Genomic DNA, 54,810 nt, shown 5'->3' with positions numbered 1-54,810 from the left:
CTTCCGGATCTGCCGGGAGGCGGGTGACCCACCCGTCCGGGGCGTTCGACTCGTCCACGCCGGCGTTCGGGAGGATAAGGTCCCATTTTCCGGCAAGGAGGTATCCCGGGACACCGCCGACGATCGTATCGCTTTCCTGGATGACGACCTCGGCAAGCCGGGCGTCGAGATGATACTTCTCCGAAAGCCGGTATGCCTCGGCAGACGGTGTTATGTCGTCCAGCCTGATATTGCGGCCTTCGGTGGTGGAGAGCGGCGACTCGGCAAAAAGCAGAATGTCGCCGTTTTCTATTGATTTAGCCTCGGTGTCTTTCAGAGAACTGATGACCCGGTCAATTATATCGTCGCCGGATACGAGCAGTCCTGTGGAAATCCCGTAAACGGAAAAGAAACCCGACATGTGGGGATACATACGTCCTGTACTCTTATCAGCTTTCGTATGGAAAAAAGGTCACTGTCGGGGAAGTGCCCGAATGCTCTTCTCGACGAAGTCAAGGATCGTTTCCGGCTCCTGGGCGGCGTCGATCAGAAGGAAGCGTTCGGGGTCCTCGGTTACCCGTTCAAGATATTTTTTCTGGACTTCCTCGAGAAACGCCGGGTCCTCGAAGTGCTCCTTTCCCGGTCTCTCGTGAAGCCGGTTCATCGCCGTTTCGGGAGAGATCAAAAGAAGGATCGTCAGGTCCGGACGGACCGACCAGCCTGCATGTACCGCGGTGAGCCATGCTTTTGGATCTGGCACGATCCCGATGAGCGAGACCTGCTGGTAGGCAAACCTGCTGTCGGAGTAACGGTCCGAGATGACCAGTTTCTTTTCTTCGAGCGCCGGAAGCACGACCTGAGCAAGATGTGCTGCATGGTCGGCAACAAAAAGCGTGGCCTCCGCGAACGGATCCCTGTTCGCCCCGATCTCACGACGGACCGCCGAATTCACGAGAGGGCTGCCCGGTTCTTTGGTGAACACCGGTTCGAGATCCTGGAGCCGTGTTTTGAGACCTTCATAGAGCGTGGATTTTCCCGCTCCGTCGATTCCCTCAAGAGTGATCAGCAAAATGTTCCCTCCTGCACGATTTCCACCGGGATCTTTCCTTTGTGAACGGAAGTCGAGATGATCACGCCGTCATACCCCGCATCGCAGAGGGTGCGAAGATCATCCAGCGTGTTCACCCCTCCTCCGTAGAGGAGCGGTTTTTTCGTTGCCGCCCTGATCCGCTTTGCAAAATCCAGATCGATCCCGGATTCGGTACCGACCGAGGAGATGTTTAGGAGAATGATCCCGTCAAAGGCGTATTTGTCGGCCTCGCGGATCACCTCGACCGGGTCAAGCCCGTCGGGGATGACCTTTCCGTCCTTTACATCGACACTGAGATATCCGCCGGTGAACTCTTCGAAGGGGGCATCAGCCGTTTCCGTCCCGATGATGTTCGCAACCCCCGGGAGATACTCCTCCGGGATACTGCATCCCCTGTCGACCCAGAGCTTCTCCGGAATCGATGCGAGTCGCAGGATCGTCTCGGTGTGATCGCCGCACATCCCGATCCGGTCAAGATCGGCCACGTATGCGTACTTCGGCTTCATCACCGAAAGATACGACAGCGGCTCGGCCGAGGGGGAAAGCCCCCAGGTCAGGGGCTTGTAATGATCCCGGTTGCCGCTTTTCCCGTGGACGACATACCCGTCCATCAGGTCCATTGCGAGAATGACCTTCATTTATCGTTTCATAGCCTTTCTGATCAGGTCTTCTTCTTTGGTGAAGTAGAGCGAGTCGTGGCCTTTCCAGGTACCGCAGCCGGAAAATTTCACGGCCGGGATCCCGTTGTTGCTCTCCCCCATAATGAAGTTGGAGAAGGCGGCGATCTCATCGACGACCGCTTCTTCCGTGATTTCGAGTTCCAGACCGAACAGATCGTGGTCGCCTCTAAAGTCACGGATCGCGGTCATGCCTGCCCAGCCGATAGCGTTTCCGCACTGACCGCGGCGAAATGCCCTGCCGCAGGTGTCGGTCACGATGACGCCGACATTCTTTCCCGTGATCTTTTTTATTGAGTCACGTATTTCTCTGCACTCGGCCGAGGGGTCTTTTGGAAGGATGATGATATTTTCGCCTTCTATATTACTATTGTCCACACCGGCGCGCACACCTACGTGGCCGCAGGGGACTTCGGAGAGGATAAACGGATACTCCTGGATGATCTCGGTGGATGAATCAAGGATCGCCTGGATGAACCGGGGGTCTTCTTTGGTGAGGCCGGAGATCCGCAGGGCATCCGGCGAAGGGGTGATATCTGCGAGAGCGCGGGTATACCCTTTTGCTTTCGAAACGATCGTTGATGCTATACAAAGGATATCCTCGTCTTCGAACGTGGTATTTCTGCAGATTATTGCCGGGAGATCATCGCCTTTCTGAATGAGCGGGATTCCGGAAATTCCCGTTACCTGAACTGACATAGACTCTTCATATTTACCTGCCGGCTAATAAAAGCACGGGTTTGATGCGAGGGGGCAATCTTTTTGACTCTCTGCGCCAATCATCAATTACTATCTATGAGTACCTATCGGGTGATCCGCTGCCCAGGCTGTCATCAGTTTACCTACACCGACTATTACGGCAAGTGGAAGCTCTGCCCGGTCTGCGGGGAAGTGATCTCGGTGAGGAACGTGCCGGTGTATCTGGAGGTGGACGACTTCTCCGAGGCTGAAGTGCTCATAAAAGAGGTTGAACGGTATCTTTCCCATACCGGACGTCTCGACCTGACAAGAGAAGAGGTCGACCTGATCCGGGAGAAGTATGTGGAATGGCTCAACGGTCCGGCCGCATAAGGGCCGTGTCTACCAGAGTTTTCCGCAGTGGGGACAGAGGATCGCAAGCCGCCGTCCGCACCGCGGGCAGTAGAGTTTTCCCCGTGAATCCTGAACGAGTTCGGTGCCGCACTCCCGACAGAATATCTCGCGTTTAAAGCCGCATGTGTGCTGAACTACCATAGAATACTATTGTTCATCCACCTAGATTAATGCGAAGGTTATTTTTCCTTTCCTGTCAATATGTTACAGTCAAAATTGCGAGGGTTGCCAAGCCAGGTTAACGGCGCAGGGTTTAGGACCCTGTCTCTAGGAGTTCAAGGGTTCGAATCCCTTCCCTCGCATTGCTCTTTTACCGGATCATATTTTCAGCCGATTTTCCCCATTTGACCCACTAATTTCACGACAATGTTTTCCCTTATCACAGCGTTTCATCCGGCGTTTTTTTGCTGAACGGCTACACCTGTAAATGTATATTTTACAAAACAAAATGTAAATGATTATTTACATGTGCGTTGAATAATAGTATTGCCGGGAGACCGGTAAATAAACACCAAATAAACAATCAGTAAACACTCAGGAACCGCACATCATGAATACTCTCTCTAAAATACTGGCACTATTGTGTGCAGCAATGTGTCTGATCATTCCCGTCGCTGCAATCGACGAGGAAGAGATCAGTGTTACTGCGCAAAATCCATTCAATGGGGATGTCCACATCCTGCATGTCAGTATCACAACTCAGCAGGAACTCCCTGAACATGCTGAATTGAGTCCTTTCTTCAGAGATGATCTAATTGAGACCGAGGAGACTGAAACGGTCAGTGAGGACATAGCAGCGTGGTTCAGGAACACCGAAGATCCAACAGCATTCGATGAATCACTCCAATCTCCGGGCACAGACGGAGAAACCCCTCCTTTTGGGACATAAAACGGGATCTTCCCGTTTTTACCTAAAAAGCATTTTTACCACATCTTTTGCCCCCTCTAGTCCAGAGATTCTTTCCAAACTCTAAAATATTCTTCCAGCAGATATACTCGCTATGAGAAAGACCTTCACATTTCCGGCGCTTCTGCTGGCTCTGGCCCTTGTCGGCCTGGTCATCACGGCAGGCTGCGTTGGAACCCCCACTACAACGCCCGGCACCTCGTTTTCCGGGACCGGAAACGAAAGCATCGCAACCGAACTCCCTGCCGGCGTTTATACCGTCACCATAACCCAGGCCAATATCACCGCCGTCTCTGTTGAAACGAAAGAGACAGAAACCTTTATTGAGGGAAGATACACCGACGCCGCGGCAGCAGCTGCCAAAACCGCAGACGGATGGGTCTGGACCTATGCTCTGCTGACCGACGCCAATCCGACGCTGGTGATCAATGCAACCGGCGACTGGAAAGCAGAGTTTGCCTTCCCGCAGCAGATCGACGGCGTCCCGCCCCAGACCTTTACCGGTATCGGGAATGCAGCCACGCCTTTCTTCATGATCAATGAAGGCAACGTCTCTTTTGCGATCAAAGCGACGAACAACACCGCAATTGGAGTCTGCCTGATGGATTATGACGGCAACCCGGTCATGGATGCAACGAACACGTTCGAAGAGCCGCTTGCCTACCACCTTGGAACCTACAATGACACGATCGTTGTCCCAATCACCAAGTCCGACAACTATCTGCTCAATGTGATGTGCGACGGCGAATGGTCCGTTGTCGTCTCCGAAGTTCTGGCATAAGCCAGGCCCATTTCTGCCGCCGCGGGACCGGGTCCGGATAACCCGGCGGCCTCTTTTTTTCTTTCCACGGATCTCGATTCGCTGGGTGAGAGGCTCAGTTTTTGGTTTCGTTCCTTCGTTCAGGATACGTTTTTTTGCCTCCAGCACGCATATCATAGATACTATGAAAACCTTGCAGGAGTATCTTTCCGCCTCACATGCCCCTGAGGATTTGGGAAAAATAATCATGATGATCGCGGACCAGGCAGGACCGATCCGTTCCGCGTTTATCAGCAACCAGAATTATGCGGGCTCCACGAACTCTTCCGGCGAGGATCAGGCCGAGATGGACACCTGGGCCGACACCAGGATCACCTCAGTTCTCCAGGAAAGCGGGCTTGTCCGTTCCATTGCTTCCGAAGAACAGGAGGATATCACCGAGATGTCTCCTTCTGCGAAGTATTCGGTCGTGATGGATCCCCTAGACGGCTCCTCGCTTATCAAGGTAAATCTGACCGTCGGGACGATCGTCGGGATCTATGAAGGCGACGTTCTTCAGGCGGGTAACAAGCTTCGCGCCGCATTCTATATGCTCTACGGCCCGCTGACGACGCTGACGATCTCGCTTGGGAACGGGGTCTCGATCTTTGCGATGAATGAGGAAGGCACCTACGTTCTCTTAAAAGAGAATGTGAGGATTCCGGAAGGCACGCTCTGCGGAAGCGGCGGTCTGCGGCCCGAGTGGACCGAGAAACACATTCAGTACATGAATGCGATCGAGTGCGAAGGCGGAAAGAACCGGTACTCCGGCTCTTTCGTGGCCGACTTCCACCAGATCCTGGAGTACGGCGGCGTGTATGCCTATCCGGCGACGAAGAAGTCCGCGTCCGGGAAACTGCGGCTGGTCTTCGAGATCAACCCGATCGGTTTCCTCGCGGTCCAGGCAGGAGGGGCAGTCTCGAACGGCGAGTCTTCGACCCTTGAGATCGTCCCGACAAAGGTTCATCAGAGAACGCCCGTGTATGTCGGCAGCAAAGGGATGATCGCGAAAATCGAGGCGATTCGCTGAACATGCACACGACGGTCTCGGTCTTTGCAAAGCCGGTCGGCGGGGTCTCCGGGACGACCCGGGTCTTCCCCGATATCCTCCAGACGGCGGCAAAGATGCTCAAAAAGGCGGAAGGCGGGATCCTCACCGACTCGTTCGTGACCCACACGGCCGACCGGCTGGTCCTGATCGCGGTGCATGATCCGGATGTTCTGCCGGACACGCTTATTGCCGCGGTCTTCTCCGCAGCCGAGGAACTCGCACAAAAACGTCATCTGTTCTGTGATGCCGCCCCGGTGTCGGTCTGCCGGATGACGATCCCGGAAAGGGCGAACGAGCCGTTTCTCCTGTTTCTCGCCGGGTCGGACGTCATGCCATGGGGCGAGGTCATGACCCCCGGACGGGACTCAGACGATGCCTGTATCGTGGACGGGGTTCTCTTCCTCGCACGTGCCGAGGGCGAGTTCCCGTCCGTTGCGGCGTTCTGCGAGAGGTTCGCCCGCCGCGGTGTAAATCAGCAGGGCGTATGCCCTGTGAGTCTCTGTGATTCGTCGAATGTCCGGACAACCGTCATCCCGGTGGTCGGCCTCGGCTTTTCGCTCTGTGACGGAAGGCTTGCCGGCCCGGTGGATCTTTTCGATACGCCGCTCTTTGACGCCCCCCGGTTCCGTGCTTCCGACCAGCACGCCGAGTAACGGCTCGAATCTCAAATCTATTTTTTGTCCGCCGTTTTTGACAAATTGTTTGATTTGCCGTTCATTTTTTCGCCATTGTGAATCTATATATACTTCGCGCGCCATCTTTCACCTATCGAAAGCTCATGAATTGAGCAGAGAGGAGATCAGAATGTTTTGTCAGCAGTGCGAAGAAACCGCCAAAAACCTCGGCTGCACGGCCGCAGGCGTCTGCGGTAAAACGAACGATACGGCCTGTTATCAGGATGCCGTGAACTTTGTTCTCTCAGGGATCGCCTACCGGAAGATCCATCAGCCAAAGGAAGCGAAGCTCCCGCCGGAGAAACCGGAGCGGGATCGGCTGGTGATCGAGGCATTGTTTGCGACCCTGACGAACGTGAACTTCGATGAATCCCGGTTCGCCGCATATCTGGATGCGGCGATCGCGTTTCGGGATGCCTATCGGCCGGTCCCGGGAGAGCCGCCGGCATGTTCCTGGATCCCGCAATCCAGAGAGGAGATCGTCACGCTTGGCGGAGGGATCGGGCTCCGTTCCATCGAGGACGACAACGAGCGGTCCCTGTTTTCCCTCCTGTTGTTCGGTCTGAAGGGCATCGCCGCCTACTACTCGCATGCCGAGGTGCTTGGAATGACCGATCCGGCAGTCGTGAACTTCATCTATAAGGGTCTGGCTTCCCGGTTCGAGAAGCACTCGTTTGGGGAGCGTGCGGCTCTGGTCATGGAATGCGGGAAGGTCGGAGCGACCGTGCTCGCACTTCTCGAGTCGGCGAACAAACGCTACGGTCCGACCGAGATCACGACGGTGAGCGGCCGGGTCGGCACAAATCCCGGCATCCTTGTGACGGGTCACGATCTTCGCGACCTGTTTCTGCTGCTTCGCCAGACCCGCGGGACCGGCGTCGACGTGTACACCCACGGCGAGATGCTGATCGCCCATGCCCATCCGTGTTTCAAGAAGTTCCCTCATCTGATCGGAAACTACGGGACGTCCTGGGCGAACCAGAAGAAGGAGTTCCCCAAGTTCAACGGCCCGATCCTGTTTACGACGAACTGTCTTGTCCCTCCGCCGCCTGAGTATCGGGACCGGATCTTTACGACCGGGTCGGTCGGTTTTCCAAACGCCGTCCATATCCCGGAGAAGCCGGACGGCTCGAAGGATTTTTCCCGGATCATCGCCTGTGCAAAGAAGTGCGGTCCGCCGAGTGATCTGCAGTGCGGGGATCTCGTGACCGGCGCAGGTCATGACGCGGTACTTGCTTTCGCTCCAAAGATCCTCGATCTCGTGAAGCGGGGGAAGATCAGACATTTCGTCGTGATGGCGGGATGCGACGGCCGGCACAAGGAGCGTGAATATTACACGGAGTTTGCAAAGGCGCTGCCAAACGACGTGGTCATTCTTACGGCAGGGTGTGCGAAGTACCGGTATAACCGTCTTGGTCTCGGCGATATCGAAGGCATCCCCCGGGTTCTGGATGCCGGGCAGTGCAATGATTCGTACTCTCTTGTGGTGATCGCTCAGGAGTTAGCAAAGGCTTTGCATGTGGAAGTGGAGAACCTCCCGCTTTCATTCAATATCGCGTGGTATGAGCAGAAGGCGATCCTGGTGCTTCTGGTTCTGCTGGCGCTGGGCATCAAAAACATCATGATCGGACCAAATCTGCCGGCATGTTTGTCGCCGGACGTGCTGAACATGCTCGTAAAGAAGTTCGACGTTCAGCTGATCTCGACGCCGGCGGAGGATATGGTGAGTCTTGGGATCATCCCTCCGCCCTCTCCCTCTTGCCAGTGATCAGCAGTTCCTGGGTCAAAACGCCGTCGATCTCCCGCTCCAGAGCTCTCAGTTTCGTGGTAAGATAAGTCGCTTCCTCGATCAGACTTCTGGAGCGTCTCAGGAGTTCTTCGGCAGGCTGCCCCTCCTTCATCAGTTCGAGCTGGAGCCTTCGGATCTCCTTTCCTTTTTCGCAGAGCTTCCCTGAATAAACGTCCTTTTTGAAAAATAACGGAGTAAGCTGCTCCTGGAGTGTTGGGGGAATATCATTCATCATATCTGACCTCCTGTCCGGGGACCCCCGGAATGTGTAATCAAGCTACGACCCGACATGATATAAATCCCAAACCGCGTGGTGCGATAATGCCCGGGGGAGAGGGAAAACCCCCGTTGTCACTCAGAGAGATGGGTTACAAAAACCGGATTTTTTGTGTTCCCGAATGCCGGCGGTTCCCCCGATCCCCCCGATCCCCCCGATCCGTCAGATGTTTTATGTGGCAGTATCGCGGTACTAAAATGAAGGAGTTCTCTGATGAATGCACAGGAAAAAGGAGACGGATATACTGCCGATCTTTTGCGTGACGGGGAGGCATGGCTGCAGTATGCCGCGAGATCGACGGTTCTGCAGGAAGACCCTTCGTCGTTGACCGATCTTCACGACCGGGCATTGGCGGATCCAAAGATCCAGGCTCTTATCCGGGATATCGCCGACTTCCACGGCGTCCTGGTGACGAGTCACAAAAATGCCGGCCTCCCGATCCATAAACTGCTGTTTCTTCTGGATCTGGGGTTTGGCGTCGAGGTCCCGGAGATCAACGCCGCCGTGGAGGCCATTCTAGCGCACAAAGACGAAAACGGCGTGTATCAGTCGAAGATCAACATCCCCCGGCACTTCGGCGGAAGCGGCGAGGACACCTTCGGCTGGGCATTGTGCGACGCACCCCTTCTCCTGCTTGCTCTGGTAAGAGCCGGCGTCGATTACGAGGCCTCTATCCGGCAGGGTGTCGCGTATCTTCTCGGGTTTTTTGCCGGAGACGGGTTTCCCTGCGTGGTCTCAAAAGAGCTTGGCAGGTTTCGCGGCCCGGGAAAAAAGAGCGACAACTGCCCGTATGCATCGCTGATCATGCTCCGACTGCTGTCTGAAATCCCTGAATATCGGGACAGCGAAACGGCAAAAGGTCTGGCAGACGGTCTTCTCTCGTTGTGGGAGCGAAGTCTCGAGGTCCATCCGTACATGTTTTACATGGGGACCGATTTCAGAAAACTGAAGGCTCCTGCTCTCTGGTATGATATCGTGAGCGTTGCGGATGTGTTGAGCAGATTCGATTTTGTCCGGCAGGATCCGGGTTTTCGTGAAATGACGGCAGTCATCCGGGGTAAAATGCGTGAGGACGGACTGTTCGTGCCCGAGTCGGTCTATCAGAAGTTCAAGGGATGGGATTTCGGGCAGAAGAAACAGCCGTCTTTGTATCTGACGTTTTTGTGCCGGCGGATACTGGAGCGTAGCCGGCAGTGATCATCAACCTCCGGTCCTTTTTCAGGAAATAATTTTCACTTTTTCCCGTCAGGAGAGATAATATACTTGCACGTGCGAGTATTCCTCTAATGACTGTGTGTGGAGTGGTCATATGATTCTGAAAAAACCGCTATTCCTTATTGTGCTGCTTTTCTCTCTCATTATCGCACCCGGATGTATAACATCGACCTCCGTTTCGCCTCCGGACAACCCCGAGATGACCTTTGTCTCTTCCTTTGAAGGGGGCGAGCGTATCTTGCCGGCAACTACACCGTGATCCTGCTTGAAGGCTCGTATCGGGAGATGGGCAGGCAGTACGGCGGTCTGATGAAAACCGAACTGCTGTCTGAGTATGCCATGCTCACAAAAACCCTTGAAGACCGCGGATATTCCCTCGATTATCTCCGCTGGTATGCGTCAGCCGGCACACAATTCCAGCCCGAGCGGATGAAGGAGATCACCCGCGGGATGGCCGAGACGACCGGTCTTTCGGAGGCCGACCTTTCGATTCTCTACTACGGTCCGGCCCTGTATATCTCGATGCCGGCCGGCTGTTCCTATCTCGCCGTCTGGGATACTTATACAACGGACGGATCGGTCGTCCTTTCGCGGAACTGGGACCTTCCCGATCTTTTGGATCCGTTCAATCCGTATTACGTGCTTGCCGTGTGCCGGCCGACGGACGGAAGCAACGGTGTTGCAACCTTCGGCCCGGCGGGTTCCCGCCCCGAGACGCTGATGAACAGCGCCGGTCTCTTTATTGCAGACGACAACTCGGGTCTCGCTCCCGTCGGCCAGGATGACCGCCCTGATCTGATATCGGAGTTCTTCCGCCTGATGCTCGATTACTCGGATCTTGACGGTTTGAAGACGGGTGTTTTGACGACCCGTCCGGATGTTGCCTGGATCGTGGATGTCGGAGGGCCGGATGGAGCATACGTCTTTGAGGTCGGGCTTAACGAAACGAAGGTTCGGATCGGGGACGGGGTCGTTGCCGCGGCGAACCACTTCGTCGACCCGAGCTGGGATCTGACGACCCCGCCCGGAGAACACTCGCTGACGAGATATGCGAATCTGCTGAGTCAGGCGGAGGCGGCAAAGGGGTCGATCGATGCTGAAGAAATGATGCAGATCCGCGATGTGCTCATGACCGACGACGGGGCGACCTTCCGTCACTCGGAGCTCTTTGGATACCCGTACTCTTCGAACCACCAGGTGGTATTCGTTCCGGCGACCCGGACCCTGTGGATGAAGGTGATCGATCTGGACTGGCAGAAGGTGGAACTCGCTCCGCTGTTTGCGATGTGAGGGATCATCTCTCTCTTTTTGAAAAACGTTCTTTGATGTTGGATTAGGGAGTGGGTTCCCCCTCCGCCCGGTTCTCCCACATCTTCTCCGCCACCAGCCCCATCGCCCGCTCCTCATCCATCGTAAACGACACGACCTCATTCTTATCCGAAAGATACAGACACACCTCGGGATCCTTCCCGAACAAACGTTTCGCCCACAGGAAATACACCGCAAGCTGGCTCTCGTATCTCTCCAGCTCCATTTTTGAAGGCCGGCCCGTTTTATAATCGATGATCATCCAGCTTCCATCCTCATATTGAACCAGCCGGTCGATCACCCCATTCAGGGGAGTCCCTTCAAAGGAAAACGCGACCTCCTGCTCGCAGATGCTTTTTGCCGCATTCTGCATCAAAGGCGACGCAAGAAACGCCGCATACTTCGCCGCAAACTCTTCTGCCGCCGCGGGGGGAAGTCCGTAGCGTTTCACCGCCGCATCCGCCGGCTTACCCTCGAACACCTCGTGGAGCGCCGTTCCCCGAAGCATCGCCGCCTCTTCCGCCGCGGACGGGGTCCGGTTTCTCACGGCCGCGGTCAGGCTTTGTGCGGCCTCCTCCTCTTTTGTCGGCAGAGGGGTATCCGTCCACCCATCCGGGACCTTCGGCCGGATCCGGCAGAGATCACCCGGCTCTGCGACACAATCCGTGATCAGTTCCGGGAGATACGGACATCCGCTGATCCCCGCATCATACATCGATAAAAACGAGTTCGTCTCCGGCCCCTTTTTCCCGTCCGTTCCCGAAATCACCAGATGGTCCCGGGCCCGGGTCATCGCCACGTAAAACAGCCGTTTCCGCTCGGCAAGTAGTTTTGCCTTCATCTCCGGCTTCAGGCACTCGATCACGAATGAAAGTCCCTCCCCTTCGCCCGCGAGCCGGACCGGGATCCCCACGCCCAGTTCTGCATCGAACACCGGGGCCGAAACCTTCAGACCGTCCCCCGTCCCGGCAAAGCAGAGGGCGAGGATCGGATACTCCAGCCCCTTCGAGGCATGCACGGTGAGGATCTTCACCCGGTCGTCCTCTTCGCTTGGGACCATCCCTTCCCGCTCGTCGAACTCCTCCTCCATGCAGGTGTCCAGGATCCCGAGATACTCGTACACCGAAAACGGCCGGTTCATGGAACGCGAACGGGCGATCGCCACCAGTTTCTCCAGATTTGCGGTCGCTTCCCGCCCGAACGGGAGGCCGCCGTAGACCGCCGCGATCCCCGACTCCGCGATCAGCCGGGAAAGGAAGGGGACGAAAGGCTCCGTTCCGATCTCCGCATGCCAGCGGGCGAGATCTCCGACCGCTTTCCCGATCTTCGAATCGGGATTCGCGGTCGCGTAGTTTCGCAGCCGCCAGATCAGCGGCCGCCCGCTGCCCGCCGCTGCCCGGCAGAGTTCCGCGTCGGAGATCCCGAAGTAGGGGGACTTAAGCACGCCGTAGAGCGGGATGTCCTCCTCGGGATACACGATCGCCTTCAGGAGATTCGTGAAGTCGAAGACCTCCTGCTTTTGATAGAAGCTGTATCCCTTCTCCTCGGTATAGGGGACCCCGTAGCTCTCCAGAGCGTGCCGGAGTTTGTCCATATGGGTCCGTGCCTCGATGAGGACCGCGATATCGCCGAACCGTGCGGGCCGGCAGGTCCCGTCTTTATCATAGACGCTCAGTTTTTTGCGGGAAACCGTGTCGAAAATCCAGGAAGCGAGGGTCCGTGCCTCACGCCGCATCGACTCGGCTTTGGTCTCGCCAGTTGGAAGCCGGATCAGGGTCACTGATCCGGAGTGGCCGGCCCGGTGGGGGGTGAGCTCGCCGTATCCGGCCTCCCAGATCTCTTTTGGGTCCGCAAACACGGACGAAAATACGTGGTTCACCAGCCGGATGATCTCGGGCACGGTCCGAAAACTCGTGTCGAGTTCCACGGGATCGTTTGCAAAAACGGTCTGGAAGGCGTTGAATCCGGAGACGTCCGCTCCTCTGAAAAGATAGATCGACTGCTTCGCGTCCCCGACGATGAACAGCCGGTTGTTCTCTTTCGGGTCGCCGCAGAGGATCCGGATGATGTCGGTGAGGACCGGGTCGTTGTCCTGGACCTCGTCGACGAGGATATACCGGTATCTGGCGTTGAGCGTTTTCTGAACGGCGTCGTTTTCGATCAGATCCCGGGTCTTTTGAATCAGGTCGTCGAAGTCGAGGACGCCCCTCTGCTGTTTTTCGCGGACCGTTCTTTCAGAGACGGCGGAGGCGACCCGTCCGAGGGCCGCGAGGATCTCGAACGTGAGCCGCGTTCTCGGATCGGATTCGTCCGGGTGGGTCGGGAACTCTTTGAACACCTCGCGTTTTTCCTTGAACCGTTCCAGGCCTCCTTTCGGAAGAGGGGCTTTGTAGGCGTTCGTATTTATGCCTGCGAGGAGTTTTCCTGCGGCATACATCTCGGCCGGCCCGTTTGCATCGCAGAATGCCGCAAATGCCGCCGGTCCCGCCTGGAAGAGCTCGCCTTTTCGTTCGGGAGCGAGGGCCCGGAGTTCCGCCATCAGGGCGTTAACGAGCTCGTCGCCGGCAAGATCGTCTCGATACGCCGTGATCTCTTCATCCCAGGCCTTCTGCCAGACCGCGATCACGGCAGAGGGGTTTTTCTCCAGCAGAGAAAACCAGTCTTTGGCCCCTTCGATCCGCATCAGGCTCTGGAGATATCCCGCGATCGTTGCCTCCCGCAGATGATCGAAGAGGGTGACCACGTCGCCGAAAAGGGTGGCCGGCGGATGTTCCAGCATCTCACGGATCGTTCCCGTCACGAGTTCGTGGGTGTCGAGCTCGTCCATCACGGAAAATCCCGCGTCGAGTCCTGCCTCGTAGGCGAACTCCTTCAAAAGCGAGAGGCAGAATCCGTGGAACGTGCTGATACTGCACCGCGAAAAACTCTCCCAGACCCCTTCGAGCTCTGGATCCTCTTCCGCCGCTTTCTTGAGTTCCCGGCCGATCTTCGTCCGCATCTCGGCCGCCGCCTTGTCGGTGTAGGTGAGGGCGAGGATGTCGCTTGCCCCGGTATGCATCGTCTCCCGCCGGTAGGTGAGCGCGGCGATATACCGTTTGGTCAAAAGGAATGTCTTCCCGGTCCCGGCGCCCGCGGTCACGCAGACGCTTTCTTCCATAAAGAGCGCCCGTCTCTGGGCCTCGGTCAGTTCGGCTGTCATGCCTCCTCCCCCCGGAACGGGACGAACCGGCAGATCCGTTTGTACGGGCAGTAATCGTCCGGGCACGTTTCGCCGGACACGGTGCCGCATTTTCCTGCCTTCATCATCTCCCGCGTCTCCCGGCAGAATGCGAACGCCGCGTCGCCGACTTCCTCGACGCTTTTCTGCTGTTTTCCTCTAACAAGGTAGGGATTTTTGTCCTTCACCTCGTCCGGGGCAATTTTGAGATAGGTCCCGGGCAGCGGGCTGCAGCCGGTCATCTGCCGTACGGCCTCGGTGTAGAGAGGGATCTGCAGTGCGGATCCTTCCTCGAGTTCCTTCCATGTTTTTACGTTCCCGGTCTTGTAGTCGACGACCGCGAACTCTTTGGTCTGTTCGTTGAACATCACCCGGTCGACCCATCCGGTGACCGTGAACGGATCTCCGCCCGGGATCTCCGCCGTGACCTTCTGTTCCAGCCACTCGGGCAGGGTGCGAAATCCTGCGGCGTAGAATCCGGTCTCGAGCCGGATGATCAAATCGCAGCTGCTCTCAAGCCCGCCGTTCCCCAGATATCCGTTCAGCATCGACTGCCAGGAAGGCGTTTTGATGTGCCGGTTTTTGAACTCCTCCGTCACGAGTTTTTTCAGAAACTCCGCGGCGTCTGATTCGTTTTCCTCGGTCAGGGGGGACATGTATTCCCGGAAAAACCGCTCCATCGCTTTGTGCATGACGGTGCCTACAATGATCCTCTCCGCACTGAAATCCGCGGGGTTTTCGAGGCGGAGATGGTCCGCGAGATACCATTTGAACGGGCATTCCCGGTAGCGTTCGAGCACGGTCGGGGCGAACTCGGTCTTTTCCGTGTAGGCCGCGGCGAATGCTTCGGCGATCCCGTCGCCGGCAAACTCCGCATCGTAGATGCCCGGCGTCCCGGTCCGGTCCACGGTCTCGATCCCGATGATCTCCGCCGCGGTCTCGAGGGATGGGATGCCGAAGAGACCTTCGCATTCGTTTTCCCTGCCGGCGGCGAGCAGTTCTCCGGCCCTCGTCTGGTTCGCGGTCATCGAATGGGCCAGAAATCCCGGACTTTTTGGTTCCGGCTCGGCGAGGCGGGTGAGATACGGGGACGGGGTCAGGCTTTTCTCGCCGTCGTGACCGGCGCAGGAGAGGATGAGCTGTTTTTCGGCGGCAAGCCCGGCGGCGTGGAAGTAGTATCGGCTTGCATCCAGCAGGTTCTGGACCCTGTCCGGCTGGATGCGGGCGGTCTCCTGAGCGTTCAGGAGAGGGATGGCCGCCTCGATCCTCGGGATCCGGTCGGCGGAGAGGCCGGTGATAAAAACGTAGGGCCGCTTCGTGCCGGCTACGGAGCGGAGGTCGCCTGCAAAGAAGGCGTGTTTCGATTCGGGGTAGCTGATCTTGGTGGTTTTCTCACAGAATCGGGAAAGCATCGCGTAGAATTCGCGAACGGTGTAGGAAACTTCGGCAAGCGAGGTGAGAGCGAGTTTGTCGAGCAGGCGGAGGAAGGCGTGACGGGCCGCTTCGTCCTGCGGCTTCATCTGGATCTTCGTCCACCCAAGGGCGGAGAGGTCTGCTTTGAGTGCCCGGCAGTGTCCGGCAAGGGTGCCTGTGTGTTCGAGGTTTTCGTCGAGCCGGTCAAGGAGCCGGTCGAGGCTCGCCTGGAATGCGGCGTCGTGCTCGCCGATCTCTTTTTTCCTTGCAGCGGCGAGCCGTTCGGCGACGGTCCGCCAGGCAGCCCTGCCTTTTTCGGTTTTGGTGATGATGCCGGCTTTTTCGAGTCTGCCGGCGGTGAGCCAGTCCTTCTTGAGGGAGAAGTAGGGGCTTTCGATGATGATTTTGAGGTCGTCGATTCTGCAGTCGAAGGCGAATGCGGCGAGCCAGGCGAGGGCACAGCGGACAGGCGGGAGGTTTTCGATCGGGATGTCTTCGCCGGCAAAGAATCCGAGGGGCCGCCGTGTCCCCTCCAGCAGGACGCTGAAGTCGGGGACGAGTTCGTCGAGGAGGGGCAGAGCGGACGGGAGGGAGGGCGTAAGGAGGGCGATGTCTTTTGGCGGGACGCCTGATTCGATGAGTGCGGCAATGGATTCAAGGGCGGAGCGGAGTTCGGTGCGGGTGTCGGTGTATTGATAGACGCCTCTGCACGTTTCCGGGAGGCCGGGGATTTCAGTAACGGGCGGCCGGGTTATGATGGTGCCGGGAAGTGCAAGGAGGAGGTCGACGGCGAGGGGGGTTGGTTTGTATAATGCGTAGCAGAGGACGGTGCCGATTTCCATTTCACCGGCTATTCCAGAGGCCCTTTCTATTGCGAGGATGGAGTCAAAGCAGTCGTTTTCGCGGCAGAACTCTTCATAGCGGGAAAATATATCCCGGAAGTCGTTGAATTTGTCTTCACCCTCCGGGAGGACGAGTTTGTTTGTTTTGAGGGTGATAAAAAGGTTGACGAGGTTTTCGGTCTGGGTGTCGGTGATGCGTTTTTTCCCGAGGACGTCTGACCCGATCCGGGCGAAGAGGAGGTGCTGTTCTTCGGGGTCGATGATGCGTGTGGCAGGAGAGAGGGCGCTGAGGATGCTTTTTGCAAGGCCTTTTACGGTTGTTATGTGGTCGGGGAGGATGGCGTCTTCTTCGCGGAGTTTTTGTACGGCGGTGTTTGCAAGAGAGGTGTTTTCAAAGAGGATCCATGTTCCGAAAGGGTCGGTTTTGGCATGTGAGGTGTATTCGGAGAGGATGAGGGAGAAGGGATCCATATGTGATTTGATTGGGTGTGGAAATTATTTAAGATGCGGGTTGGACGCGAGCGAAGCGAAACGGACGACCTTAGCGGAGCAAATCGTTTATTTACAGTTTGTCTTCCCACGTGCGGCGGGTCCTGTCCCCCCCCACCACACCGCAAAATAAACGATGATGGATAGCGAATAATCACCAGTAGAGACAGTGAAAAATGAAAAAGAGACCCGCGGATGAACGAGCGTGCACCGATAATAGTTGAGTTTCCTTTGAGGGGGGAATGGCTCTCTCCAACAACGCCCGGGACCAAAATTCCAAGCCACGGCACGAACCGGTTCGGAACGAGATATGCGTATGATTTCATTCAGGTGGATTGGGAGAGAAAGGGCAATCCCGCCTATCGCGTGAGTTTCCTTCACTATTTGATTTTCGGGGTTTCCTTAAAGGACTACTACTGCTGGGGCCAAAACGTGTATGCACCGTGCGATGGGATCGTTGTTCAGGCAGAGGACGGTTATGAAGAACGGGCACGAACGAATCTGTTTTCGGACATCGCCAACGCCTACAAAAATGCGCATTACTTCGATCCGGAAAAAGATGACGCCCAGCGCATTGCGGGCAACTACATGATTCTGAAATGCGGCGAAAACGTCTATGCCGCGCTTGTCCATCTGCAGAAAGGGTCGGTCCAGGTTACTGTAGGACAGACCGTCAAAAAAGGAGACTTGATCGGGAGGGTGGGCCACTCCGGCAATTCATTTGCCCCGCATCTGCATTTTCAGTTAATGGACAGCAGCAACATAGCGACGGCAAACGGACTTCCTTGCGCTTTTGAAAAATACGAAGTATATAAAAACGGCGAGTGGAAATCCGTATCCAACGGGATTCCAACAGACAAAGACCGGATCCGGTTTTGTCCCCAATAAAAAAATTAGATACGGTTTTTGATCTCGGATGTGATCTTTGTTAAGAACTCTTCCGGCGTCATCGTCACCGTCTTTCCATCGCGGGTACGGATCGAAACGGTGTGATCCTCAAGCTCTTTTTCGCCGATGATGATCATATACGGGACGCGTTCGGTATAGTGCGCCTGCCGGATCATATATCCGATCTTTTCATTGCGGTTGTCGAGCTCGCAGCGGATCTTTGCATCCTTAAGCATCGCATAGATCTCTTCTGCATAACTCTCGCTCTTCTTTGTAACGAGAAGGACCTTGGCCTGCATCGGTGCGAGCCAGACAGGGAACCTGCCGGCGAAATGCTCGGTCAGGATGCCGATGAACCGCTCGATCGAACCGAAACAGACCCGGTGGATCATGATCGGCCGCTGTCTCTCATCGTTCTCATCCACATACGCGAGATCAAAGTTGATCGGCATCTGGAAATCGAGCTGGATCGTTCCACACTGCCAGGTACGGCCGAGACAGTCCTTTAAGTGGAAATCGATCTTCGGCCCGTAGAATGCCCCGTCTCCTTCGTTGATCGTGTAGGGAAGCTTCAGCAGATCCAGAGCGTCTTTGAGACCGTTCGTTGCTGCTTCCCAGTCCTCGTCGCTGCCCATACTGTTTTCCGGGCGGGTGGAGAGTTCCAGGAAGTACTCGAAGCCGAACTTGGTGTAAACCTCGTTGATGAGCCGGACAACGCCAGCGATCTCGTCGGAGATCTGGTTCTTTCTCATGAAGATATGGGCATCGTCCTGCGTGAAGCAGCGGACACGGAAGAGTCCGTGCAGCGTGCCTTTCAGCTCATGACGGTGAACCAGACCGAGTTCGGCGAGACGCATCGGAAGTTCCCGGTAACTATGCGGCTCGTTTGCGTAGACCATCACGCCTCCCGGGCAGTTCATCGGTTTAATGCAGTAATCCTCGTCATCGATGCAGGTCGCGTACATGTTGTCCTTGTAGTGATCCCAGTGTCCGCTGGTCTCCCAAAGACAGCGGTTCATGATCAAAGGCGTCGAGATCTCCTGATACCCGTTTTCTGCATGGAGTTCACGCCAGTAGTCGAGCAGGGAATTCCTTACGATCATGCCGTTTGGCAGGAAGAACGGGAATCCCGGACCCTCGTCAGAGAACATGAAGAGCTTCATCTCTTTTCCGATCTTGCGGTGGTCGCGGCGTTCCGCTTCTTCCTGCAGTTTGAGGAAATCCTCAAGCTCTTTTCCGCTCGAGAACGCGGTTCCGTTGATTCTCGTCAGCATTTTGTTTTTGCTGTCGTTTTTCCAGTATGCGCCGGACAGTCCGGTGAGTTTGAAGGCTTTGAGGGTCTTGGTATAAGTAAGGTGCGGGCCGGTGCACATATCGATGTATTCGCCCTGCTGGAAGAAACTCAGCGGCTCGTTCTCGTCCAGGTCGGCGATGTGCTCGACTTTGTACGGCTCTTTGCGCTCTTCCATCAGCTTCAATGCTTCGGCACGCGGAAGAATGAACGGTTTGATCTGCAGGTTGGCCTTGACGATCTCCCGCATCTCCTGTTCGATTGCGGCAAGATCGGTGTCGGAGAGTTTGGTGTCTCCTAGGTCAATGTCGTAATAGAATCCCTTCTCGGTAGCCGGACCATAGCCGAACGCTGCGTGAGGGTAGAGGCGTTTGACCGCCTGGGCCAGCACGTGGGCCGCTGTATGGCGTATTACGTGCAGTTCTTCTTCTTTCGGACACTCTCCGATTGTTCCGTCGCTGTAAATAACTTTCATGTATTCCTTCCTTTCCTCGTATTTTCCAACTCTATTTACGGCATTCAGATATGTTTCTGCCGGGCTTTTCCCGGTACGGTCAGATCTAAATATTCTTATGTGTTTTGGTTTTGCAAGGCATATGTATTTCGGTACAGGAGAACCAGCAGGGCTGATTACGTATGGACTAGCCGGCGGTTTCCCGGCCGAAAACCGTAGTATTATTATTCCCGCAGGTCCATCTCTGGATTATCGGTGAACTAACATGACGGAATCGATGGATCAGTATATGAGGGCCGCGTATGAAGAGGCGCTTGCCGGGCGAAACGAAGGAGGGATCCCGATCGGCGCCGTTCTCGTTCGAAACGGAGAAATTGTAGGAAGGGGACATAACCAAAGGGTCCAGAAGGGGAACCCTATCCTGCACGGGGAGATGGATGCTCTCTCGAATTCGGGCCGGCATCCGGCATCTTTCTACAAAGAATGCACCCTGTACACGACCCTTGCGCCATGCATCATGTGTTCTGGTGCGATTCTGCTGTATAAGATCCCGGAAGTCGTTGTAGGGGAAGACGTCAATTATCCTGGCGAAACTGCATTCCTGCGTTCACGCGGGGTCAAGGTGACGATCCTAAATAATGAAGAGATCATTCGTATGATGAAAACGTTTATCGAGGAAAATCCAACCGTCTGGAACGAGGATATCTCGGAAGAGGTCTGAGAGATTTTCACGTCGGTTTTCTTAACAGTGAAGATGCCTCTCCTTCATAATCGGACAGACCTACTTGTCAACTTGTCAGCTACTTGTCGAATCGTTTGACAACAAGAAGATGCCCAATTCTTCCTTTAAATCTAAAAATACCTTTAATTATAATAATAATTATTTTATTTTACAATTTTCCACAAAAGAGAGAGACAAGCCAAAAGACCCTCTCTGCCCGGCAGGCCTCATCACCCAACATCTCCTCTTTCCATACTTTCGTCAAATGGAACAAATTGGCAAATACCAAAATCAAAACCATCATCACCCTTCGATTGCCGAAATTCGCCAGCAAACACTTGACGAACCATTTGACAACTATCTTCAATTTTCGGCAAGTAGGTATCCGTTCCTCCTTATACCTCCATTTTGTGCATTTCGCTGATTTTCGTGAATTTTGTGTGATGACGGCAGGTGAAAAAACATGAAATGTCTAAAAGCAGGTGGATTTTCATCTCAATGATCCTTTTTTTCCCTTTTACTGAATTGGCACACGCCCACACCGCCTCCAAATTCTCAAATATTATTACGACGAATATATTCTGCATTGGTGAATAATATGACAATAACATACTGTGGTGACTTGGAGACCGTGTCGACGAAGATTTATGCAGCATCGGTTCTGACGATCTGAACCCTCTCATAAATCTTCAGTATTCCTTGGTGGTTTTACCGAGCGAGAGCTCTAAACCAGCATAGTTTTACGCATACGACAGTTACATAAAAAATGAAATATATCAAAAGCACTACCTACGATCCAAAGATCGTTACTGAAAAGATCATGGGGCCTAACCCCCTCAAATTAACCGAAGAACTTCTACAGGACCACAACATCCGACCTGGAGCCACCGTCATGGATCTTGGCAGCGGTCAGGGGCTCACTTCCGTCTTCCTTGCAAAAGATTACGGATTTCGCGTATTCGCCGCCGATCTCTGGAGCAATCCATCGGAGAACATGCGGTTCTTCGAACAGATGGGCTTAACAAGCGAGCAGATCATCCCGATCCACGCGGACGCGACCGACCTTCCCTTCGCAGAAGAGTTCTTCGATGCCGTTGTCTGCATAGATGCATACAACTTCTTCGGCAGAGACAAAGCATACCTCGGCGAGCATCTCCTTCCGTTCGTCAAACACGGTGGATACCTCTACTTCGCTATTCCGGGAATGAAAAGAGACTGCCACGACAATCTGCCGCCCGAACTCCTGCTCTCATGGACTCCCGAACTGCTCGACTATATTCACGACGCCGCATACTGGGAAGACGTCATTCGTGCCACGGACGGCGTCGAGATCCTTTCGATCCATGAGATGGAAAGCAATGAAGAGGTCTGGAACGACTGGCTCGCCTCAGACAACCCGTATGCAGTTGGCGACCGGAAAACCATGGAAGCCGGCGGCGGGAAGTACATGAACTTCATCGCAGTCATTCTTCGAAGAACGTAAAGAGAACGAGCCCGCAACTGATTGGTTTCATATTCAGTGACGCCAATATACATAGAGAACATGGTACATCTTACGATCGATATAGGAGGAAAACCCGGTAAAGACTGCCGGGGTTTTTGCTCTTATTGCTACTTCAAGCATGCAAAAGATGTACCCCCGTTCGGCTGCAGATACTGCATGCCGTTCAAAAAAGGATGCGATTACTGCGCCAAAGGCGTCAAAGAAGAGTACGCCGGCTTTTACTCGCTGCAAGACGTCGCGGACCATTTCCTTGCCGATCTGCAGATGGTGACAGGCGACATCACAAAAATCACGATATCGGGCGGGGGCGACCCGAGCTGCTATCCGGAGTTCAACTCTCTAATAGAGATCCTCGGCTCCCTCAACGTCCCTCTTCATATCGGGTACACGAGCGGAAAAGGATTCGATGATGTCGATATCGCCGATTTTATGATCGAGAATAATATGAAGGAAATTTCCTTCACGATTTTTGCAAGCGACCCTGCCCTTCGGGAAAAATACATGCATGATCCGACCCCGCAGGCCTCGCTCGACGTGATCGAACGGCTTGCCGCAAAAATCGATGTGTACGCCGCTCTCGTGATTCTTCCCGACGTAAACGACGGGGAAGTTCTCTGGAACACCCTTGGGTGGCTCGAAAAGATCGGGGTCAAAGGCGTTATTCTGATGAGGTTTGCGAACCGGGAAAACCAGGGCCTCATTCTGGATAATGCGCCCGTCATCGAAAACCAGCGGGTCCATACGGTGGAAGAGTTCCGTGAACTGGTCAGCGAAGCAGCGGCCAGATTCCCGAACCTTCGTCTGTCGGCAACGCCGCTCTACGATCCGGCATTCGACTCGCCGTTTGCGATCCGAAACGAGCCTGATCTGCTTGCCCATCTTCCCCGGGTAACCGGGAAGGTGTCGGTCGTCACCGGCAGTATCGCAGCCCCCTACATCGCGGAGATCCTTGGTGCATGCGGGGCCCTGGAAGGCATGGTCGTATCCGTAGATAAGGAGATATCCTGTCTTATCACGATCGATGATCTGAAAAAACTGGATGCATCGAAACTCGAAGAGACCGTTATCATTCCGGGCCGGGCCTTTGTCCACGATCCCGAGGCCGAATCGGTCCTTGATAAAAGAGTGATCCGCGGTCCGGAGACTTTGTCCGCCGACGGCGAAACCAGTATGGGGATGGATCTGACCGGTGTATTAACGATGGAGATGGAGGGTTTTACCTACCTGATCCAGCTCATCAATCAATACGGGAGAACAGAATGAACTACTCTGACCTGTATGCAAAGATCGGCTACACGTTTGCGAATGTCGATCTTCTTCTCCATGCCCTCACCCGAACGGCCTATGCCCGGGAAAACGAACTTTCCATGAGCGAGACGATGGATTCGCTGGCCGTTCTCGGAGATGCCGTCCTCGATCTGATCGTGATCCGCCGGTTAATCGAGGAAGGCGAGTTTGATAAAGGCGAGATCACCCGGAAAAAAATCGATCTCGTGAACATGACCGTGGTTCGAAAACTCGCAGAGGATATCGGTCTTCCTGAGTATATGCGGTGGGGAAAAGGCGAACTCCGCATGCAGATCTGGACAAGCGGCCGAGTTTCAGCCGAATGCTTCGAGGCGTTGATGGGGGCAGCATATCTTGACGGGGGTGTCGAGGCCTCTTCTGCTATCCTCGATCACGTCTGGATGCCGTGAAAAACCATAGAGCTTATTGGCAGTGAATACGATATGATAGACGTATGGTACGGGTAAAAGCATCCCACATTTTAGTAAAGACCGAAGCTCAAGCAAAAGAGATCATGCAGAAGATCTCTGCCGGCGATGATTTTGCCAAACTCGCCAAAATGTATTCGCAGTGTCCGTCAGGCAATGCCGGCGGCGACCTCGGCTATTTCGGCAAAGGCCAGATGGTGAAACCCTTCGAAGACGCCTGTTTCAAGGCAAAAGCCGGCGATGTTGTGGGCCCGGTCAAAACCCAGTTCGGCTGGCATATCATCAAAGTAACCGATATTAAGAACTGATCCTCTATGAAAAAATCTGCCTTCGATGACTTAGTCGCTGCTGTCAGGAGTGATGACAGCGCAAGGCAGGAGTCTGCGGCGAACAAGATCTGTTCATTGAACGATCCTGTTTCACTCTCTCATATTTTGTCCGTCCTCAAAGAGGATGATCCTCTGACCCAGCGCGTTATGCTCTGGGCGCTGCGGAATTATTCGGCAGATCTTGATTACGCGCAGTATCTTTCGTATCTTTCCTCCGAGGATCTCGGGGTCCGCGAAGCCGCGCTTATGCTCTTTATCGACGGAGGCCAGTCGGCAGTCGACACGCTGGTTACCGGCGTTTCTTCTCCGCATATGGCGATTCAGTATGCGTCTGTCCAGGCCCTTGGCCAATTTCGGGCTCCGGCAGCGATCCCTGCGCTGATCTCTGCTGCCTCGTCATCCGAACAGGATATCCGGGAGATCGCCGTGATGTCTCTTGGGGTTTATCACGATCAGATGATCGTTCCAACGCTCATCTCTGCGTTGTCGGATCTTCCTGAGATCAGGCTGGCGGCTCTCTCCGGTCTTCGCGGCCGGCAGCTGACCCGGGATGAGCTTTCGGCCGTTTTGAACGTTCTGACCGATGAATGCGAGGATATTCGCGCCGCCGCCGTGTATGTTCTGGATGCGCTGACTCCGGGCTCGCTCACCGCCGATTCTTCGCCGTATGTCAGGCGGGCCCTTGCTTCGGTGACCGCCGAGGTCCCTGTTCTTACCGAATTATGCTGTGACTCCGATCACTCGGTGAGATCGGCAGCGGCCGAATCGGTCCGAAAGCAGAAACTCAATCTGGAAGACACGCTTCTTCCGCTTCTTTCGGATTCGGTTCCGGGTGTTCGCCGGGCCGCTGCGTCTGCTCTCGGCAACTCAACAAGGCCTGATGTGGTCCCTGCTTTGATTGCCTGCCTTTCCGATCCAAAACCCGGGATCCGTGCCGCCGCTGCAGCTTCGCTTGGAAATATCGGCGGCGAGCCGGTGATTTTAGCACTGAAAGAGGCGGCAAATACCAATAATCCGATCCTTGCAGGGATCATTAAAAACGCTTTGACTACCGCGGAAGGAAAAAAATAATCACTCGACCGCAGTTCTCACTGCGATCTCTGTTTCCATTCTTTTGACTTCGTTTTCCACATCTTCTATCTCGATCATCTTGACGCGTTTTTCCATCGGCGGGTTGAGTTTTGCTTTCTGCTCATATTTGCCGATCTCGGCGGCGAAATCCTCCGGAATCATATCGATCCCTCTCAGGGCATCGATGAGTTCGCGGGAGAAGTAGGTGTCGATCTGGATCTTTCGCTTGGTCGCATGCGAGAGTTTGCCGATGAATCTGCAGAGTTTGTCCTGATCTTCGGGGCTCATCGTGTCGGTGAATTCGTAGTTCTCGATCTGCCGCAGAATCTGCAGGATCGGCGTCAGTGCCTCGGGCGTGATGATGTAGACCACATACTCTGCGAGATCGTAGTGATAGGTCGTGAGAACCTCAAGCGTGCTTGACGGGACGACGAGGAACACTTCCTTTCTGACATCGTCGTGTTTGCAGTATTTTTTCATCGACTCGGCCTGGTTTTTCAGATACGTCGGGAAGTTTTCCAGTTCTTCGGGATTTTTCGGACTCTTCGCATCGAAGATGGTGTACATCTTGCCGATCAGAACAACATTGTCGGGCGTTCCCGGGTGGGGGTATTCGCATTTTTCGCACCACACAAAATCATGCTTTCTGCAGATCGTCCGGATGCTTTCTGCGACCTCGCTCTCATGCTTCTGCCAGGAGACGGCAAGTTCCTCCTGTTTTCGAACCAGGCTGTCCATCTGTTCGTTCGCCAGGGTTTCGCGGTCGGATTTCAGCTGATCGTACAGCGTGTTGATCCGTTCGATTTTTCTGCTGTATTCTGCCGTCTGTTCCTCTCTGACACTGTCGTATGCGGATATCTGTTCTTTTGCCGCGATGAGATCCTGAGTTACCGTATCCAGCTTTTCCTTCTGCTCCAGATACTTCTCGGCTTCCTCTTTTCTTCGTGCGGCTTCGGCTGATATCTGCTCATCCCTTAGGCTTTCAAGGGCCGTGATCTGACCTTTTGCCCGGGTCAGGTTTTCCGTGAGTTCGGTGAATGCCGTCTCGAGATCCTGATATCTTTCCCGCTCCTCTTTTCTGCGCTCGGTTTCGGCGTAATTCTGCTCCTCGCGGGCTCCCTCGAGAGCGGCAATTTTTCCTTTTGCGGCGGTGAGTTCTTCTCCGAGCAGCAGGCTCTTTGTTTCAAGCCGCTGGTATCGTTCCGTCTCTTCCTTTCTGCGTTCAACCTCGGCTATGGTCTGCTCTTCACGCATCCTCTCGATACCAAACAGTTTTCCCCGTGCTGTTTCCAGTTCCCGTGCCGTGATCTCGAATCTGTCCCGGAGATTTTCCGAGGCTTTTCGTTCGGCATCCCTCAGCCCTTCGAGCGATGAGGTTCTCTGCAGCTCTCTTTGCAGCTCGCCGGAAACCTGGCTGAACCGCTGTTCGAGTTCCTGATATCTCCGTTTCGCCTCCTGTGTCTCTGCAAGATATTGCGAATATGCATCTTCGGCCCGGATTATCACCTGTTTCCAGGAAAACAGACGTTTAAAGAGACCAAGGCCGCGGAGATAGGTGATGAACTCGGATAGAGAGGAGGGTATCATTGACTAACACTTTAGAGGGTTTGTTATAAGCATTTTACGGTACCTGCGGATTTTTTCCCTCATGTTTTCCGAATCGTTCATCACCTTTCAACACAAACTGATTTATCAGTACATGGGATTGTTCGACAGGTTTAAAAAACAGGAGAATGCCGCTTCAAAAGAAGCCTCAAAAGAAGCAGACTCTGCGATGTGGTTCTCTCAGGCCGAGTCATATATCAGACTCGAACGATATACCGATGCTCTTCACTGTCTTGATAAAGCGATCGCCTGCGATAAGGAGAACCCGCTCGCCTGGCACGAGAAGGGCCGCCTCCTTGCTATGGTCAATGAAGAGAAGGCTTCGATACCCTGTTACGACCGGGCGATCGAACTCCGCCCGGACTCGGCGGTGTATTGCCATAATAAAGGGGATGCCCTTGCGACGTTTCACCGGTATGACGAGGCGGATGCCTGCTTTCTAAAGGCGCTTTCTCTCGCTCCCGACGACGTGGTGTTTCTTACCAGCCATGCACGGATGCTGTCGATCGCGAAAAAATTCAGCGAGGCCGACAAAGTCATGGCACATGTCTGCGATCTGGAACCCCGCGGTCCGGAACACTGGTTCAACCGTGCCACGATGCTGTATGACTGCGGGAAGCTCGAGGATGCGGTCACCTGCTATAAGGCAGCCTTTACGATCGCTCCGGGTCATTCGGTCAGTTACTTCAACTGCGGCAATGCTCTGTCTTCCTTGGGAAAACATGAGGAGTCGCTCTTTTACTACGACAAGGCTCTGAAATACGAACGCTCGATGACCGGGGCTATGAACAACAAAGGAATGGCGCTCAGCATCCTTGGAAGACATGAGGAAGCGTATGACTGTTTCCGCCGGGTTTTGATCGCTCTTCCAAACGACGCGGATGCCTGGTACAACAAAGGATACGAACAGATGCTTCTTGGAAAATATGCGGATTCGATCGAGTCTTTCGACAAGGCGCTCTCGTTTGCGAATGGAAATAACCGTGAGCTGATCAATAAATGCCGGGAAGCCAAAGAAAAGGCATCTCGGTCAATGTAAAAAAAATAAAAAAAATCTTTTTTAAGTAGGACTTACGCGGTAGGCTTTCTCATGCTTCCACACCCAGCCATATACTTCCCGAATTATATCCTCACAATCATCACATATTTCCTATCTGAATCCTTCACTCCAGCTGAACTATCTGGAAACGTAGAGGGGCCTCAGCAAATAGGATATCCCACCGTGGGCCGCTCCGCGCCGAAGTCGCGGCCCCGCACCCCATATCAAGAAAAGGCATTATTCATCTATTTTTTGCAGAAAAAAGACATGCAAGATAAGAAAAACCCGCACGCGGGTTTTTCCTCAGCATTTTTCCAGAGAGGGTGCGATTCTGTGTAGGCGATCAGCCGAAGCAGAGCACCCGAACGCAAGAAAAATGCGATTCGCGTTAATTCGCGGAGATTGGCGGTTAAATAACCTCATGTTTCCAAACCCAGCCATACCCTTCCCGAATTGGATTCACAACCACACCGCGTAAGTCCTATTTAAGATCCTTCGAAGCGCGAGTCGAACTTGGGGTTCAGGAGATGGACCTTTACGACCGCTCCTTCCTTGACGATGACCTCCGGCCAGAGTCTGGTCCCGGAGTGGATGGTAACATTGTTCTGCAGGATCGAGCGCGGGCCGACCACGGTATTGTGTTCAATGGAACAGTTATCTCCCATATTGGTATTGACGTCGATGATGCTGCCCGAGATCGTGGTGTTGGATCCGACGACGACCCCGTTGTAGATTGAGGATGAGAATATTTTTGCATTATTTTTGATAACGCAGTTGTCTCCGATACTGGTGTACGGACCGATGATGACGTTTTCTCCGATCATAACACCGTTTCCAACGATTACCGGCCCGACGATCCTCGATCCTGACCCAAGCGTTACGCCGTCTCCAAGTGTCACGGGTCCCGTGATATGCGCATCCTTAATATTGAGGGTTCCCGATACACTCGTCACGGTCTTTTCCTGCAGGATCCACTTCTCGGCGGCACGCAGCATCGCCGGGTTGCCGACATCCGTCCAGTTCCCGCGTGCCAGCCAGCCGTTGAGCTGATATCCTTTTTCCATTAAGAGCGGGAAGAGGTCTTTTGCGAAGTCGAACTTGGTGTTTTCCGGAATGAACTCGAAGATCTTCGGGTCGCAGACATAGATTCCCGTGCTTGCGAGGTTGGAGAAGATCTCTCCGGGCGCCGGTTTCTCTCTGAATCTCTGGATTCTGAGGGATGCATCGATCTCGGCGATGCCGAACTCGCGGGGATCCTCGATACTGATCAGACCGATCGAGGTGATCGCCGGGGAATTCATATGGTCCCGGTAAAACTCCAGGAGGTTGAGATCGGTCATGTGGTCGCCGCCGACCACGAGGAAGGGGGCATCTTCAAGATACTTCTGGGCGTTTTTCACACTGCCGGCAGTTCCGAGTTTTATCTCTTCGGAGACGTAGGTGATATTTGCGCCGTAGAGTGATCCATCTCCAAGTGCATCCTGAATATCGTTACCCAGATATCCAATGGTCAAAACGATATCGGTAAAACCGAGGTTGGCAAGGTGCGTAACCAGATGTACGATCGAAGGTTTGTTGGCTATCGGGATACAGGGTTTCGGCCGCTCAAATGTTAGCGGGCGAAGACGGGTTCCTTCTCCCCCGCACATAATGCATGCTTTCATTCCGTCTATATTTGTTGCAGGGTATTATGAGTATTGTGGGGTGGTGCGGGGACGAAATCTTCCTGAGAGAAAGAAAATAGCAAAAAAAAAAGATTGGCGATTCGGATTGGAATACTAGATTCCAAGAACCATGCGCAGGACATCCCGAAGACCGGGAGCAAGACCCACGACGATCATTGCAAGCAGAACCAGATGCCAAATCGCTTCCATTCCTTCCTCTTTCCGGAACTTTTCCAGAATCCAGATGGCGGGGATCAGCACAACGATTTTCAGCGCAAACATCACATACGGTGTTCCTGTAAGGTCGATCAGCGTGCTTCCAAGGACATGCTGTTCGATGTATCCTTTAAATGCGAGGGCGTAACTTGTCGCCGAGGCATCCAGCATATGTCCGCCAATCAAAACGAGATACAAAGGCTGATTCACATACTCCCAGCGGAACAGATATCGAAGAACCGCCCAAAGAGCCACCGCAGCTGCCGCCGCTATCAGAAGGACCAGGATTCCCGCACCCACATCAACATTGGTCGCCTGGGTAAACCCGAACCAGACCAAAAATCCTGCTACGATAAGGGACGAGATAATTCCGCCGAGCATGAAGGGCGTCGTGTATGATACGACCTTCTTCTTTTTCTGCAGCTGGTAGGAGATAAACAGCATCGCCATGGCAAAGAACATGGTGAGGAAATAGACCTGCGGGGTCACAAACAGGATCCACCAGGGTTCGGGGACCATGCCCGTATCTTCCACCACGCGAAGCAGTCCTCCGAGAATGATATATGTAAGACCGGTGAGGATCAAAGGCGTATCGATTGCAATATTTGCCTTTTTCAGACATCGGTAAAGTATATACAGTCCCAAGAGGACTAATAAAGCATACAAAATCGTCTGGATGACCGTATAGGTTGAGCCCTCCAGTTCGACTATCCACGCATATAATTCATTAAACATATAGGATCACGACCATGGAAGCTAAGAATAATAGGATACTCAAGGATAAAACCTTTGACAAATCCCGGTGGATTCAGATGCCGAGGGATGTGATCGCCGGTCACGATGCTTTGCTTCAGCTTCCTAACGTCATCACCGATCTGGGTGTCACCGGTCCATTACTTCTTCTTTCGGGAAAAACGACCCTGCAGACCGTGGGTCTCGAGGTTCTCCGGCTTTTGGAAGACCGACAGGTCACAAGCGCAGTAGTCGGGGAGATCACCTATGAGGAGATCGCGAGGGTCGAGGATCTGGCGCAAAACATCGGTGCGGTTTTGATCATCGCTGTGGGTGGAGGCCGGGTTATCGATACGGCCAAGGTCGTCTCCTACAATCTCGATATCCAGTTCATCAGTGTTCCAACCGCCGCATCCCATGACGGTATCGCCTCTTCGCGGGCCTCGATCATGACGGCAGACGGGAATGTGAGCGTGGCGGCCCATCCGCCGCTCGCCATCGTCGCCGACACGGGAATTATAGCGGGGGCCCCGCACCGGCTGATGGCTGCCGGGTATGCGGATATGGTGGCAAACTATACCGCCGTCATGGATTGGGATCTTTCAAAATCAAAGACCGGCGAACAGGTCAGCGAATATGCGATGACGCTCTCCATGATAACCGCCGAACTGATGGTGGAGAATGCGGAAAAGATCAAGGCCTTCGATGAAAATGCGGCCTGGATCGTTGTAAAGGCGTTGTTTGCCTCCGGCGTTGCGATGAGTATCGCCGGAAGTTCCCGCCCGGCATCGGGAGGTGAACACAAGTTTGCCCATATGCTCGAACGTCTGGTTCCCGGAAAAGTCCTTCACGGGGAAGCCTGCGGGGTTGGGACCATCATCAGTATGATCATGCACGAAGGAGACTGGAAAAAGATCCGGAACTCTCTTCGGTTGATCGGCGCCCCGACAACGCCGAAGGATCTCGGCATTTCCGACGAGATCGTCATTGAGGCAATTCTTCGGGCAAAAGAGATCCGCCCTGAGCGCTACACCATCTTTGATGAGGATATTACCAGAGAGCAGGCCGAGTGTCTGGTCGCCCGCTTATATGAGGAGTAAATCATGGATAAGGAAGAAACAATCGTAACAATCGTCGGCTCGGTTTTAGCTCATGAGGGTGCCGAGTTCGTGTATGCCGGAAAAGCAGCCGAATGCGAATCATGCAAAGTGGCAAAGGTCTGTCATAACGCAAAGCTTCGCGAAGGAAAAAGATACCGTGTCGTATCGGTCAGAAAAACAAAGCACGACTGCGCCGTACATGAAGGCGGGGCAAAGGCCGTGGAAGTGGCAGAAACGATCATCACGGCCGTCATCCCGACAAGTCAGGCGACCCGCAGAACCCGGATAACCTATACTCCCGTCTGCGATGATGTATTTTGCAAAGGATATGCATTCTGTCACCCGGACGGGCTGACTGAAAAGGGCAGATATGTGGTTCTGGAAGTTCTCGGTCCCTACTCCGAGTGTCCGAAAGGTACAAAGAACCTGAAACTCGTTGAGATGCGCCCGGTCCCAACGTAATTTCCGGCTGATTTCAAAGCCTGCGCTGCTCTTCGACTCGTTCAGTCAGCCTCAAGGCGACGTTCTCGATCCTTTTTTTCAGGAGTAAGGTATCAGTCAGGTTTTCCGGGACTCCCCACAAGATTCCGGCGAGCCCTCCGGCAATGCAGGCGATCGTATCCGTGTCCCCTCCTAAAACGCAGGCACGGCGGATCACGTCCGTATAGCTGCATCCGTCGCGAAAACAGGCGAGGGCGCATCTTGTCGTTTCTATCGGGTCGATCGACGGGATGAGTTCTCCCCTGAGGTAGTATTCGGGGATCTCTTTCAGGACATCTTCTTTCGATTTTCCTTCGGTCAGTCCTGCTGCGGCTTTGGATATTACCGCACAGCAGTTTCCTGCCGTTGTATCATAATGGGTATATGCCGATACCTTTCTGGCCACATTTTCAACATCCTTTGTCATCGTCAGACCGACGGGAATCGTCCGCATGACACTTCCGTTCGTGCTGCTCCCGCATGCGGCATGGAGCGCGGATACGGCTGCTTTTGGAATACAGCCCTGTTCGAGAAGCGAGGTCATCGTTTTGGTTGTTCTGCCGAACGTAGTGTCATCTTCACGGAGCGTAAGGATGACCTTATGGAGAAAAACTGTCATGTCGAAATATCCTGTTTCGCAGTACGTTTCGGCTAACGCCAGCATCATCAGCGTGTCGTCGGTGACATCTCCTGTTTTCAGATTGAACTGCCCGCCGCCTGACATGCGGATCTCTCTTCTCTCATCCCTGCCCGATCCCTCGAACGATGAACCGAGTGCATCGCCGACCGCACAGCCGAATAACCCTCCCCTAATCCTTGCCTGCAGATCATTCATAATTGTCATCACCTAGACCGTTCTTACATATAAGCTTGTCTGAAATCTGGCTTTCAGAGATGGGGCCGCGCTGAAAATCCGGGCATTTTTAACGGTTGGAATTCCAATCAAAGTTAGATTATTGCGTATATCTCATTGTCGTCGTGCAAAAACGGGTCTGTCTCTGAACTCTGATATAAATATGACGAGTAACCTATATGTGTCGATATGATAGAAAAGATTAAGGAAGATTTTTTGATAAGAGGTGTTACCAAATAATGCAGAAAGAAGAGTTACTACATTTACACATGTTGATGGTCCAGATTAAGAAATACTATGAATCCGTCTCTGGAAAAACCGTTCAAACTGTCGAATACGACGCATTGCAGATCTCGCCGATCCACATTCATAAAAATAAGAATCTGCATCGCGTCGCTCTTCTTACTCTCGGAAATGAGATCGTGTCGGAGATGCACGCCACTCAGACCGCCCAGACTCCGTTTGCCCAGGAATCCAGCCAGAGTATTGTTGCCGAACACTGATCTTATCACAAATGGAAGAGCACACCATTTATCGTGAGCTTATCTCACTCATTTTTTCCGATCCGAACCCGGATATTCAGCACATCAAACTTTCCGTGTGCCGTAAGTATTCTCTCGATGCGATGCCGAAAAATTCCGCGATTCTCGCCGCCGCAAAACCCGAGGAGTACGAGGCCCTTCGTCGCGTTCTGATGGTCAAACCGACACGAACACTCTCAGGCGTCGCTCCGGTCGCGGTGATGACGTCTCCTTGCGCCTGTCCGCACGGAAAATGTCTGCCGTGCCCCGGAGGACCTGATCACATATTCAAATCACCCCAGAGTTACACCGGAGAAGAACCGGCGGCTCTGCGTGCCCGTCAGAATGAGTATGATCCGTACCGTCAGGTGACCGCAAGACTTGGGCAGTTCAAACTTCTCGGACACCATGTCGATAAAGCCGAGCTGATCGTGATGGGGGGGACGATGACCGCCCGGGACGCTGCATATCAGGAATGGTTCGTTTCCGAATGTCTGCGGGCGATGAACGAGTTCTCCGGACAAAAATCCACCGCGGGATCGGTGGAAGAGCTGATGCTCGAGAACGAAAAAGCCGATGTCCGCTGTATCGCGACAACCTTCGAGACCCGTCCCGACTGGTGTCGGGAGGAACATATCAATAAGATGCTTGAACTGGGCGTGACCAAAGTCGAACTCGGGTTCCAACACACCGATGATGAACTCCTGCTGTTAAACAAACGCGGCCACACGGTTGCTGACAGCGTTTTGGCAAACACGCTCCTTCGGGATGCCGGCATCAAAGTCGGCTTTCATGTTATGCCGAATCTGTACGGAAGCACGATTCCGCGTGACCGGGAGATGTTCGATACGCTCTTCACCGACCCAAGATTTTGTCCGGATTTTCTAAAGATCTATCCAACATTGGTCACCCCCGGCGCAGAACTCGAAGAACTCTGGCAAAAGGGAGAATACAAAACATATGACGAGGATGACCTTGTCGATCTCCTCGCCTACGCAAAAAGCAGGCTTCCTCCCTATGTCAGACTTCAGCGTATCCAGCGGGATATTCCTGCAAAACTCATCGTCTCCGGTTCGATTCACGGGCACATACGTCAGATGGCTGCTGAAAGACTCAAAGAACAGGGAGGGAGCTGCCAGTGTATCCGGTGTCGGGAGATCGGTCGCCGCCCGAGTTCTGCCGTGGATGAGGAGAAGACCCTCGTGTATCCTTGCTGTGGGGGGACAGAACATTTCCTTTCGACCACTGCCGGAGAATCACTGATCGGTTTTGTTCGTCTGCGGTTTCCCGGAACCGTATTCAGACCGGAGCTCGACGGTGCGGCTCTCGTTCGAGAACTCCACGTGTACGGCGAAATCGTCCCTCTCGGTGTGCATGGGTCAGGAGAGAAGCGTCAGCACAGATCCTACGGTCAGCAGTTATTGTCGCGTGCCGAAGAAACTGCGCGGGATGCCGGATATTCCACGGTGGCCGTGATGAGCGGCATTGGGGTAAGACCCTATTATCATAGACAGGGATATCAGCGTATAGGTCCATATATGATTAAGAATCTATGAAACCTGCCACTCTGGAATTTCTCAGGCAGCGCTTTTTTGCCTACTACAATGGGGCTATCCCGGGAGCGGGTGCGGGATATAGCCCCGAATCCCTTACTGAACGGGAGTGGGGGTTTCTTTTCTTTACGGAAAACCAGCGTTCCGGGATGCGGCGTCATATCTCGTTCACTTCTCAGGATGAGCTGACCTCCTATCTGAAAAGCATGGTTCCGGCTCATGTGTATTACTCGACCGCATATTACACCCATCCGGGGGCAGCCCAGATGGCGGATAAAGAGTGGCGCGGGGCTGATGTCATCTTCGATTTAGATGCGGATCATATCGTTCGCGGCCCGTATGATATCATGCTTGCCCGTGTCAAAGAGGAACTTTTCAAACTCATCGATATGCTTACTGGAGAGCTCGGGTTTGCAAAACGGGATCTTCGAATCAACTTTTCCGGCGGGCGCGGATATCATGTCCATCTCCCGCTTCTTTCCGTTCGGGGCTGGGATACCGCCGAGCGGCGCGAACTGGTGAATTACGTCTCGGGCACCGGTCTTTCATTCGACAGCATGATGGCCCCCTCCCAAAAATCCGGCTGGAAGCTTCGCTATCACGATGCTCTAAACGATGAACTCGCCCGGATCGCGGGACTGCCGTGTGAAGATGCGCTTTCCTATTTGTCAGGCTTGTCCGGGATATCGGAGACGTTTGCGGCAGGATTTTTGAAAAACATCTCTCAGACCCAAAATCTGCTCAAATCGAATCCGGAAAAGCTTCTTGCAAACAAAGTGGTGCGGGCGATCGCCAACGCGGAAAATGAACCGTTCCAGGCAGGAATCCTCTCCCGCGCAGCCCAGGCGGACGAGCCGGTAACGACCGATGTGAAGCGTCTGATCCGTCACCCCGGCTCTCTGCACGGAGGATCCGGCATGCGCGTCGTTCCGATTTCCGTTGATCAGCTGGACGCATTCGATCCTTTAATCGATGCCGTGGTGTTTGGCGAACGAAATGTCTCCGTTGACTGCGCCTTCAATCTCTCCATGCCTATCCTTGGGAATAATTATACGCTGACAGCGGGCCGAAATGTTGTTCCCGAGGCATTGGGCGTTTTTCTCTGCTGCAGAGGGATTGCCGAATTGTCGGGAGGTATCTGAATGAGCCGCATCAGTACCTCCGATCTGCACGGATACTTGATCGACGAGAGAAATATGGGTTCCCTTGCCGAAATTCCGGCAACGCTCTATGAAGAGATCCATGCCGATATTCTTTCACTCTACAAGCAGGCCGCGGCGCACGAGGATCCGTTCGGTGAGGGCGCACAAAGTATTCTAAAGGAGCGCGAAAGTCTGCGCGAATATATTCGTGATCTCTACGGGGTCAGGACACGAAAAATCCTCGCTCTTGCCCTCGCTCGGGCAAATGGTGAAGAAATCGACCGGGATGAAATCAGGATGATGGTGCCGGGCGAACGCGTTTTGTTTGATGTCGTGTATGAATCAGCTCTCTCATGCAGAAAGACTCTTTTAGATGGGAAACCAACATTAGAGACCACTGCATACCATTTCGTTCCCGCAGAGGTTTCAGCCGAACAAGCTCCGGTTTTGCTGCAGCCTGTGAACGAAACTCCGGATGAGTTGTGCGCAGATGAAGTGAACGTAACGTCCGCCGATGCCCATGCTCCCGAGTCATACCGCGTGATAGCGGTATATGAAAATCTTCCAGAATTTCAGGATTATAGCGGACGAATTTACGCTCTTTCGCCAGGAGATGTCGTATCGCTGCCACCCCAGATGGCAGATGTTCTGTGTAAAGACAACAAAGCCTTAAGTATCAGGCTTCGCAAATAAGTATGGTATTTGGTATTCCCGTTTAAAAGGGGTAAATATTCATGAAGAAACCAGTAAAATTTAACACCTACTGCCCATACTGCCGGAAACACACCGAGCACGAGGTTGAGAGGGTAAAGAAAGGTAAGACAACCGGTCTCCACTGGATTGACCGTCAGAAAGCACGCCGCAGCAACGTTGGTAACCGTGGTAAATTCGGCAAAGTTCCGGGAGGAGACAAACCGACCAAGAAGATCAACATGCGCTACCGGTGCAAAGAATGCGGTAAAGCCCACTTAAGAGAAGGTTACCGTGCAGGTAAATTCGAACTTACGGAGTGAGTAATATGGTAAAAGCATCCCGAGAAACCCGGAGCAAATTCCTGAAGGTAAAATGTCCGGACTGTGAAAATGAACAGCTCGTATTCGAGAAAGCAACCTCCGTTGTTGAATGCACAGTCTGCGGCCGCATCCTTGCAGAGCCGACCGGCGGCAAAGCTGCTCTTAAAGCAGATATCGTAGCAACATTTGAATAAATCTGGAAAATTATCTAATGAGTGAAAGAGATTGGCCAATAGAAGGAGAACTTGTCGTCTGCAGCGTTACAGAAGTCAAGGACTTCGCGGCATTTGTAAACCTGGATGAATATGAAGGACGTCAGGGGTTAATTCCAATCGCGGAAATTGCCCGTGGCTGGATTAAATATATCCGGGACTACATCCGTGAAGGACAGAAAGTTGTCTGTAAAGTCCTTCACGTCGATGAACACCGCGGCCATATCGATCTTTCCCTCAAAGATGTCAATGAACACCAGCGCCGGGAAAAGATCCAGGACTGGAAAAACGAGCAGAAGGCACACAAGTGGATAGGGTTTGCCTCAGCCGAGTCGAAGGTCGACGTCAAGACGTTTGAAGAGGCAATGTATGCCGAATTTGGTTCGCTTTATGCCGCGTTCGAGGGTATCGCTTTATATGGCGATGCAACTCTCGCCAAATTCTCGCTTCCAGCCGAAGCAGCAGCTGCCTTGGCAAAGGTTGCTTCTGAAAATGTCAAGGTTCCAAAAGTCACCGTCAGTGCGATTTTGGAACTGACCTCCACCAAACCCGACGGAGTCAACATTATTCGCCGCGCTCTTAGGAGTGCTGAACCCAAAGTTGACGGTGCCGAGATCGAACTTCTCTATCTTGGAGCGCCGCACTACCGGGTTAAAGTTGTCGCCCCGGATTATAAGACTGCAGAAAAAGCTCTGGTCAAAGCATCCGAAGCAGCGATCGGTGTGATGGAACGCGCTGAAGGTTCCGGCAAACTCATCCGGAAACAGAAGTAATATCCGGTGTTTTTCATGACAGGTCATATTCGTAGATGCCCTGAATGCAACACCTACACTCTTTTTAATACATGTCAGAAATGCGGATGTCCTACGGTGTCTGCCCATCCGGCAAGATATTCTCCTGAGGATCCCTATGGTAAATATCGAAGGATGGCAAAAACATGGATCAAGTAAACGTCAGATGGTATGTTGAGGATGTCGCCGCTCACTCCTCTCCGATCGTGATTGCCGGACTCCCCGGTGTCGGACATGTCGGCAAACTCGTGGTCGATCATCTTGTTCATGTTCTCTCGGCCGTAAAAGTTGCCGAGATCACATCTACACTCTTTCCTCCGCAGATGTATCTTTCCGAGGATGCGGTACTCCGCATGCCGAGAAACGAGGTGTTTTTTGCGCCAGGGTCGGAGAATTCCCCCGCGGTCCTTCTCCTAGCGGGCGATTGTCAAAGCACGACGCCCGAGGGTCATTATATTCTTGGGAATGCGTATATCCGCATCTTTGAACTTCTGGGAGTAAAACGGATATATACGCTCGGCGGATACGGGGTCGGCCGAATGGTAGAGACGCCGCGGATTCTTGCCGCACTTTCCTCCTCATCCCTCAAAGAAGAGGTTCTTTTTGCCGGAGCCGTGTTGAACAAAGACGAACCGGTCGGCGGGATCATCGGTGCCGCCGGTCTTTTGATCACGCTCGGCCGTCTTGTAGGAATGGAGGGCATCGCTCTCCTTGGTGAGACCTCCGGCTATCTGGTGGATCCCGTCAGTTCGACCGCTGTTCTCGATGTCCTGGAGAAACTTACCGGCATCAAAGCCGACCGGACCGAACTTGCCGAACTTGCTTCGCAGATGATGACGGAAGTCTCGGCAATTGCCTCAACCATGCAGAAAAACAATGCCGACGATCTGCGCTATATCGGATAATGTCCATGCAGTACAACGCCGATCTCCATTTACACTCCTGTTTTTCGATGGCGACCTCTCCCGAGATGGTCCCAAAACAGATACTTGCCGGCTGCCGGACCAAGGGGATTCATGTTGTTGGAAGCGGGGATGCACTCCATCCTGTCTGGCGCGGGATGTGGGAACCGTTTCTCGAAAATGAGTATGGGATCACGGTTGTTCCCCAGACCGAGGTTGAGGACTCTTCCCGTGTCCATCATCTGATCTTAATGGAAACCTTCGACCAGTTTGCTGAACTCCAGCAGAGGTTTACACCGGCATGCGGACATCTTACGACTGCGGGCCGCCCTCATCTCCATCTTTCCGGGGAAGAGATCGCCCGGGAGGTTCATGACCTTGGCGGGATGATTGGGCCGGCGCATGCCTTCACGCCGTGGACTTCTCTTTTTGCCGCGTTCGATTTGCCTTCTGAATGTTACGGCGAAGAGAGCATCGAGTTCTGCGAGCTGGGGCTTTCCGCCGATTCATCCTACGGGGCCGGCATCGAAGAGTTTGCCGGCGTTCCTTTTCTTTCGAATTCGGATGCCCACAGTGCCGCGCCTGAGAAACTCGGCCGCGAGTTTACGCGCCTGGAGATGTCGGCTTCAACGGTTCCTGCGGTTCTCGAGGCGATAAAAAAAGGTTCGGTCGTGCTGAATGCCGGTTTTTTCCCGGAAGAAGGAAAATACAACCGAACCGCCTGCACGCGGTGTTATGCGCAGTTCTCTCTTGCTGAAGCCGAGCGTCTTCACTGGAAGTGCCCTGCTGACAAAGGCCGGATAAAAATCGGTGTGAGGGAACGCGCAGAACAGCTTTCCACGATCCCTCCAACGGTCCGTCCGCCCTATCTGAAGATGGTGCCGCTTGGCGAAGTCATTGCCCGCGTTCTGGGTGTTTCCTCGCCAAACACTAAAAAAGCACGAGCGCTTTATTCTGCATTTATCGAGGCATTCGATAATGAGATCGCAATTCTCCTTGAAGTGCCGCGTGATGAACTGGCCCGCATATCGCCAGAGATAGCCGGAGCCGTTTTATCGATGCGGGAAGGCCGCGTCACGCTGATTCCCGGCGGCGGCGGCCGCTATGGATCTTTTACCCTTTGATTATTCACGCGAGAAATGCGCATCGCGATTCATCCATGATCTGCACATCGTCAAGCGACCACAGGCGCATATTCCTTGAGGTTTTTTCAATACCGAGTTCGATGTCCGAGTCGATGTCGATAAGATAAGCATCGAGTTCCTGAACGCGCATTCTGTTTGCAGCAACGGCCCGGTGATGTCCGTCGATCAGGATGTATTTGCCCCTTCTCCGAACAACGATCAACGGTTCGGCAAGACCTTTTTTGATCTCATACGCCCGCCCGTCCAGTTCATCCATATACACTTTGGACTGGGTTGGAATCAGACTTTTAACAGGAACCATGCCGCGTGAAAGCAGAGGATCCAATCCGTACAGCGTTTTGAGGGTGGTCATGTAATCGAACACCTTCTCCGGCGTGACGCGTTCGATCTGGGAGCGGATCACATCCGCATTCGTGATGATGCCGACAAATTGTCCCTCATTATCAACAACCGGAAGTTTCTGGACGCAGAACCTGAACATTTTCCGTGCGACATCGGTCATACCTTCGTTAGGCTGGGTTTTGAGTATCACCGGCTCCATCAGGGGGGCGATGCCGTCGGTTGCTTTAGCGCCGATGATATTCTTCGCTCCAATCAGACCGACGACTCTTCCCTTACATAATACAGGAAATCCGTCATGGGTTGTGGTCCGGATAAGTCCAATAACATCCTTTACCGTCTTTCCCGCATCAAGACTGATCACATTGGTCGTCATATATTCACTGACGAGTTTCTTCTCGGTCGGGATCAGTTTCGGGTGTGTGGGACGCACCAGGGATCTTTCCGGACTGTCGTCGATTTTTACATCTTTGATGCTGAAAATTTTCATCGCATGTGCGGTTTTTTCCAGTCCAAGTTCAATATCGGCATCCAGATACACAACGTATGCGTCCAATTCACTTAATCCGAGTTTTTCAGCTGCTACCGCCCGGTGGTGGCCATCGACCAGAATGATCCGCTCTCCGGATTTCACCACGATAACCGGCTCGGCGAGATTTTTCTGGAGTTCGTATGTTCTCCCTTCAAGTTCGTCCTGATGAACGGAACTTTGGGTCGGCTGGATATCTTTGACGGGGATATGTTCACGCTTGAGATGGGTCTCTACCCCATACAGAGCGTGAAGCGCCCGCATGAAATTGAATACTTTTTCCGGTGTTACACGTTCGATCTGGGATCGAATCACATCCATATTGGAGATGATGCCTAAGAGTTCATTATCCGGCCCGATCACGGGGAGCTTCTGGATGCCGGTTCTGAATATCCGGCGTGCAACCTCGGTAATCGTCACATCAGGACGTGCAGTGATGGGGTGGCGCGTCATCCTCAGTTCAACTTTTGTTGACGGGTGTTCGCCGATGATGTCACGTGCAGAGATGTATCCTACAACTTTTCCCAGTCTGAGGACTGGAAACCCGTCATGATCCGTTGTATGAATCAGGCGGATCACATCCCCAACCGTTTTGGATGCATCGATACTTATGACATCGTGTGTCATGTAGTCGCGGACCTGTTTTTTTTCCATCGCTTAAGCCTAGTATTCGTAATCAGAGGACATCAATTTTGTTAAAAAAAGGTTTGGGCCGGGGTAATTGCCCTGCAGAATTTCGCGTTACTCGATCTCGATCGGTATCCCGGCGTCCGTTACGACTTTTGGGAGGGTGATCTCTACGATGCCGTTTTTGAACGAGGCTTTTGCTCCGTCGGAAATAACCTCTGCCGGGAGGTGGATGATTCTCTCTCCCGACCCGGCTCTGCGTTCACGTAAATGATAGACGCCCGAGGCATCCGTCTTCGAAACCTCACGGTCATACGTTGTTTTGATCTGAAGGGATGTTTCGTTCAGAAGTTTTACTGAAACATCCTGTTTTTCAATTCCCGGGAGATCGCAGGTAATGATGATCTCGGTTGGAGTCTCGCACAGATCGATGTGGAAATCTCCGGTGATTCTCGGGACGGCATTTTTTGCAATTGTTTTCAAGCTTTCTGAGCGCGATGCAAGATTCTCGGCACGTTCCTCCATCTCGGAGAAGAGCGTGTCGAGTTCAGAACCAAGTGTTCCAAAGCTGAATGGGCAGAATCGAATTGACATTGTATATACCTTCTGTAATTTCATCATCTAATGTGATTTACTAATAGTAAGTCACAATTGCATATATATTTTCCTCACTTTAAAATACGTGTCGGAAGAGAAGACGTTTATGATAATACATCTCCATATTATAGCTAAATGGCAGTACAGACGAAGTCAAAATCTGAGGATAAAGGTCCGAAGAAAAAAATAAATTGGATGCAGGTCGGTGTTATCGGCTTTTGCGTTCTGTTGGTATTCATGTGCATTGTATCATTCAGCGGCCTCCCGAATGCTCTCGGCAATCTCATCAATGGCGATGGAATTTCTGAAACAGGTAAAGTCGTTGCAGGAAATCCCGTTTATGTGAATTACACATTGAACGTCAACAATTCCGCAGTTTTCGAGAATGTCATGGGATTTCAGGCAGGAACTGAAGTGAACCAATCTCTATACGTAAACGTTGAAGGATACGAGTACCCCTTTGTGATCTATGCATCAGAGTTTAATCAGATATCGGCAGGAGTAATTGGTCTTGTTCCTGGAGAAAGCACAACTGTCGCCGGTTCCGGCTCCAATCTGGCATACCAGTTAACCAAGGAAGAAACCGAGACTGCGGGTCTGGTATTTGATGATATGAAAGTTGACGACAGGGTCTTTATTACTGTTCCCTATACAAATGAAGACGGTGAAGAAGCATCAGCATATCGTGTATGTGTTGTCACTGCGAAAACCGATGACGGTCTGACTTTGCAGTACGGCTCTGACACAATCGATATAAAAATGGTTGGTTACTTAACAACCAGCTAAAAATACAATTATTTTTGATTTTACTTTTTTTTCAGCTCTTCAAGTTCGGCACGGATCTTTTCCAGTTCAAGGATCTGTTCCCGGTGGTAAGCGAGGATCATGTCGCTGATGAGGCCGATCATAAATGTGAGAATGCCGGTCACAATCAGGAGCATGGTCAGAATCGTCATCGGCAGATGTTCGATCCCCTTAAACCAATCCACCAGAACATAAATGCCGGTAATGAAGCCTGCTAGGCCCAGAAGTACTCCAAGAACGCTGAAATGGAACAAGGGATTATTCATCTTCCCGTATCTGTTTATGGCCCTGATGATTTTGTATCCGTCACGGAAAGGATTCAGTTTCGTGGGGGATCCCGGCCGCTTCTTATAATATGTTTCGACAACCTCGAATCTGAGGTTGTGATGCACAACGGCCGAACTGATCTCCGTCTCGATTTCAAATCCTGTCTCGGAAAGATTCATCTTATCGATGGATTCTCTGGTGAACGCCCGATACCCTGACAGGATATCCGTCATATAGACCCCGTGCGCCCATTTGAAATACTTGTTCATGACAGTGTTTCCAAGGCGATTCAAACGGGTGAGTGCTCCGTGCTCATAACTGCCGAGCCGGTCCCCGATCACATGGTCGGCTCTTCCCGATACAAGCGGTTCGAGCATTGCATCGGCGTATTCCGGAGGGTTGGTTCCGTCTCCGTCCAGCATAAGGATGTAGGGTTCGGTGATCTGTTTGAATGCTTCGATCATCGCAGCTCCTTTTCCTTTGCCGTTTTGCATAAGGATCCTGGCACCGAGTCCCGATGCAATTTCCGGCGTCCCGTCGGTGGAGTGCCCGTCAACTATCAGGATATTCCGGTAACCAAGACTCTGCAGCTCCTTGATGACCGGTCCGATCGTTGCTTTCTCGTTGAGTGTCGGGATCAGTACACAGACGTCGTCTTTATTCATTATTAGTTACTTGTTCTGGAGCTGCCAGAGCATTCTGCCCTGGATGCCGAAGTATTTGGAGTAGCCGATAGCATCCCGCTGATCGATGGTCGTTGAATCAAAGGACACCATGTCCATAGAGTAGATCGCATTCGGTGAAGCTCTGCCCATGATGTGAAGGCCTCCTTTATAGAGTTGAACATCTACCGTTCCGGTGACGCGTTCCTGCGTTTTGTTGATGAACGCATTCAGGTCGTGGTAGAGCGGTTCGTGGATAAGTCCCATATAGGCGAGTTCTGCCCACTGATCATCGACCATGTTCTTGAACTTCAGCTCCGCCCGGGAAAGGACCAGTTTTTCCAGATCTTTGTGAGCTGCAATCAGAACGGTTGCCGCGGGGTGTTCGTAATTTTCTCTGGCTTTCAGACCAAGCACACGGTCTTCGACCATATCGTTTCTGCCGACGCTGTGTTTTCCGGCAAGTTTGTTGAGCGTGACGATCAGCTCAACGCCGCTCATCTTTTTGCCGTTAAGGGATACCGGCACACCGTTTTCAAATCCGATCGTGACGATTTCCGGTTCGTTCGGCGTGTCTTTGAGAGCTGCAGTCCAGTGATAGATCTCTTCGGGGGGGTGGTAGTCCGGCTCTTCAAGGCGGCCGCCTTCGATGCTGCGTGACCAGATGTTCTCATCAACACTCCACGGCGTGGATTTCTTGACTGGGATTGGGACGTTGTTCTGTTCTGCGTAATCGATTTCCCATTCACGGGTCATATTGTGTTCACGCATGGGGGCTACAATGTCGAATCCGTGCATGCGGAAGATGTAATCGAATCGAAGCTGATCGTTTCCTTTGCCGGTACATCCATGTCCGATAGCCGCTGCATTTTCCTTTTTTGCAATCTTTACGATCTCTTCTGCGATGATCGGGCGGGCGAGGGATGTGCCCATCGGATATCCTTCGTAAAGCGCATTTGCCTTGATTGCCGGGAAGACATGATTTTTGACGAATGCATCCTTAAGATCAAGGGTATAGTGCTTGTCGGCGATGAGGTTTCCTTTATCGGTCGCCATCTTGACTTCGCTTTCGGGCTGACCAACGTCTGCCGCAACCGTGACCACACGATCGTATCCGTACATGTTCTTTAAGATTGGAACACAGATTGAGGTGTCGAGACCTCCGGAAAAGGCGAGGACAACAGTGCCTTTCCCTGTTTTCTCATTTGTATCTGTCATGTGAATCTCCGATAAATACTGAATAGTATTTGTATGCGCGAGATATTCAATACTGTGGCTTAGGGTGTTCTTTCATTTGTGGTTTGTAAAATAAATCTCCTGTTAACTTGGTTTGATTAAAAATAAGATTCACTTCCCTCTCTTGGCGACTTGAGCATAGAGATTAGCTTTTGCATCAATTCTTAGATACATTTGTTTTCTAATGTGGAAATATGTATTAACAATAAATTGAATAGTCATTTATAGTATTACTAATTTAAATTTATGTGTGAAAATACAGTCTCCCCCTCCTTCTCTACACAACAACAGGAGAGCTGTTATTTAGCTTGTTGATGTCCCATTACGGAGGGGCTCTGTGAATCTGCAAAAAAAAGAATTCAAACTAAAAACGCTCCTGATCATACTTACCCCGATTGTTCTGGTCAGCATGCTGCTTGCTGTCGGTCTTGGACCGGTAAGCGTTAGTCCTGCAACAACAATCAATGTTATTTTCAGTCAGTTTCCCATTCTGCAAAATCTGGTCAGCGGCAACTACACGCAGCTTGATTACAATATTGTTTGGGGGCTTCGTCTCCCAAGGGTACTTCTTGGTTTTATCGTTGGAGCTTCGCTCGCTGTTTGCGGGGTTGCTATGCAGGCACTTGTCCGCAATAAATTAGCAGACCCCTTCGTTCTCGGTGTCTCTTCCGGTGCTTGCGCCTCAGCCACATTATTTATGGTCACTGGAACATTTGCCTTTCTTGGGACCTACGCACTTTCATTCAACGCATTTTTAGGCGCTGCCGCATCAATTATCCTTGTTTATTGGCTTTCCCGTGTAAAGGGGCGCATCAACATTCCTACACTCCTTCTTTCTGGTGTTGCTATTGCCATGATTTTGGATGCCGTAACAAAAACCATTGCTCTCAGCGCGCCGAATGCACTTGCCGTACACAATCTTGATTTCTGGATGACTGGGTCATTAGCTGGTGCAAAATGGGGTTATCTCACTCTTCCCCTTGTAATGATGCTTCTATGTCTGTTCTACCTCGTCATCCACTACCGTACCTTGAACCTTCTTCTTCTCGGGGATAATACTGCTGGCACGCTTGGTGTAAATGTTGGACGAACACAAAAAATGCTGGTTCTTATCTCCTCCCTTCTAGCCGGTGTCACGATTGCCGTCAGTGGTTCAATTGGATTTGTCGGATTGATGATCCCTCACATCAGCAGGATGCTTGTGGGAAGCGATCACAAAAAAGTCCTACCGTTATGTGTACTCCTTGGCGGATTCCTTGTTGTATGGACGGATGTAGCCGCCCGCCTCCTTCTCGCTCCCGAAGAACTGCCGGTAGGAATACTTACGGCAATTATCGGTGGTCCCTGTTTTATAGCACTGCTTAAAAGTAAAGCAGGAAGGGCAATATGATGACCAATAAATTAGAGGTACAACATTTGTCATATGCCTATTATGATGAGGATGTTATCTCTGACATTGATCTGTATGTTGGAGAAAACGAGTTTGTTGGTCTTGTTGGTCCAAATGGATGTGGAAAATCGACCATTCTAAAAAACATTTATGGCAGCCTGCATACGAATCGCGGGAGGATTTTATTGGATGATGAACCAATCTCCCGCATGAATGCAAAACAAATCGCTCGGAAAATGGCAGTTGTTGGTCAGGAAAATGAGTTCGACTTTGATTTCAGTGTGAATGAAATGGTGGCAATGGGTCGGTCCCCGCACAAAAAACTGTTCGATCCCGATACCAAAGAAGATGCAGATATCATTATGGAGGCGCTTCAGCGGGTAGGCATGTTGTCCATGATTGATAGGAAATATTCTACCCTTTCCGGAGGGGAGAAACAGCGTGTTCTCATTGCCCGGGCCATTGCCCAGAAGACGGATTTTTTCATATTGGATGAACCAACCAATCATCTGGACATCAGTTTTCAGCTACAGGTTTGTGAAATTGTTCGAGGTCTTGGTGTTACGGTTCTAACAGCAATGCATGATCTGAATCTGGCAGCTCTCTTTTGTGACCGGATTTATGTTATCAAAGAACATGCCGTGTATCGTTTTGGTACTGCTGAAGAGATCCTTACTCCTCAACTTATCAAAGAGGTGTTTGGGGTAACAGCCGATGTCAAAATTCATCCCGTTACAAAAAAACCAAATATCATTTTTATTCCGGATCTATCCTGAATGGCGGGTATGTGTTTTGTCCAATGGTATTATTAATATTATAATTAATAATATCTAGTAAAAATATAAATCTAATTAGTAATCATATATTGTGTTGTAAAATATTGGTTGGTGTGAAAAACTATGAAAAAATTATTTCTATTTACAGTCGCCCTTCTATTATTGGCGGTTATATTTAGCGCAGGTTGTGTTGGAAGTAATAATCAGGATACCGGTAAAAGTGATTATACCCCGGTTACTGTGGAAAATTTTGGCAGAACCATTACGATTACCGAAAAACCGACCTCCGTTGCGGTCGCGGGACCAAACTGCGCAGAGGTGTTTGTAGCGTTGGGTTTGAGCGACATCGTTGTCGGCAAGTCCTGTGATAATCACTGCCTCGGTCCTCTGCCGGAATATGCAGCTGGATACAACAGTATGCCCGAATTGACCCATGGCTATCCAACTCTCGAAGCGGTTGTAACGAGCGGGTGTGATTTCCTGTATGCGATTGACTGGGTGTTTGAAGGTGACTTCACTGTAGAAGCTCTTGAGCAGTATGGAATCACCGTATATGTCTGTGAAGCAACAGATTATGAGGGTGTTTGGAAGGAAATAAGGGAACTTGGTGAAATTTTCGAAGTTCAAGATGCTGCAGAAGCCTATATTGCTTCAGAAAAAGCAAGAATTGCTGCAGTTGAAAAAACTGTTTCTGGTCAGGACACGCTGAAAGTATTTATTTATGATTCAGATACCGGAAGCGGTGTTTATACTGCCGGTGCGCCAAATATTGAAACAAAGTTTATTGAAACCGCCGGTGGTGTGAATATCTTTGATGATTTGGACAAAGCATGGGTCGGCGTTTCGTATGAAGAAATACTTGCAAGGAACCCTGATGTTATCATCATTCACGATTATGAAGAGGCAACCTATGAAGAAAATGTTGAGGCTCTCATGCATGATCCAATTTTGTCTCAACTTGATGCAGTGAAGAATAAACGCTTTGTTCGTCTTTCTCTTGAATCTGCTCTGCCTGGTTCCCGAACCGCATATTCGATCGAAGTAATTGCAAAAGGGATGTATCCGGAATTATTCTAAGATGCGGGTTCTATCCTAATCCTCTTTTTTTGTTTCCGTATTTTGGTGATAATTGTTATGCGGGCATCATCTCATCTCCCGATCGATAATTCCTGCAGAAATGATGATGCAGAATTCTATTCTTTTATCTGCTCTTTGCAGAATACATAAAATGAGGTTGTTTCACTACTAGATAGCAGTTGTATTCCTCTATCTATGTAGAAGAGATATATACTTCACCTTAATATCATCACGAAGCTGATAAAATATGAGACATTAAGGGTTGAGGCTCGACAAAGGTGTGAGGTCTGAACACTACCTCCCCGCATTCAGGGTTATGCATCGTCTTCACCGTTTTCAAATCCATGATCCAAACCAGTAGTCTCCAACAATACTTTCTGATGATCCTTGCGAGTACTGCCGTGTTTCTGGATTATCTGGATACGAGCATCGTTTCGATAGCTTTACCGACGATCTCTGCCGATCTCGGCATTGGGTCGCTGACTGCTTCATGGGTGATGACGTCGTATCTTCTTGCTCTTGGGAGTACACTTCTTCTCTTCGGGAAACTTGCCGACAGGACCGGACGCGACAGGGAGATCTTCATTGCCGGATTCGTTTTATTTACAGTCTCTTCATTTCTCTGCGGCGTGTCTGCGAATATCGAAGTCCTGATCGGATTTCGGGTCATTCAGGGGATTGCCGCCGGGATGATGGTATCTACGGCGACCATGCTGATCACAACACGCCTGCCATCCGGGATACGGGGGATGGGAATGGGGGTTATTGCGACCGCCGGCGGTATTGCGCTGGCGCTTGGCCCCGGCCTCGGCGGGTTGGTTACCGAGTTCATCAGCTGGCACTGGATCTTTTTCATTAATGTACCGATAGGAGTTGCCGCTGTTATCCTCGCAGTATTTCTGATCCCGGGATCGGAGATCCACTCGGTGGCAAAACAGCCGTTCGATTGTTTTGGAGCTCTCCTTTTGGCTTTGACGCTTGTATCTTTACTCATGGGTCTTGAGCTTGTTTTGTCGGATGGATGGACTCTTTGGGTAATTGTGCTCTTTCTCATTGTCCCGATTTTCGGGTATGTTTTTTTCCGGCGGGAACTGCGGCATCCGGATCCAGTTCTTTCAGCCAAACTTTTTTTAAACCGTACAGTGATGTGGGCATCTCTTTCGACGTTACTGGTCACTCTTGTCTATCTGGGAATCGTTTACCTGATACCCTTTTATTTGACGGGTTCAATTCAGATGTCTGTCGCCGCGGCAGGACTCGTAATGCTTCTTGCCCCAGTTTCGATGGCTCTCATCGGAATTCCGGCTGGTGCTTTGTCGGAAAAGATTGGGTGCATGCGTCTATGCAATCTCGCAGCGGTTTTGATGGCAGGGGGTCTTGTGTTCCTTGTGTTCAGTGTTGTGCTCTCCTTTCTGCCTTTGCTTTTTGTCGGACTGCTGCTTCTTGGTCTTGGGATGGGACTGAATGAAGGGCCGAGCATGCAGCGGATAACTCTCCACTGTCCCCGCGAACTTCAGGGGTCTTCGGGCGGTCTGATATTTACGGTAATGAACATCGGGTGTATTCTTGGAGTGGCTGTGTTTTCTGCGGCTGCCTCACTTGGATCGGGTGGCAGTGATATATATACTGATCAGGGTGTTATTGCTGCCTGCATTGCGGGAATAATCGCCGCTGTTTGTGCCTATCTCTCTTCGCGTCTTGCACGCGATCAAATCCTTTGTTAATCTTTTTTTTTATAAAATATTCCCCTAACTGCGATATTTCTTGGCATAAACTCCCATTATACATACCTTTATCATGTCTGGGAGAAATCAATAAATTATACCTTTTGGAGAAAAAAATGTCCGAACTCTACAAAAAAATGATTGACGAGGCAATGGCTGCACAGCATGCCGACGTCAGCGTTCTCAAAGCGAGACGTGGAAAGCATTTCACGCTCAAGGATGCCCGCCCCTATGTTGAGGCGGTGGAAAAGATGACTGTTGGTCCAAAACAGAGCGCCGCGGTCATTAATCTGCACAAAGAATCCGTGAAAACGCACTTCAATGTTCTCTCGGGCTTGACCCGTCACGTCAAACCGGAAGACGATCCCTTTGTCGAACATTATCAGACACCCGTCATTTTGGAAATTCTCCGTGATCAGGATCCAAAGTTTGCAAAGAGTCTGGAGATCTTTGCCGACTCGATCAAAACCCACGAGGCAATCATCGGGAAGGAAGCTGCACGCTGTTATGCAGGGTTCTACGGACCAACTTGTGTCGTCGACTTTGCTTTGATGCCGGGTTCAACCAGCAATGTCGTCAACCAGGTGCTCACGAAAACCGACATCCCGGTCGCTCACAAACAGGCGATTCTCGCTGCCAAATCCTGGGGTATGAACACCTCGTACGGTATCGGCGATCTGTTTGCAAAACGTATGGAAGCAGGTGATTCCCTTGCCGAAGCCTCGAGAAAGGAGGTTCGTCAGCTTCAGGACCTCTACCGCAATCCGGTAGAAGCACAGGCCAAGCTCATGCAGAAAGCGGGTATGAAATCCTTCTCCGCCAGGAGATATATGGAGAACTACCGCAAAGGTATGGAAAAGGCGGTCAAGGCTGCGGTTGATGACGGGGTCCATTATGGAAACATCGCCACGATCCCTGCATACTGTGTAGGGGATGTATCCCACCACATTTCCCAGTCCACCTACAACATGTGCAAGGATGATGTGATCATGGCAACGATCGAGGCCGTAACTAATGTTATTGAAAAAACGCTTCTTGCCGCCGTTCCAAGCATTAAGACCCCGTATCAGCTGTTGAATGTCGCAACCGGCGCCTCGGCCGCGGCGACCGAGTATCTTCTGGAACTCGATGCATTCAATGCTCCGATGATCGTTGATCTTCTGACGAAGAGATACCACAACCTTGTGATGATCAAACCGACCAGAGGAGCTGCTGCAGAACTGCACAACTGCGATTTCATGGATATGATCTACCGCGGCTGGAAGATCCTTGACAAAGCCGAGAGAGTGAAGAACGGATCGGGCCAGCCGCTTGTTCCGAAGATCGACGGCATTCCAATCGATCTCTCACCCATCCACGAGAATGAGATCCTGATGAATCCCCAGCGCTATGCATACCCCGCATGTGCCATCACCGTTCGTGCCTCCGCCCTTATGCGGCTTGCCGACTATCCGTGTCTCCTGACCAGCGAACCGATCACCGCAACCATGATGACAAACATCATTGCACTCGACAAAAAGACCGTTGCCGCGCCGGTACGTGCCTGTAAGAGCTGTGCAACTGCGTGTCTTGTCGGTTCACGCCACCAGTATTGCCAGTACCGAGAGGCTGTCTAAATGAAATGTTACGTATGTGAGCAGGAGGGGGTTGACCGGGACGCAACCGGTGTCTGTATCGTATGCGGCATGGGTCTCTGCACGAAACATATGGTTCGTTCGGATGTAGAGACTTGGGAGGGGGGATATCCCTTCCCTGCAAAGAAACTGAAGCATCCGATCCCCCGGATACTTTGTCCTGAATGCAGTAAAGCCTGGAACGGAGAGAAATAATGGATCTCGCAAGACGGTGTTTTGCGGAATTAATCGGGACGATGATCCTTGTGTTCATCGGGTGTGGCTCCGTCGTGATCATGCTGATGCTTGCGGCAGGCACGACCCCGTCGACCTCATTCGACATAGGGATAGGTGCCCTTGGCGGAATGGGTGACTGGTTCGGCATCAGTGCGGCCTTCGGTCTTGCCGTAGCGGCAGTAATCTATGCTCTAGGCACGGTGTCTGGAGCCCACATCAATCCGGCAGTCAGCATCGCGCTTTGTTCGATTCGGAAATTCCCAGTAAAAGATACGATCGCATACGTGATTGCCCAGTGTATCGGAGCAGGAATTGGAGCAGCTTTGCTGTTTTTCATCATCGGCCCCGAATCCCTTAGCGTTGGCGGGCTCGGTGCGACCGCTCCTTTCCCGGGGATCTCTCTCTGGCAGGCTCTTCTGGCCGAAATCGTCGGCACCTTCATCTTAATGCTCGTCATTATGGGTGTTGCTGTTGACAAGAAAGCTCCCGCAGGATTTGCCGGACTTGCGATCGGCGCCGCCGTTACTGCCGTCATCCTTGCCACAGGGAATATCTCCGGCGGTTCGATCAATCCGGCTCGATCATTCGGTCCGGATATTATGAGACTGATACTTTCAGGTTCTGATGCCCTTTGGACAACATACCCGATCTATGTGGTCGGACCGATCGTCGGTGCCGTACTCGCTGCGTTCTTCTATGTTTTCGTAGCGGGAAAACGGGAGTGATCCGATCACTTATTTTTTTAAATTATTTCAGTGCCTGGCACAGTGTGAAAAAAAAGTTATGACCGTTCGCCGTAGACTCTCTTGATCTCGTGCGCCTCGGCTGATTTGTCTTTTCTGGTAATGACGTTTCCTTTCCGGAGTTTGATTCTCGTCACGCGGAACTGTTTGCCGCCGACCGATGTGATCTGACCGATCGTATATGCTTTGTTTCCGTCGACATTCTCATAGAGAGGAATCGTCACGGCACCTTTGTTCAGTGATGCACGGATGATGACCTGATCAACAAGTCTGGTCCAGAGCACTTCGATCTTTTCTGCTGGAAGTTTCTGTCTGCGAGCATTATTTTCTTCGATCGAGGTGACCTCTACGCTGAACGAATCGTCCCCGACTTCGGCAACCAGATAATCGCCTACAGTGATGATGTCTCCTTCCAGAAGTTCGATCGAACCGGTGTGTGAATCGTTTCCATAACTGACGACTGCTTTCACGGTCAAAACCTTCGGTTCTTTCAAGGTGACCCGCATAACATGTCCGCAGACGGTACATTTTACCACTGCTTCCGGCGGCTCTTTGAGGATCTCAAAATCCGTCTCCTCTAGGCAGACCGGACAGTCGAGTAATATCATATCGTTATCCATATCTCACATATTGCATTTTCAAGGAGATAAGCACACCCTCCAAACGAAACGGCAACCCTGTTTTCCCTCATGCAAATAGTATATCAAATCAAACCGACAACACGTAATCAAAGGCATGTCAGTTACCGAAATCATCCATTGTCGCGGACATAAAAATGTTTTAGGACGTCACAAAAGTACGTTCGAGATCACCAAAGAAACCGATCTTTCGCCAAACGGAGACTGTATAATTGCTGTCGGGGCTGACAAAGGGGCTATGGATTTATCCCCGGAGTTTCGAAAGGCAATTTCTCAGGAAACTGCTGTTCTTCGAACCACTCTTACCTGCGGGGAACATTCGGTAACCATCCTCTCGCAAGGGTCGGCCGGCATTACGCTTACCCATCCAACGGATCTTGTCTGGAGAAGAAGCTGTTTTGTTTGTCCCAGAACAATCGCCGTGTACAGTGATCACACCGCAGCTCTTCTTCCCCGGGAACTGATGGCTGCTTTAAAAAATGGAGCCGAACTGGTGGTTACTCTGATTGTTGAGGAACCTCAGTAATCGTCAGCTCGGCTTTCTGGAGAAATGTTTCGCATTTCTGGATAAGTGCCATACCCCGCTGGTGGAGGTTCACTGCCTCTTCGATAGGGGTGTTTGGATCGTCAAGCTTTTTTGCGATCTCGCGCAGTTCTGCAATCATTTCTTCGTAGGTTGGTTCGGATTCTTTTTTGGTCATTTGATACTCTCCACAATCGAGGTGATCTCTCCATCGGCAAGTTTCAGACTCAGCCGATCGTCTTTGGCAATATTTTTCACGGAACGGACAAGTGTCCCTTCTTTCCACACAAGAGCGTATCCGCGTTCAAGCGGTTTGTAGGGGTCGCGTCCGAGAATGATCTCTTTTTGAGCAAGCAGGACAAGTCGTGCGGTGGTGATTTTGTTTTTCACGCCTTTTTGAATCATCACCGACCATGCACTGCATGCCTCGTGCTCAACAGACAGTCTGCGAAGGCACGCCCTTCTGATCCGCTCTTCAAGTTCAGCCGTCTGCTGATGCATGAGTTCCAGTTTTCTGGTCAGACGGTTCGGTTCGACTCTGATTTTCAGGTCGGCAACGTGTTTCTGTTCAACTGAGAGAAGCCAGCTCATTCTGTCGTGAATGGACCGCCGATCCTTTTCAAGTTTTTCAAGAAGAACGGACCGGTCCGGAACTACCGTCTCGGCAGCTGCAGACGGGGTCGGAACTCTCCGGTCTGCAGCAAAATCCGAAAGGGTCGTGTCGGTTTCATGGCCGACCGCGCTGATGATCGGAACGGTCGAGTTCCGGATCGCGGTGACGACATCGGGATGATTGAAGACGAACAGATCTTCAAAACTTCCTCCCCCGCGGGCAATAATAATCACATCGGCTTTATCCTGCAGAGACCGGATCGCAGCTACGATCCCTACTTCAGCCCCGTCTCCCTGGACGGATGTTCCGGCTAAAAGGATCGGAAGTGGATATCTTCGGCTGATCACATTTTTGATATCCTGCAAAACGGATCCCGTCTTCGAGGTAACGACGCCGATGTTTCGCGGGAAAAGTGGCGGGTCGCGCATTTCCGCCTGCGGTCTGGGGATAATTCCTTTTGCCTCAAGCTCTTTTCGCCACTGCTCTTTCAAAAGATAAAGACCAGCTTTTCCGGAAACTGCCGGCTCCATTTTTTTTATGATGAACTGCAGTCTTCCCCCTGCCGGGTAAAAATCGACAAGACCTGTTGCCTGAACGAGCAGTCCGTCTTTTACGGAAAACGGGAGATTTTTTACCGAGTATTTCCACATCACGC

59 protein-coding genes and 1 tRNA gene (2 of these 60 only partly in view) are annotated in these 54,810 nt (G+C 52.2%); 39 read left to right on the top strand and 21 right to left on the bottom strand.

The annotated features are described in order from the left end of the window. The 4 genes in view from cofE to MLAB_RS07060 are tightly spaced (at most 39 nt apart) and all read right to left on the bottom strand, a layout consistent with a single transcriptional unit that may run on beyond the window. Positions 1-412, bottom strand: the 5' portion of a protein-coding gene (gene cofE, locus MLAB_RS07075; RefSeq protein ID WP_011833705.1) for a coenzyme F420-0:L-glutamate ligase. The gene continues 362 nt to the left of window position 1, outside the view; the window shows 412 of its 774 coding nt (coding positions 1-412); the start codon lies at positions 410-412; its stop codon lies off the left edge, out of view. A gap of 39 nt (positions 413-451) precedes the next feature. Then, positions 452-1,048, bottom strand: a complete 597-nt coding sequence (gene tmk, locus MLAB_RS07070; RefSeq protein ID WP_011833704.1) for a dTMP kinase — start codon at positions 1,046-1,048, stop codon at positions 452-454. Then, positions 1,042-1,707, bottom strand: coding sequence for a HisA/HisF-related TIM barrel protein (locus tag MLAB_RS07065; RefSeq protein WP_011833703.1), 666 nt, complete (start codon positions 1,705-1,707; stop codon positions 1,042-1,044). The genes tmk and MLAB_RS07065 overlap by 7 nt, the downstream gene beginning before the upstream one ends. Continuing rightward, the gene (locus tag MLAB_RS07060) at positions 1,708-2,445 is read right to left on the bottom strand and encodes a coenzyme F420-0:L-glutamate ligase (protein WP_011833702.1); all 738 of its coding nucleotides are present in this window, start codon (positions 2,443-2,445) and stop codon (positions 1,708-1,710) included. A 96-nt stretch (positions 2,446-2,541) separates the two neighbouring features. On the opposite strand from MLAB_RS07060, the gene MLAB_RS07055 reads away from it, so the two are divergent. Next, positions 2,542-2,817 carry a DUF1922 domain-containing protein gene (locus MLAB_RS07055; protein ID WP_011833701.1) on the top strand — a complete coding sequence of 92 codons (276 nt, stop codon included), beginning with the start codon at positions 2,542-2,544 and terminating at the stop codon, positions 2,815-2,817. Between the two features lie 9 nt (positions 2,818-2,826). On the opposite strand, the gene MLAB_RS07050 is transcribed toward MLAB_RS07055, so the two are convergent. Continuing rightward, positions 2,827-2,979: a DNA helicase PriA gene (locus MLAB_RS07050; RefSeq protein WP_048062093.1), complete on the bottom strand. Its 153-nt coding sequence runs from the start codon at positions 2,977-2,979 to the stop codon at positions 2,827-2,829. Between the two features lie 77 nt (positions 2,980-3,056). On the opposite strand from MLAB_RS07050, the gene MLAB_RS07045 reads away from it, so the two are divergent. The 6 genes from MLAB_RS07045 (at position 3,057) to hcp (ending at position 8,037) form a co-directional block, all read left to right on the top strand. Continuing rightward, positions 3,057-3,140: transfer RNA gene (locus tag MLAB_RS07045), tRNA-Leu, on the top strand. Positions 3,141-3,388: 248 nt separating this feature from the next. Beyond that, the gene (locus MLAB_RS07040) at positions 3,389-3,727 is read left to right on the top strand and encodes a hypothetical protein (RefSeq protein WP_011833700.1); all 339 of its coding nucleotides are present in this window, start codon (positions 3,389-3,391) and stop codon (positions 3,725-3,727) included. Positions 3,728-3,839: 112 nt separating this feature from the next. Continuing rightward, positions 3,840-4,526 carry a hypothetical protein gene (locus tag MLAB_RS07035; RefSeq protein WP_011833699.1) on the top strand — a complete coding sequence of 229 codons (687 nt, stop codon included), beginning with the start codon at positions 3,840-3,842 and terminating at the stop codon, positions 4,524-4,526. Positions 4,527-4,689: 163 nt separating this feature from the next. Continuing rightward, positions 4,690-5,574 carry a class 1 fructose-bisphosphatase gene (locus MLAB_RS07030; RefSeq protein WP_048062092.1) on the top strand — a complete coding sequence of 295 codons (885 nt, stop codon included), beginning with the start codon at positions 4,690-4,692 and terminating at the stop codon, positions 5,572-5,574. A 2-nt stretch (positions 5,575-5,576) separates the two neighbouring features. Further along, positions 5,577-6,248, top strand: a complete 672-nt coding sequence (locus MLAB_RS07025; RefSeq protein WP_011833697.1) for a fructose 1,6-bisphosphatase — start codon at positions 5,577-5,579, stop codon at positions 6,246-6,248. A gap of 151 nt (positions 6,249-6,399) precedes the next feature. Further along, positions 6,400-8,037, top strand: a complete 1,638-nt coding sequence (gene hcp / locus MLAB_RS07020; protein ID WP_011833696.1) for a hydroxylamine reductase — start codon at positions 6,400-6,402, stop codon at positions 8,035-8,037. Here the strand turns inward: hcp and MLAB_RS07015 are convergent. Next, on the bottom strand, positions 8,006-8,293 hold the full coding sequence (locus MLAB_RS07015; protein ID WP_011833695.1) for a hypothetical protein: 288 nt from the start codon (positions 8,291-8,293) through the stop codon (positions 8,006-8,008). The genes hcp and MLAB_RS07015 overlap by 32 nt on opposite strands. A 255-nt stretch (positions 8,294-8,548) precedes the next feature. Between MLAB_RS07015 and MLAB_RS07010 the strand changes: the two genes are divergently transcribed. The 3 genes from MLAB_RS07010 (at position 8,549) to MLAB_RS07005 (ending at position 10,840) form a co-directional block, all read left to right on the top strand. Further along, positions 8,549-9,532: a hypothetical protein gene (locus tag MLAB_RS07010; RefSeq protein WP_011833694.1), complete on the top strand. Its 984-nt coding sequence runs from the start codon at positions 8,549-8,551 to the stop codon at positions 9,530-9,532. A gap of 112 nt (positions 9,533-9,644) precedes the next feature. After that, a complete protein-coding gene (locus tag MLAB_RS09880; RefSeq protein ID WP_187146110.1) occupies positions 9,645-9,809 on the top strand; it encodes a hypothetical protein in 165 nt (54 codons plus the stop codon). Continuing rightward, positions 9,806-10,840 (top strand): C45 family autoproteolytic acyltransferase/hydolase, encoded by a 1,035-nt coding sequence (locus tag MLAB_RS07005; protein ID WP_011833693.1) that lies wholly within the window; start codon positions 9,806-9,808, stop codon positions 10,838-10,840. Before MLAB_RS09880 ends, MLAB_RS07005 begins: the two co-directional genes overlap by 4 nt. Before the next feature lie 43 nt (positions 10,841-10,883). Here MLAB_RS07005 and MLAB_RS07000 read toward each other — a convergent pair whose 3' ends face one another. Together MLAB_RS07000 and MLAB_RS06995 are read right to left on the bottom strand one after the other, a co-directional pair. Next, positions 10,884-14,057: a UvrD-helicase domain-containing protein gene (locus MLAB_RS07000; protein ID WP_011833692.1), complete on the bottom strand. Its 3,174-nt coding sequence runs from the start codon at positions 14,055-14,057 to the stop codon at positions 10,884-10,886. Further along, positions 14,054-16,801, bottom strand: coding sequence for a PD-(D/E)XK nuclease family protein (locus tag MLAB_RS06995; RefSeq protein WP_011833691.1), 2,748 nt, complete (start codon positions 16,799-16,801; stop codon positions 14,054-14,056). Before MLAB_RS06995 ends, MLAB_RS07000 begins: the two co-directional genes overlap by 4 nt. Positions 16,802-17,014: 213 nt before the next feature. Here MLAB_RS06995 and MLAB_RS06990 point away from each other — a divergent pair, with 213 nt between their 5' ends. Next, positions 17,015-17,707, top strand: coding sequence for a M23 family metallopeptidase (locus MLAB_RS06990; protein ID WP_011833690.1), 693 nt, complete (start codon positions 17,015-17,017; stop codon positions 17,705-17,707). Between the two features lie 5 nt (positions 17,708-17,712). Here the strand turns inward: MLAB_RS06990 and thrS are convergent, their stop codons facing one another. Next, on the bottom strand, positions 17,713-19,473 hold the full coding sequence (gene thrS / locus MLAB_RS06985) for a threonine--tRNA ligase (protein WP_011833689.1): 1,761 nt from the start codon (positions 19,471-19,473) through the stop codon (positions 17,713-17,715). A gap of 244 nt (positions 19,474-19,717) precedes the next feature. Between thrS and MLAB_RS06980 the strand changes: the two genes are divergently transcribed. Further along, on the top strand, positions 19,718-20,173 hold the full coding sequence (locus MLAB_RS06980; RefSeq protein ID WP_011833688.1) for a nucleoside deaminase: 456 nt from the start codon (positions 19,718-19,720) through the stop codon (positions 20,171-20,173). Positions 20,174-20,403: 230 nt separating this feature from the next. Here MLAB_RS06980 and MLAB_RS09875 read toward each other — a convergent pair whose 3' ends face one another. Then, on the bottom strand, positions 20,404-20,550 hold the full coding sequence (locus MLAB_RS09875; RefSeq protein ID WP_187146109.1) for a hypothetical protein: 147 nt from the start codon (positions 20,548-20,550) through the stop codon (positions 20,404-20,406). A gap of 389 nt (positions 20,551-20,939) precedes the next feature. Here MLAB_RS09875 and MLAB_RS06965 point away from each other — a divergent pair, with 389 nt between their 5' ends. From MLAB_RS06965 to MLAB_RS06945, 5 genes are read left to right on the top strand one after another with little or no spacing between them, the layout of a single operon-like run. After that, positions 20,940-21,656, top strand: a complete 717-nt coding sequence (locus tag MLAB_RS06965; protein WP_011833687.1) for an SAM-dependent methyltransferase — start codon at positions 20,940-20,942, stop codon at positions 21,654-21,656. A gap of 60 nt (positions 21,657-21,716) precedes the next feature. Then, positions 21,717-22,940, top strand: coding sequence for a methyl coenzyme M reductase-arginine methyltransferase Mmp10 (gene mmp10, locus MLAB_RS06960; RefSeq protein WP_011833686.1), 1,224 nt, complete (start codon positions 21,717-21,719; stop codon positions 22,938-22,940). Further along, positions 22,937-23,374 (top strand): ribonuclease III domain-containing protein, encoded by a 438-nt coding sequence (locus tag MLAB_RS06955; protein ID WP_011833685.1) that lies wholly within the window; start codon positions 22,937-22,939, stop codon positions 23,372-23,374. Before mmp10 ends, MLAB_RS06955 begins: the two co-directional genes overlap by 4 nt. 44 nt (positions 23,375-23,418) lie before the next feature. Continuing rightward, entirely contained in the window at positions 23,419-23,700 is a 282-nt protein-coding gene (locus tag MLAB_RS06950; RefSeq protein ID WP_011833684.1) for a peptidylprolyl isomerase, read from the top strand. A gap of 6 nt (positions 23,701-23,706) precedes the next feature. Next, complete coding sequence (locus MLAB_RS06945; protein WP_011833683.1) at positions 23,707-24,792, top strand: HEAT repeat domain-containing protein; 1,086 nt, start codon at positions 23,707-23,709, stop codon at positions 24,790-24,792. Here the strand turns inward: MLAB_RS06945 and MLAB_RS06940 are convergent, their stop codons facing one another. Further along, positions 24,793-26,379, bottom strand: coding sequence for a hypothetical protein (locus MLAB_RS06940; RefSeq protein WP_011833682.1), 1,587 nt, complete (start codon positions 26,377-26,379; stop codon positions 24,793-24,795). It lies immediately after the preceding gene. Positions 26,380-26,491: 112 nt separating this feature from the next. On the opposite strand from MLAB_RS06940, the gene MLAB_RS06935 reads away from it, so the two are divergent. Continuing rightward, entirely contained in the window at positions 26,492-27,436 is a 945-nt protein-coding gene (locus tag MLAB_RS06935) for a tetratricopeptide repeat protein (RefSeq protein ID WP_187146108.1), read from the top strand. Positions 27,437-27,921: 485 nt separating this feature from the next. On the opposite strand, the gene MLAB_RS06925 is transcribed toward MLAB_RS06935, so the two are convergent. Together MLAB_RS06925 and MLAB_RS06920 are read right to left on the bottom strand one after the other, a co-directional pair. Next, entirely contained in the window at positions 27,922-29,100 is a 1,179-nt protein-coding gene (locus MLAB_RS06925; RefSeq protein ID WP_011833680.1) for a sugar phosphate nucleotidyltransferase, read from the bottom strand. 114 nt (positions 29,101-29,214) lie between these two features. After that, positions 29,215-30,051, bottom strand: a complete 837-nt coding sequence (locus MLAB_RS06920; protein WP_011833679.1) for a DUF63 family protein — start codon at positions 30,049-30,051, stop codon at positions 29,215-29,217. 14 nt (positions 30,052-30,065) lie between these two features. Here MLAB_RS06920 and MLAB_RS06915 point away from each other — a divergent pair, with 14 nt between their 5' ends. Together MLAB_RS06915 and MLAB_RS06910 are read left to right on the top strand one after the other, a co-directional pair. Further along, positions 30,066-31,148, top strand: coding sequence for an NAD(P)-dependent glycerol-1-phosphate dehydrogenase (locus MLAB_RS06915; RefSeq protein ID WP_011833678.1), 1,083 nt, complete (start codon positions 30,066-30,068; stop codon positions 31,146-31,148). Positions 31,149-31,151: 3 nt separating this feature from the next. Beyond that, positions 31,152-31,610 (top strand): UPF0179 family protein, encoded by a 459-nt coding sequence (locus MLAB_RS06910; RefSeq protein WP_011833677.1) that lies wholly within the window; start codon positions 31,152-31,154, stop codon positions 31,608-31,610. 13 nt (positions 31,611-31,623) lie between these two features. Here the strand turns inward: MLAB_RS06910 and MLAB_RS06905 are convergent, their stop codons facing one another. Then, positions 31,624-32,463 (bottom strand): ADP-ribosylglycohydrolase family protein, encoded by an 840-nt coding sequence (locus MLAB_RS06905; RefSeq protein ID WP_011833676.1) that lies wholly within the window; start codon positions 32,461-32,463, stop codon positions 31,624-31,626. 257 nt (positions 32,464-32,720) lie between these two features. Between MLAB_RS06905 and MLAB_RS06900 the strand changes: the two genes are divergently transcribed. From MLAB_RS06900 to MLAB_RS06860, 10 genes are read left to right on the top strand one after another with little or no spacing between them, the layout of a single operon-like run. Then, entirely contained in the window at positions 32,721-32,984 is a 264-nt protein-coding gene (locus tag MLAB_RS06900; protein WP_083755064.1) for a UPF0058 family protein, read from the top strand. 11 nt (positions 32,985-32,995) lie between these two features. Then, a complete protein-coding gene (locus tag MLAB_RS06895) occupies positions 32,996-34,558 on the top strand; it encodes a tRNA uridine(34) 5-carboxymethylaminomethyl modification radical SAM/GNAT enzyme Elp3 (protein ID WP_011833675.1) in 1,563 nt (520 codons plus the stop codon). After that, positions 34,555-35,697 (top strand): DNA primase small subunit domain-containing protein, encoded by a 1,143-nt coding sequence (locus MLAB_RS06890; RefSeq protein WP_011833674.1) that lies wholly within the window; start codon positions 34,555-34,557, stop codon positions 35,695-35,697. The genes MLAB_RS06895 and MLAB_RS06890 overlap by 4 nt, the downstream gene beginning before the upstream one ends. After that, positions 35,698-36,390, top strand: a complete 693-nt coding sequence (locus tag MLAB_RS06885) for a hypothetical protein (protein WP_011833673.1) — start codon at positions 35,698-35,700, stop codon at positions 36,388-36,390. Positions 36,391-36,431: 41 nt separating this feature from the next. Further along, positions 36,432-36,710, top strand: coding sequence for a 50S ribosomal protein L44e (locus tag MLAB_RS06880; protein WP_011833672.1), 279 nt, complete (start codon positions 36,432-36,434; stop codon positions 36,708-36,710). Positions 36,711-36,715: 5 nt separating this feature from the next. Beyond that, complete coding sequence (locus tag MLAB_RS06875; RefSeq protein ID WP_011833671.1) at positions 36,716-36,904, top strand: 30S ribosomal protein S27e; 189 nt, start codon at positions 36,716-36,718, stop codon at positions 36,902-36,904. Positions 36,905-36,921: 17 nt separating this feature from the next. Next, a complete protein-coding gene (locus MLAB_RS06870) occupies positions 36,922-37,695 on the top strand; it encodes a translation initiation factor IF-2 subunit alpha (protein WP_011833670.1) in 774 nt (257 codons plus the stop codon). A gap of 15 nt (positions 37,696-37,710) precedes the next feature. Continuing rightward, positions 37,711-37,872: an RNA-protein complex protein Nop10 gene (locus MLAB_RS09640; protein ID WP_011833306.1), complete on the top strand. Its 162-nt coding sequence runs from the start codon at positions 37,711-37,713 to the stop codon at positions 37,870-37,872. After that, entirely contained in the window at positions 37,860-38,618 is a 759-nt protein-coding gene (locus tag MLAB_RS06865) for a proteasome assembly chaperone family protein (protein ID WP_011833669.1), read from the top strand. Before MLAB_RS09640 ends, MLAB_RS06865 begins: the two co-directional genes overlap by 13 nt. Before the next feature lie 5 nt (positions 38,619-38,623). Beyond that, entirely contained in the window at positions 38,624-39,739 is a 1,116-nt protein-coding gene (locus tag MLAB_RS06860; protein WP_048062285.1) for an endonuclease Q family protein, read from the top strand. A gap of 4 nt (positions 39,740-39,743) precedes the next feature. Here the strand turns inward: MLAB_RS06860 and MLAB_RS10050 are convergent, their stop codons facing one another. Both MLAB_RS10050 and MLAB_RS06845 read right to left on the bottom strand, forming a co-directional pair. Next, positions 39,744-41,282: a CBS domain-containing protein gene (locus MLAB_RS10050; protein ID WP_011833667.1), complete on the bottom strand. Its 1,539-nt coding sequence runs from the start codon at positions 41,280-41,282 to the stop codon at positions 39,744-39,746. An 87-nt stretch (positions 41,283-41,369) separates the two neighbouring features. After that, positions 41,370-41,849: an Hsp20/alpha crystallin family protein gene (locus tag MLAB_RS06845; RefSeq protein WP_011833666.1), complete on the bottom strand. Its 480-nt coding sequence runs from the start codon at positions 41,847-41,849 to the stop codon at positions 41,370-41,372. Between the two features lie 138 nt (positions 41,850-41,987). Between MLAB_RS06845 and MLAB_RS06840 the strand changes: the two genes are divergently transcribed. After that, positions 41,988-42,638, top strand: coding sequence for a hypothetical protein (locus MLAB_RS06840; protein ID WP_011833665.1), 651 nt, complete (start codon positions 41,988-41,990; stop codon positions 42,636-42,638). Positions 42,639-42,658: 20 nt separating this feature from the next. Here MLAB_RS06840 and aglJ read toward each other — a convergent pair whose 3' ends face one another. Next, positions 42,659-43,588, bottom strand: coding sequence for an S-layer glycoprotein N-glycosyltransferase AglJ (gene aglJ, locus MLAB_RS06835; protein ID WP_011833664.1), 930 nt, complete (start codon positions 43,586-43,588; stop codon positions 42,659-42,661). Between the two features lie 6 nt (positions 43,589-43,594). Further along, positions 43,595-44,803 carry an argininosuccinate synthase gene (locus tag MLAB_RS06830; RefSeq protein ID WP_011833663.1) on the bottom strand — a complete coding sequence of 403 codons (1,209 nt, stop codon included), beginning with the start codon at positions 44,801-44,803 and terminating at the stop codon, positions 43,595-43,597. 427 nt (positions 44,804-45,230) lie between these two features. On the opposite strand from MLAB_RS06830, the gene MLAB_RS06825 reads away from it, so the two are divergent. The 7 genes from MLAB_RS06825 to MLAB_RS06795 all read left to right on the top strand — a co-directional run bounded on the left by MLAB_RS06825 (position 45,231) and on the right by MLAB_RS06795 (position 52,363). Next, positions 45,231-46,211, top strand: coding sequence for a FecCD family ABC transporter permease (locus MLAB_RS06825; RefSeq protein WP_143702790.1), 981 nt, complete (start codon positions 45,231-45,233; stop codon positions 46,209-46,211). Next, positions 46,208-46,987 (top strand): ABC transporter ATP-binding protein, encoded by a 780-nt coding sequence (locus MLAB_RS06820; RefSeq protein ID WP_011833661.1) that lies wholly within the window; start codon positions 46,208-46,210, stop codon positions 46,985-46,987. Before MLAB_RS06825 ends, MLAB_RS06820 begins: the two co-directional genes overlap by 4 nt. Positions 46,988-47,110: 123 nt before the next feature. Beyond that, positions 47,111-48,064: an ABC transporter substrate-binding protein gene (locus tag MLAB_RS06815; RefSeq protein ID WP_011833660.1), complete on the top strand. Its 954-nt coding sequence runs from the start codon at positions 47,111-47,113 to the stop codon at positions 48,062-48,064. A gap of 344 nt (positions 48,065-48,408) precedes the next feature. Further along, entirely contained in the window at positions 48,409-49,788 is a 1,380-nt protein-coding gene (locus MLAB_RS06810) for a DHA2 family efflux MFS transporter permease subunit (RefSeq protein WP_011833659.1), read from the top strand. A 116-nt stretch (positions 49,789-49,904) separates the two neighbouring features. Beyond that, positions 49,905-51,404, top strand: a complete 1,500-nt coding sequence (locus MLAB_RS06805; protein ID WP_011833658.1) for a DUF2193 domain-containing protein — start codon at positions 49,905-49,907, stop codon at positions 51,402-51,404. Beyond that, the gene (locus MLAB_RS06800) at positions 51,405-51,617 is read left to right on the top strand and encodes a DUF2180 family protein (protein WP_011833657.1); all 213 of its coding nucleotides are present in this window, start codon (positions 51,405-51,407) and stop codon (positions 51,615-51,617) included. Next, positions 51,617-52,363 (top strand): MIP/aquaporin family protein, encoded by a 747-nt coding sequence (locus MLAB_RS06795; RefSeq protein ID WP_011833656.1) that lies wholly within the window; start codon positions 51,617-51,619, stop codon positions 52,361-52,363. The genes MLAB_RS06800 and MLAB_RS06795 overlap by 1 nt, the downstream gene beginning before the upstream one ends. Before the next feature lie 56 nt (positions 52,364-52,419). Here the strand turns inward: MLAB_RS06795 and MLAB_RS06790 are convergent, their stop codons facing one another. Then, positions 52,420-53,001, bottom strand: coding sequence for an HVO_0476 family zinc finger protein (locus MLAB_RS06790; RefSeq protein ID WP_011833655.1), 582 nt, complete (start codon positions 52,999-53,001; stop codon positions 52,420-52,422). 115 nt (positions 53,002-53,116) lie between these two features. Here MLAB_RS06790 and MLAB_RS06785 point away from each other — a divergent pair, with 115 nt between their 5' ends. Further along, positions 53,117-53,545 carry a DUF371 domain-containing protein gene (locus MLAB_RS06785; protein ID WP_011833654.1) on the top strand — a complete coding sequence of 143 codons (429 nt, stop codon included), beginning with the start codon at positions 53,117-53,119 and terminating at the stop codon, positions 53,543-53,545. Here the strand turns inward: MLAB_RS06785 and xseB are convergent. Further along, positions 53,517-53,720: an exodeoxyribonuclease VII small subunit gene (gene xseB, locus MLAB_RS06780; RefSeq protein WP_011833653.1), complete on the bottom strand. Its 204-nt coding sequence runs from the start codon at positions 53,718-53,720 to the stop codon at positions 53,517-53,519. The genes MLAB_RS06785 and xseB overlap by 29 nt on opposite strands. After that, positions 53,717-54,810: the 3' portion of an exodeoxyribonuclease VII large subunit gene (gene xseA / locus MLAB_RS06775; RefSeq protein WP_011833652.1), read on the bottom strand. Its footprint extends 283 nt past the window's final position; 1,094 of the gene's 1,377 nt are visible here — the last part of the coding sequence; its start codon lies beyond the right edge, outside the window; its stop codon occupies positions 53,717-53,719. The genes xseB and xseA overlap by 4 nt, the downstream gene beginning before the upstream one ends.

The organism is Methanocorpusculum labreanum Z (assembly GCF_000015765.1).
GTDB lineage: Archaea > Halobacteriota > Methanomicrobia > Methanomicrobiales > Methanocorpusculaceae > Methanocorpusculum > Methanocorpusculum labreanum.
This window is presented reverse-complemented; position numbering and strand designations above follow the sequence as displayed.

Bases quoted from the DNA above. Each gene is read 5' to 3' on its own strand.
- MLAB_RS07065 (WP_011833703.1), bottom strand. From the start codon at position 1,707: ATGAAGGTCATTCTCGCAATGGACCTGATGGACGGGTATGTCGTCCAC.
- MLAB_RS07060 (WP_011833702.1), bottom strand. From the start codon at position 2,445: ATGTCAGTTCAGGTAACGGGAATTTCCGGAATCCCGCTCATTCAGAAA.
- MLAB_RS07055 (WP_011833701.1), top strand. From the start codon at position 2,542: ATGAGTACCTATCGGGTGATCCGCTGCCCAGGCTGTCATCAGTTTACC.
- MLAB_RS07050 (WP_048062093.1), bottom strand. From the start codon at position 2,979: ATGGTAGTTCAGCACACATGCGGCTTTAAACGCGAGATATTCTGTCGG.
- MLAB_RS07040 (WP_011833700.1), top strand. From the start codon at position 3,389: ATGAATACTCTCTCTAAAATACTGGCACTATTGTGTGCAGCAATGTGT.
- MLAB_RS07035 (WP_011833699.1), top strand. From the start codon at position 3,840: ATGAGAAAGACCTTCACATTTCCGGCGCTTCTGCTGGCTCTGGCCCTT.
- MLAB_RS07030 (WP_048062092.1), top strand. From the start codon at position 4,690: ATGAAAACCTTGCAGGAGTATCTTTCCGCCTCACATGCCCCTGAGGAT.
- MLAB_RS07025 (WP_011833697.1), top strand. From the start codon at position 5,577: ATGCACACGACGGTCTCGGTCTTTGCAAAGCCGGTCGGCGGGGTCTCC.
- hcp (WP_011833696.1), top strand. From the start codon at position 6,400: ATGTTTTGTCAGCAGTGCGAAGAAACCGCCAAAAACCTCGGCTGCACG.
- MLAB_RS07015 (WP_011833695.1), bottom strand. From the start codon at position 8,293: ATGATGAATGATATTCCCCCAACACTCCAGGAGCAGCTTACTCCGTTA.
- MLAB_RS07010 (WP_011833694.1), top strand. From the start codon at position 8,549: ATGAATGCACAGGAAAAAGGAGACGGATATACTGCCGATCTTTTGCGT.
- MLAB_RS09880 (WP_187146110.1), top strand. From the start codon at position 9,645: ATGATTCTGAAAAAACCGCTATTCCTTATTGTGCTGCTTTTCTCTCTC.
- MLAB_RS07000 (WP_011833692.1), bottom strand. From the start codon at position 14,057: ATGACAGCCGAACTGACCGAGGCCCAGAGACGGGCGCTCTTTATGGAA.
- MLAB_RS06995 (WP_011833691.1), bottom strand. From the start codon at position 16,801: ATGGATCCCTTCTCCCTCATCCTCTCCGAATACACCTCACATGCCAAA.
- MLAB_RS06990 (WP_011833690.1), top strand. From the start codon at position 17,015: ATGAACGAGCGTGCACCGATAATAGTTGAGTTTCCTTTGAGGGGGGAA.
- thrS (WP_011833689.1), bottom strand. From the start codon at position 19,473: ATGAAAGTTATTTACAGCGACGGAACAATCGGAGAGTGTCCGAAAGAA.
- MLAB_RS06980 (WP_011833688.1), top strand. From the start codon at position 19,718: ATGACGGAATCGATGGATCAGTATATGAGGGCCGCGTATGAAGAGGCG.
- MLAB_RS06965 (WP_011833687.1), top strand. From the start codon at position 20,940: ATGAAATATATCAAAAGCACTACCTACGATCCAAAGATCGTTACTGAA.
- mmp10 (WP_011833686.1), top strand. From the start codon at position 21,717: ATGGTACATCTTACGATCGATATAGGAGGAAAACCCGGTAAAGACTGC.
- MLAB_RS06955 (WP_011833685.1), top strand. From the start codon at position 22,937: ATGAACTACTCTGACCTGTATGCAAAGATCGGCTACACGTTTGCGAAT.
- MLAB_RS06950 (WP_011833684.1), top strand. From the start codon at position 23,419: ATGGTACGGGTAAAAGCATCCCACATTTTAGTAAAGACCGAAGCTCAA.
- MLAB_RS06945 (WP_011833683.1), top strand. From the start codon at position 23,707: ATGAAAAAATCTGCCTTCGATGACTTAGTCGCTGCTGTCAGGAGTGAT.
- MLAB_RS06940 (WP_011833682.1), bottom strand. From the start codon at position 26,379: ATGATACCCTCCTCTCTATCCGAGTTCATCACCTATCTCCGCGGCCTT.
- MLAB_RS06935 (WP_187146108.1), top strand. From the start codon at position 26,492: ATGGGATTGTTCGACAGGTTTAAAAAACAGGAGAATGCCGCTTCAAAA.
- MLAB_RS06925 (WP_011833680.1), bottom strand. From the start codon at position 29,100: ATGAAAGCATGCATTATGTGCGGGGGAGAAGGAACCCGTCTTCGCCCG.
- MLAB_RS06920 (WP_011833679.1), bottom strand. From the start codon at position 30,051: ATGTTTAATGAATTATATGCGTGGATAGTCGAACTGGAGGGCTCAACC.
- MLAB_RS06915 (WP_011833678.1), top strand. From the start codon at position 30,066: ATGGAAGCTAAGAATAATAGGATACTCAAGGATAAAACCTTTGACAAA.
- MLAB_RS06910 (WP_011833677.1), top strand. From the start codon at position 31,152: ATGGATAAGGAAGAAACAATCGTAACAATCGTCGGCTCGGTTTTAGCT.
- MLAB_RS06905 (WP_011833676.1), bottom strand. From the start codon at position 32,463: ATGAATGATCTGCAGGCAAGGATTAGGGGAGGGTTATTCGGCTGTGCG.
- MLAB_RS06900 (WP_083755064.1), top strand. From the start codon at position 32,721: ATGCAGAAAGAAGAGTTACTACATTTACACATGTTGATGGTCCAGATT.
- MLAB_RS06895 (WP_011833675.1), top strand. From the start codon at position 32,996: ATGGAAGAGCACACCATTTATCGTGAGCTTATCTCACTCATTTTTTCC.
- MLAB_RS06890 (WP_011833674.1), top strand. From the start codon at position 34,555: ATGAAACCTGCCACTCTGGAATTTCTCAGGCAGCGCTTTTTTGCCTAC.
- MLAB_RS06885 (WP_011833673.1), top strand. From the start codon at position 35,698: ATGAGCCGCATCAGTACCTCCGATCTGCACGGATACTTGATCGACGAG.
- MLAB_RS06880 (WP_011833672.1), top strand. From the start codon at position 36,432: ATGAAGAAACCAGTAAAATTTAACACCTACTGCCCATACTGCCGGAAA.
- MLAB_RS06875 (WP_011833671.1), top strand. From the start codon at position 36,716: ATGGTAAAAGCATCCCGAGAAACCCGGAGCAAATTCCTGAAGGTAAAA.
- MLAB_RS06870 (WP_011833670.1), top strand. From the start codon at position 36,922: ATGAGTGAAAGAGATTGGCCAATAGAAGGAGAACTTGTCGTCTGCAGC.
- MLAB_RS09640 (WP_011833306.1), top strand. From the start codon at position 37,711: ATGACAGGTCATATTCGTAGATGCCCTGAATGCAACACCTACACTCTT.
- MLAB_RS06865 (WP_011833669.1), top strand. From the start codon at position 37,860: ATGGATCAAGTAAACGTCAGATGGTATGTTGAGGATGTCGCCGCTCAC.
- MLAB_RS06860 (WP_048062285.1), top strand. From the start codon at position 38,624: ATGCAGTACAACGCCGATCTCCATTTACACTCCTGTTTTTCGATGGCG.
- MLAB_RS10050 (WP_011833667.1), bottom strand. From the start codon at position 41,282: ATGGAAAAAAAACAGGTCCGCGACTACATGACACACGATGTCATAAGT.
- MLAB_RS06845 (WP_011833666.1), bottom strand. From the start codon at position 41,849: ATGTCAATTCGATTCTGCCCATTCAGCTTTGGAACACTTGGTTCTGAA.
- MLAB_RS06840 (WP_011833665.1), top strand. From the start codon at position 41,988: ATGGCAGTACAGACGAAGTCAAAATCTGAGGATAAAGGTCCGAAGAAA.
- aglJ (WP_011833664.1), bottom strand. From the start codon at position 43,588: ATGAATAAAGACGACGTCTGTGTACTGATCCCGACACTCAACGAGAAA.
- MLAB_RS06830 (WP_011833663.1), bottom strand. From the start codon at position 44,803: ATGACAGATACAAATGAGAAAACAGGGAAAGGCACTGTTGTCCTCGCC.
- MLAB_RS06825 (WP_143702790.1), top strand. From the start codon at position 45,231: ATGCTGCTTGCTGTCGGTCTTGGACCGGTAAGCGTTAGTCCTGCAACA.
- MLAB_RS06820 (WP_011833661.1), top strand. From the start codon at position 46,208: ATGATGACCAATAAATTAGAGGTACAACATTTGTCATATGCCTATTAT.
- MLAB_RS06815 (WP_011833660.1), top strand. From the start codon at position 47,111: ATGAAAAAATTATTTCTATTTACAGTCGCCCTTCTATTATTGGCGGTT.
- MLAB_RS06810 (WP_011833659.1), top strand. From the start codon at position 48,409: ATGATCCAAACCAGTAGTCTCCAACAATACTTTCTGATGATCCTTGCG.
- MLAB_RS06805 (WP_011833658.1), top strand. From the start codon at position 49,905: ATGTCCGAACTCTACAAAAAAATGATTGACGAGGCAATGGCTGCACAG.
- MLAB_RS06800 (WP_011833657.1), top strand. From the start codon at position 51,405: ATGAAATGTTACGTATGTGAGCAGGAGGGGGTTGACCGGGACGCAACC.
- MLAB_RS06795 (WP_011833656.1), top strand. From the start codon at position 51,617: ATGGATCTCGCAAGACGGTGTTTTGCGGAATTAATCGGGACGATGATC.
- MLAB_RS06790 (WP_011833655.1), bottom strand. From the start codon at position 53,001: ATGGATAACGATATGATATTACTCGACTGTCCGGTCTGCCTAGAGGAG.
- MLAB_RS06785 (WP_011833654.1), top strand. From the start codon at position 53,117: ATGTCAGTTACCGAAATCATCCATTGTCGCGGACATAAAAATGTTTTA.
- xseB (WP_011833653.1), bottom strand. From the start codon at position 53,720: ATGACCAAAAAAGAATCCGAACCAACCTACGAAGAAATGATTGCAGAA.